Genomic DNA, 44,195 nt, shown 5'->3' on the forward strand with positions numbered 1-44,195 from the left:
AGGAGACGATCACGCATTACTTGACTGCGGTCGATTTGAAGCGCGCCGAGGCGGTTCAACTCTGTGCTTCGCTGGGCGCTCTGGTCGCCGAGCTTGAACGTAAGCGACTCGCCGAACGTAAGAAGTTCAAGGCGGCCTTTGCGACGCTAGATCATCCCAGTGTGCTTGCCGTTTCCGAGCATCTGTTTGCGCCAAGCATTGAGGCTCCGCGGGAAACCGAGTCGGTAACGCCAGTTAGCAAACCGTCAGCGAAGAAGAGAACCAGTAAGCGCGCACAGAAGAAACCAGCATCATGAAGGTATTAGCAGTTTATAATATTAAGGGCGGGGTCGGCAAGACTGCTGCGTCGGTAAACCTCGCGTATCTTTCTGCGCAAGCAGGCAACCGGACGCTTTTATGCGACTTGGATCCGCAGGGCTCTTCCTCGTATTACTTTCGGGTTCGGCCGGATAAAAAACATGGCCCGAAGCGTCTGTTGCAAGGCGGCAAAAAACTCGACCGCGAGATCCGTGAATCGGATTACCCGAATTTGCATTTGTTGCCTTCAGCGATGGCTTATCGTAATCTCGATATCGAGCTCGATCACTCGAAACGCTCGAAGAAGCGGCTGAAAGATTCGCTCAAGAGTTTGGTGGGCGAGTATGATGTGGTGGTCATTGATTCGCCGCCGAATGTTACTTTGCTCAGCGAGAATATTTTCCGCGCGGCTGATGTAATCCTGGTGCCCGTTATTCCCACGACGTTGTCTATGCTCACCTACGGGCAAATCATCGACTTCTTTAAAAAGGAAGGACTGAAGACGCAAAAACTGCGCGCGTTCTTCTCCATGGTGGAGCGCCGCAAAAAAATGCACCAGGATACGATGGTGCAAATGCGTAAAAAGGATAAGCGTTTCTTGAAACCGGAGATCCCGATGGCGGCTGCTGTTGAAAAAATGGGACTGCACCGGGAGCCGCTTTTTGGCTTCGATTCTCGCTCCGTGGCGGCCAAGGCCTACCGTGATCTGTGGGACGACGCCTCGATTTTGCTCAAAGAGGCGTAATTTCGTTGAAATTTTTGCTGAACTGAGAGTTGACAGCGGGCGCAGAAAGTTTTTTCTTTTTCGCTTCCCTTTAATGGTGGATGTAGCTCAGTTGGTTAGAGCACCGGTTTGTGGTACCGGGGGTCGCGGGTTCAAGTCCCGTCTTCCACCCCATTTTTCTGGAGCCTACTCCGGGTATTGAGATTTACGGTATTTGGGACCGTCCGGAATCTTCTGGAATAGTAATTGCTGGTCGTTGCCGTGGACAAAGAATTTTTATCTTGGGCTGAATTTGGCGAGCTCGTTTCCAAGCTGACGGCTGCGGTAACTGAGCTGCATGAGCAGCGTCCGTTCGATCGAATTGTCGGAATCAGCCGTGGAGGGCTACCAATCGGCGTTAGCTTATCGCACCGACTTAATCTGCCGTTTACGCCGGTTGAGGTAAAAAGCTACAAGGCGGACAACAGCCAGGGGGACATTATCTTGGACACGCCCCAAGAAGTACTGTCGCGTTGTCGGGGGCATGTTTTGCTAGTGGATGATCTGGCCGACAGTGGCAAAACGACAGACTTTTTAATGAGTCACCTGCGCGAGTTGACGCAGCCGGAGATCACCATTGCGACGCTGTATTATAAAAGAACGTCGATCGTGAAGCCGCAATTTTACGTCGAAGAGACGGCGAAGTGGATTGTCTTTCCCTGGGAGGCGTAATCGCTTATTGTTGAAGTATGGAGCACTTTTTGGATCGATCGGTAGTGGTGAATCGGTGGAATCGCGATTATCCGCCGCGGTTAACGATTAAGCCCGGCGATACGATTGCTTTCGAAATGCGGGACTCCAGTGACGGGCAAGTGCAGCCTGATATGTCGGCGGAGGATTTTGAAAAGATCGACAAGATGCGAATTCATGCGCTGACGGGGCCGGTCTGCATCGAGGGGGCCGAACCCGGGGATCGGCTGGTTCTCGACATTTTGGAATACCAGCATGAGGGGTGGGGCTGGAGTGGCTTGGTCGACGGGCTCGGCTTACTGGCGGAAGATTTTTCCGGTCCGTTTTTGCAGACTTGGCGTTTCGAGAATGACGTGACGAAGTCGATGCCAGGTTTAACGATTCCGCTTCGTCCGTTTTGCGGGATCATCGGCGTTCAGCCAGCCGAAGTTGGTGAATTTCGGACGCGGCCACCAGGCGTGTTCGGGGGCAACCTCGATGTACGGCATTTGGTGGCGGGTAGTCGCTTGCATTTGCCGGTGCAAATTCCGGGCGCTGGCCTGTGCGCGGGTGACGCCCATGCAGCGCAGGGAGACGGCGAAGTTTGCCTGAACGGTATGGAGGCACCCATGACGGTGCGCATGAAAGTAAATTTGGTTAAAGACAGTCCGCTACCGGGGCCATACCTGGAGTGCCCGGGTGAGCTGGAGCCGCGGGAATTTGCTGAGCATGGATACCATGTTTTTATCGAGTCGGATGCAGACCCGCGTGAAGCCAGTAAGCGTGTGGTTCGCCGCGCGATTGATTACTTGGTCAAGCGGCTGGGGCTCTCACGGGAGCAGGCATACGTGACGTGCAGCGTCGTGATCCGCCTGAAGATCAGCCAGCTGGTCAACGCGCCGACGATGACGATCTCGGGCTATTTCCCGGAGGCGGTTTTTGATGAAAGATCGGAGGTGCTGCCGTGATTCGCATTGAGGAGAAAGATGCTTGGCTGTTGCTCGGTCATTGTGCGCACGCTAACTTGGCGGGTGAGTTTGCGCGGCATTGGAAGAACGATCTTTTTCTGCCACCAGAACCATTTGCGCATATTTTGGATGCCGTGGCGCGGCATGATGACAGCTGGGTGGCTGTCGACGCCATGCCCGTGCTGACGCCCGAGGGTAACCCTTCGGCATTTTCCAGTGAGCTGGTCGGGACGTATGATGCTTTCGAGGAGATCGACTTGGCTGATTATTTGCGGGTGCGCGGCGAGGCGACGGAAAAGGCGGCTGATCGCGATCCCTATGCGGCGATTTTGATCTCCATGCACACCGTAAATTTGCTGACGGAACAGGCGGACTTGAGCACCTTGACGCCGGAGGAGGCGGAAGTTCACGCAGCGTTTATTGAGGGGCAGCTTCAGCGGCAGCAGGCGTTGATTGACCAGTTGAGAAAAACCGATTTTCCACAAAGCGCACTGGAGGAGTCGTCGCTGCGTCGCGGCTTTGAGTTTCTGCAAGCGTGCGATAGCTTGTCGCTGCTGGTGGGCGTGGATTTCGCTGAAACGTCAACACTGCGGCATGCCCAGGCAACGCGAAACGGCGGTAAAGTCGTCATCGATTTTACCCCAATGGGGGATGGTGTGTTTGTGCTGGACCCATATCCATTCGATGAAGTTGGCCTTAGCTTTTTGATCCCGTATGTGCGCGTGCCCAAGGCGGCGACGTCTTGCTTGGCTGATTTTCAAGCGGCCTTTCTTAACGCGGAGAGCGTTAAGAAGAAGATAACCTTTATTGCTAAATCTCAATGAGTAGCCCGGAGAGTAGACTTGAGGCCTTAAATATTGTGCTACCAGCGCCGCCATCTCCCGGCGGAAATTACCTGCCGTATCGGCGCGAGGAACGCCTGGTATTTTTGGCGGGTGTTATTAGCGCATCGGCGACTGCGGGTGAGTATTTAGGGCAGGTAGGTAATGAGCTTTCGCTTGAGGATGGTTACGGCGCAGCGCGTCTTTGTGCGCTTAATGCGCTCGCGGTTATGCGGTCGATCACGGGCTCGCTCAACGATGTGGAGAAGCTGCTCTACGTGGGCGGATACGTGAATGCAATTCCTGCCTACGGCCAAAGCCCATCAGTCATCAACGGCGCATCGGATCTCTTTGTCGAAATTTTTGGCGACGATGGGAGGCATGCGAGGGCCGCAGTCGCGGTCGCTGGTTTGCCGAAAAATGCCGCCGTGGAAATTCAGGTAAATCTCAAACTTAAAGCTTAGAGCAAGGTCTGGATTTGCCGATGTAGCATATCGGCAACCGCGTTGTGCCATGCTTCGCCATCCTTCGCGCTCGCTTGAGTGGCATCGCCGAGAGTTCCAGAGGGCGTGAAGTCGGCGGTCTTCCAAGCGAAGGTTGCGGGTGCGTTCTCAGGGGCGATGAGTCCTGCGGGAAAACGTTCGTCGATCCAGTGGCAGTCTGCCTTTTTCCTATCAACAAGCTCTGGGTGAATGGCCAACATTAGCGAAGTTTCATACTGCCCCGCGTGAATACCGAAGCGCTCCTCGCGCTCGCTCAATTCTGTGGCCGGATGCGATGATAGAATACCGATCTCGACGGTTGTGGTTTGGGCAATCTCCAACGCGGTGGTACGCAATACGGGTGAGTTTCCACCGTGAGTGTTCAGGACGGCGATGCGGCGAAATCCCCACTGTTCCAATTGCTGAACTGTTCCGAGCATTTGGTCGCGCAGCGATTCGGCGGAGATACTGAGCGTGCCGGGGAAGCCGTCGTGCTCGTTGCTCTTACCGACTAAAATCGGTGGCGCGATCCAGACCGGATCGTTATTGTCTAGGCGCGTTAACACGCGCTTTAAAAATGCGTGACCGAGAAGTGAATCGACGCCAATCGGCAGGTGGGGACCATGCTGCTCGATGGCCCCCGTTGGCAAGAGCACCAGCGATTTCGGATCGCGCGCGGCATCCGCGATTTGCACCGGAGTCATGGACAGAAGCTGACGCTCAAGGCTCACGATTGTGCCTCCGGTGTATAGGGTGTGATGGGCGGAAAATTCAATGCTTCGCGGAGAATGTTTGCCAGCGATGGTTGGCTTGATTGCGCGTCGGGATCCAGGAATAGATTGAAGACCTGCATGTCGGTTTGGATGCGTAACTCGCGAGCGATGGTATCTAGCCAGTCTCCGAGTGCGGAGTTGCTGTGGACAAAGGCGATCTTCGCAACGTTTGAGCGATGGACTGATTGGGCGATTTCCATGATGGTCCGTGATGCATTGGGCAGTGAAGTTCCGAACGCTACGCCAGGCACGATGTTCGGAACATGCCGGAAAGCAGGCAGGATGCGAATGCCGCCCGCCGCCACATCGATTTCATGAAGCGCGTGGTTCAGTGATTGCCATAGGCTTTGCTCCGCAAAGTTTAATGGCTGGTCAGGCTTATTGGCGAGCAATGCGCAAACGGGCTGAATCGCCATCTTGGGAAGCTGTAACGAGTCCGCTTGAAACGCCGGCCATGGCAGCGTGTGCCAGGCTAAATGATCATTAATTGGTATCAGTTTCGTCATGCTTTCCGCTGGTGGATGGTGTGCCCGTTGCGCACGGTTTGCCGAATGTCAGCTGGTTGGCATCGGGTGACGATGGTTGCCGCGCAGTGGTGGGAGGTGCGTAGCGTCGGCGACGAAAAATCGAATTCAACAAACGAAGCGGGCAAGCCAACCGACAACTCGCCCGGCAGTTCGCTGCCCCATCGCGTGAGGGCTACATTGCTGGTCACCATTTTTAAAGTAACCGTTGGGTCGATCTGATTCTGATTGCCGAACTGCGAGCGTGCGAGTTTGTAGGTGAAGTCCAGCTCTGCCATCAGGTTGGCCCCATTGAGCATCGCGTTGTCTGTGCCCAACAGCAGTGGCACGCCAGCCTGAAGGAGCTTCGCCACCGGGGGCAACGGGAGCCCAAGTGTGGCGTTTGCGCGCGGGTTGATTGCCACAGGAATGTTAGCGCTTACGATACGTGCAATCTCTTCGTCATTGGCGACGGTTAGATGGACGATTAAATCGGGCTGAAGAATTTCGATCGCGCGTTGCAGGTCGCCGAGTTCGGTTCGCGCAAGGCTGGTGTCGCGATAGGATGCATCTTCCAGGCAATGAATGGTCTTGGCTTTGTTAGCCTCCGTGCAAATGGAGGCGATGGTTTGCCAAGCCGTATCGGTCTGGTCGTTCATCGTGCTTTCGGAGAAGCCATCGGACTCCTGCAAAATCTCATGCAGTTCCGCGATGAATGTATCGGGCAGTGGTTCCTGATTTTTCTCCAACTGCTCAGCGGAAAAAGGGACGCCGTCGAACTGGCTTAGGATTACCGAGTGCACACCGACTGCTTGCGCGGTTTCGCGCAATCGGCGGCAGCCCTCAAGGCCTTGCTCGCGAAAGTCGAAGTGGGCGATTGTTCCCGATGCAGCCATTGCTTGAAGATAGCCCTTCATCGCGTCCAGGTGTTCATTCCTTGGTACCGTAGCGAGTGATTGGTATTTGAATCCGTTAGGCCGGAAGAAAGCCTCGGCGAGGGTGAGGCGCGTTGCGGCATCCGCCAGAAAACAGTCGCCCACATGGGTATGGCCATTAACAAAGGCTGGTGCGATGACCGGGCGTTTGCCAATGGGCTGAGGTGCCTTGCCTCTGATGTCCATCCGCGTGATTCTACCGTCCTCATACTCGAATGAAGAGCACAGGAACGGCTCCAGTTCCGGGCCTGATAAAACCACGCAGTCATTGATTCGTCCGGAGCGTTCAGTCATCTTGAGTCGTCGTGGTGAGCAGTTGAAATAAAGACGGTAAAATTTGCCGCCAACGGCTAGTGGGCATTAAGCACTGAATGCCGATGGTTGTCGAGGCCGACGATGGCAGCGGAATGGTTAGCACGGGAAGTCCGGCGAGGCTGGCCGGCGCTGTTTGCCGGAGCAGTTCCTCGCGCTGGACCTCGGTCATCGTTTGTTTCGGCGTGGGAGATTCGGTAACTGGGAGTAGCGCAATATCGCAGTGTTGAAACATCTCCTCCAGGTCTTGACAGATCGATTGACGGACGGCGTGCGCTTCGGAAATCTCTTCGCTGGTCCATGCTTCAGCGCGGAGAATTCGGCGTAGCACCGCCGGGTCATATTGCTTGCGGTGGTTGCGTATCCACGGCCGGTGTAGTGCATAGGCTTCGATACTTTGCAATACAGAGAAAGCCTTGGATACTTGTGGCGCGAAGAGTTGATGACGCTCGTGCCGCGCATCGATGCAGCCGTTAAATTGATCGCCAATGCCTTTCAACGTAGTATCGCTCATTGGGCCAATGGCGATCACGCTCAGAGGCTTACTTTCGTTGCTCGGGACCAAGTCGAGTAATGCCAGTGATGCCTGGGCGAGGGTGCTCAGTTTCTTGGTCATCCATCCGACCGTGTCGAATGACGGGGCGAGTGTGATGCAGCCTTTGCGCGCCCATTCGTTGGGCGGTAAGCGTAGGCCATAGAGCCCGCAAAATGCTGATGGAACGCGAATCGATCCACCGGTATCCGTGCCAAATCCGATGTCCGCGAACCCTTTGGCAACGGCCCAAGCGCTGCCACTACTGGAGCCTCCTGAGACCAACTGCGAGTCGCCGGGATGCGGGCAATTTCCACAGTGAGGGTTGGCTCCATCCAGCCCGTAGGCGAACTCGTTCATCTGTGTTTTACCAAGTATTGCCAAGCCCTTTGCTTTGATCGTTTGCACGAGTGGGCCATCCGCATGTGGCCCGGGGCGTACGGTTTCCAGGAACACTGACGAGGCGTTCGTGGGGTATCCGGCCAAGTCGAAGTTGTCTTTGAGAACGCACGTTAGCCCGCTCAATGGCTTGTTGGCAATGGCTGCATGTTCGGCGGACTTAATTGCTTCGATGCGTGGCGTTATCGTTGCAAAAACCGCGCGCTTGGTTGCTGCATCGAGGCTATCGACTTGGCGGTAAAAAGTCTGAATGGAATCGTGGTTGCGAGCGTGGGTAGTCGACTGGCTGCTGGCGGCCATTGCGCCCTTACCGTGGTGCTCGCGATCAACGCTCACTCGGTGGCATCCTTTAGGGTGAATGGTTGGTTGAGCGCATAGCCTTCGCCATCCAGCCCCTTGCCCGGCCAGTCGATAAGGTTTGCGCCAGAGCGCCGTGCGGCTTCGGCGACGATCTGGTTTAGCACGCTCTCGTAGTAGAAGATTGCGAATGGCTCGGGTAGTGGCGACGTGATCACGTGTGCCGTATTGATTCGGTTGAACAGGTCAGACGTGTCGTTAACGAGTGCTTGCTCAGCCGCTTCGGCGCTGGTGAATAGCCAACGGTGGGCCGGTGTTACGATTTCGGCTTGAAAAGGACCGTGTGAATAATCGAACAGATCACGCACGCGCGGCGCGGGCCGAAAGATGGTTTCGAGCACTTTGGCGCTCAAATTTTGCGCGTAAAGCTGAGTCGGATTGGCGAAATAAAAATCTACGCCGGCCAAGAGCTCATCCGCCAAAGTGTGGATCGATTGTTGAGCTCGGAAGTCCGCTTGGATCGCCGTAAGAATCTCGGGCTTCGGTAGCTTTTTATTACCAATGTTGGCGGCGATTATCAATGCCGTTGCCATTGCGCAGACCGGGCCGATGACGCGCGGCAAAATTTCAAATTCGTTTTCCAGCGGGTGTCGAACGATTGTCGCGCCTTGCTTGGCCAAGGTTTGCAGTAGCTCGGCTCGGTCACCTTTGCCGGCTTGGGATTGGCCTTGCTCTGTTGATGATGTCACCAGTGTAAGGCCTGAAAACTGCCTGCGCTGGGCAAGCGCAATCTGAGCGTTTGGGGCCAGCCCTTGTGTAAACACAACCAAGTGGCGAGCATCACGACGCTGCGCTGGCATGCTGTAAAACTGATTCAGCGGGAGGAATTCGGCGCGAACGGGTGTCCACAGATTGAGCAAGCGCACGAGGTAGCGGGCCGCAGCTTCAGAGCTTCCCATGCCGGTTGCCACGACGCCTCTGGATGCGGCAAGAGGTTCGAGCGATGGCAATTCCAGCCCGAGCGTTTGATCCAAATACTCCGGAATCTGTGCAAGCCTTTGGCTTAGCGTTTCGTGACCCAAAGTGTCCGCCATATGCTAAACCTCGGACTCCAGGAAGATCCAGTTGACGACGTTTAGCCCGCTGCGGTGAAGAGCCTGCGCGTATTCGTTTTTCTGGACCAAGCTGTTGGGGGAGTTCATCACCATCTGAATATTCAGACTCGGTAGGTGGCTCTTCAACACTTGAAACACGACTTCGTAATCGCGTTGGTCGAAGGGGATGCCGAGCTTACGGTAAGAGTCGCGTGTGCCGCGACTGAGGTTCTGCTCCATCAGCATGCGGTCGATGGCAAACGCGCCAAAGCCGGCCCCGCGACCATCCTGATAAACGAGGACCACTGCGCCGCTTCCGTAGCGGACGATGTGTTGGATCGCACGGTTGTACTTTTCTTTGTTGTCGTCCACCTTGACGGGGAAGCGGTTCAGGATCGACTCACTTTGAATGCGGACAATCGGGCTCTCGTAGGTCTTGGGATTGCCGTGGGTGAGCACGACCAAGTCATCACCCGTGACGACATCATAATAGACATGGACGCGAAACCAGTAGGGCTCAATCAGCAGGCCGCGAAGGGGATTACCGCCCTCGGTTTGGTCCAGTGCCTTCATCGACTTGGGATCGATTTTGAGCATAATGCGATTGCCGCGCAGAGACTCAAATTTCTTCACCAACGGATGGATGCCCTGGGTGTATTCGTCGATCTCGTGGTTGCCTAAAATGCCGCGCAATGTCTCGTAGCTAACGACGATCTCGTCGTCGATCGGGCGCACTGGCAGCAAATAGCTGGCCATGTAAATGAAGCGCTCGGCCTGCTTGAGGCGACTGGGCTTGAAGGGGACGACTGGTTCCGGCAGCTTGATGTCGGCCAGGGGAATTTCGTTGGGTCGGGAAAGGGTGTGGCCGGATTCTTTCTTGGACTTCAGGTAGAATAAATTGAATGGACCCGGCTCAAACTCGATGGTTTCGGCGCGCGCTACCTTTAGGCCATTGCGCTCCATGGCGGCCACTTTATCCGGGTTGTTCGTCAGGATGACCCACTCGGCCTCAATGCCAAGAATATGCACGATGTCGGCAATGTTCTGATACTGGCGGTAGTCTTTCTTTAAACCGAGCAGGCGGTAGGCGTCGAAGGTGGACAGTGTGTCGCCACTGGCTTGAACGAGCATGCGGTCGCGCGCCTTGGCCGAATAGCCCACGCCGCGGCCTTCTTGCAAAAGGTAAAACAAGACGCCTTGGCCACTCTTGGCGATTTTTTCCATCGCGCCTTCGAGCTGTTGCACGCAGTCGCAGTCACAGCCACCAAGTGTCTCACTGGTCACGCAGCTGGAGTGCAGGCGCGTGTAGAGGAGGTCGGCTTTCTCAACATCACCAAAGGTTAGCGCGATGATATAGCCCTTGTGAATGATGTCTTGAAAAATGCACGCCCGGAAGTCGCCAAATCGCGTGGGCACAGCGGTGTGACCAATGAAAACCGTGGCCCCGTGGACCGGGTGATCATAGTAATTCCCGGCTTCCAACTTGGAGGCTTGCTCGGCGTAGCGCTTGAGTGATTCCGCCAAGTTACTTGGATCTATTGGTTGCGGGTCGCCGGATTCAGGTTCGGTGGTGGTAGCATTGGTGGAGCGACACATGCGCAGAACCTAGCAACGATTATGCCACAAGTCAATCTGCCCGCGCACGTGTTACGAAGCGACCGGGCCAGCGCTTTCGCCGGTAAAGAGCTTGGCGGGGACGACGATGTCTTGAAAATAGGATTCTTCGGTGTCGCGGTAGATGAGCTCACCCGCTAAGCGGCCGATTTCTTCCGGGAGCGAACCAGCCGAGGCCAGCGTGGGCCACTCGGAGTCACGCACGCGGGTGACATCGAGCGCGGCGACGCTGATTTCCTTGCCTATGGTGATGCCGTTCTTGTTCAAGCAGCTGATCGCTCCGCGGGCGGAAAGGCCATTGAAGCTGATCCATGCCGTGGCACCCTCGACGCCAATTTTCTTTAAGATCGCCTCTGCGCAATCAAAGCCCTCGCGCCGGTCATTGCCGCCGCTCATGTCGAACTCAGTATGCTGTAGCTTGAGGTTGCGACGCTGGAGTGCGGCGACGATGGATTGGTGGCGTATCTCGCCGCGCATGGTATTCACCGTGCCGCCAAACCACGCAAACTTTTCGTGACCAAGATCGGTCAGGTGCTGGACCATCTTTTCTGCGGCGTCCTCCTCATTGGCGACGACGGAGTGGCACACGCCGGGCAGGCGGGCCGCGGCGTAGATGACACGGGGGAACATCTCTGATAGCCGGCGCACTACGGATCGTTCCACTTCGCCCATGATCACCAGCCCGCGCATTTGCATGCGGGTTTTGCTGAATTGCTCGAAGTCTTTATCGTTCAGTAAATCTTCGGAACCCAGAAAGACCGTTTTGGCACCATGCTCGGTCAGGCAGTCGTGGAGCCCCTGATGGACGTGGCTGAAAAAGTTACTCTTGTTGGCAAGCCGAAGCGGAGCGCGCAAAATGTAGCCCACGGTCGACATGCCGACCTGGTGGGCATTGCTCAAGGCGGCATCCATCTTCATGCCGCGCGGTGAGTATCCGTTGACCAGGGCGTAGTTCCAAATGCGCTCAAAGGAGGTCTTGGCGATGCCTTCGGCGCGGCCATTGAGGACCATTGACACCAGTGTTTGCGAGACGCCCAGGTCTTTTGCGATCTGCTTTTGAGAGAGGCGTTTTGCTTTTTGACTAGTGGTTGGTTTCATAGCTTTGAATAATTATTAAAGCTATGTCGGATAGGTTTGGCAAGTCGCGAGGTTTTTACTTTGAGGTAAATTTTGGCTCATCATCGGAATAGGTGACCGTCAATGTCGCACCGTTGCTCAGACGGACCAGCGCCTCGTCGTCTGTGGCGGAGATTAGCTGGCTCGTGGCGTTGTCTTTACTTGGCTGTAACAAGGAATAGATGATGGTCCGGGTACTTGGCTTTTCGGTAGCGGCGGTAATGTGAAACTGCGGATCATAGCCCTTGTCCAAGTATTTCGGATCGACTGGTGTGGCAAATTCATCATTGGCCGTGATGTCCAGTTGGTTGTCCACTGCCAGTAGCTGGACCTCCAGGTGGGCTTGGCCCGAATTAATACTTATTTTGCCATCGTCAAGCTGGGGCGGATTCACACTATGCAGCAGCCATTGAATGCTTTCCGGGCGCTCCAGGCGGACCTCATCGCGGATAATAATTAGCCCGGTGCGGAGCATCAGCACGTCGCGTTGAACTAGCTCGATATCGCTTAGCTTCGGGTTGGCGCGGTAGGCCTGAGTGGCATCGCCGCGAAACCACACGTAGTCGTCACGACTCTGGTATTGGGTGACGGTGCCCGTGGCGTTGGCATCCTGTGCGGGCTGGCCTTCGCCGCCAATGAGCAGCGCATTCTTGGACAAGGTTTGCCGGGTGTGGCCGTTATGATGCGGGCTGCGATGATATTCACGGTAGCCGGAATTGATTGCCAACTCTTCGCCATAGGCATTGAGGATGAATGCATTCTGGTCGGCATGGCTGTGCGAATAAGAGCCGTAGGGGCTGCTCTTAAACTGTAGGAAAATATCCTCTGACGGGTTGCCCAGGTCGGTGTGGACCGCGACCCAGCCAATGCTTTCCAAGTACTTGCCAGGGGGCAATTCGCTGAGGTTTTTAGGGGCGGGTAAAGGGCGGTCGGAGACAAGGAAGTCGCGCAGAAGATACTCAATCGGCGTTGGGTATTTGCGCCACAGCTTGAACTCCATCTCTTCCTCGGGGAGCGCGCGTGGGTCTTCGTAAAAGTCCGTGTAAGCACGCAGGTAACCATCTTGGTAAATCTTAGCGCCGTGGATTACGAAGTCACGAATACCGGGCTCCATGCCGATGCGCCCAGCTACGGGTGTGTCACCGAAGGCAGTCGATTTCCACGGGGTTAGAAAGTAAACAGGGAAGTAAAATGTGTTGCGCCAAAAGGGTTGCTGGTAGGCTTCGGGTGCTTCGATCAGCAGCAACGCATCTTGAAAAGAGGCATGCTCGATCACGCCGCGCCAGTAGGCCATGCCCTCGGCCCAGCCGCCGTCGTCACCGCCCCAGGGGGAGAACTGATCTTCGTAAAAACGATAGGCGAAGGCAAACCAGTCGCGTGCTTCGGGCAGGTCGTCATAGAGCGCGAGGCCCATCATGCCGAGCATCGGGACGAAGCGGACGGGGTGGCTCGAGGGCTCGACTTCGAGTGAGTTGCGTTTCAGTTGGCCCGTGCGTTTGCGGAGCATGTGGTCGAACGTCGTGTTGCCGCGACGCTGAAACATGGCAAGCACTTGGGCTTTTTCATCATCGCTTAGGTGCGCGCGAATTTGGTCGTAAACTTCGGGCATCAGCCGGAGTAGACGGAAGTTAGTCTCGTCGTTGTATTCGATACCGGTGGTCCCCTCGGGGTCCCATTCGCTTAGCTTGACGAGGAATTCCTTGGCCTTGTCCAAGTAAGCTTGCTCGCCGGTCACGCGCCAAATGATTGTTGCCGTCGAGGCGATGCCCGCGACTTCGTTGCTGGTATCCTGCGCGTCGCGCCAGGCGTCGATCTTGGCAGAGGTGCGTGCCTGCGGGTTACTGTCTCCGAAGGATTCCGGCTCGGCGGGGAAGGGCGCTTTCAGGTATTTCTCATCGAAGCCCTGCTTGATGCGCGCAAAGAATGCCTCGCCTTCGCCTGTGGTGCAATACTCGCGAAACGCCGATTGCTGGCTGGGGAGTATCCAAGTGCGCGGAGCTTGCTTGGGGATGTCGGGCAGCTGATCGGGTCGCGTCCAGCTGTCTTGCGCGAAGGATTGAGCGCTCACGCCAAGGCAAAGCGCGAGCAGGGATGTGAGCCAATTGAGTTTATACATTGCGGGGTGACCAATCGTCATAGAAGGGGTGAGCGAGGCAAAGTTCGTGGCGGTTGCTATCAATGATCCAGGGCAATGATGGCTCGCCAGTTGGGCCAAAATAGATGAGGCAGGATAACTGAATTTTGCCAGTGCTGGCAAGGGTACTTAAGACTGGCACTGCATGGTGGCGCTGCAGTGTATGACGGCGTGGATCCTCCGCAGCGCTCGCGCTGACCATGGACTGCTCGTAACCGCAAATGCTCTGAATGAGCGATACGCGACCGTTGGCGGATAGTCCGATGCAGCCGGATAGGGGCTCGTCTTTTTGCACCTCGTTGGCTTTGTAGAGCCCGAGCGAAAAGCCGCCTTGATGCAGCTTACAAGGGGCGGTCGCGGTGACGGTATGTTCGACAAAAAGCCAGCGGTCTTTCCAGGCGATAAAGGTCTCAACGGCGGCCATGTTGTCATGCGTTTTCTCGCCGAGCGTGTAGGTGCAGCGAACGTAATTTTCGCCAAATTCAGTGGGATACGTGATGTGTCGTCCAAAGCGTTTTCCGTCGAATTCGGCGACGAGCGACATGTCTGCCGGAAAGGGGTTTTCGGCGTCGGGCAGGATGGTCCCCGCTGAGGCACGGTAGGCAAGCTTGGACCATTTTGACGCGAAGTAGCGGAGGTTCATCAGGGAGACGGCGGAACCGGTATTGATGATTTCCGTGTCACCACTGAAGCGCCGAATCGTAAGCCCAACGCTGGTGGCGTGGCTGTGCTCATCGGCGTAGGTCACTTCCGCGGACGCAGGTTCGGCGGCCCAGAATGCGTGCTCGGGCGGAAGCAGCAGGAGCGAGAAGCCTTTGGCTGCCCAGTAAGAGCTGGAGACGCAGGAGTAGCTCTCCGCGATGGCGGGGTTTTCATCGGTCCACCCGATGTTCAACCAGCCTTCGGGGGTAAAGATTTCCTTTTCGAGGAAGAAACTTAAATGATCGCTGGCCAGTCGACGCACGGTTGCTGCGGGTATTGGACAACGCTCGAGCGCGAGGGCAGGGCCGAACGGTGCCAGCAGGGCGAAGCGGTATGTTTGCGAGCGACCGAAGTTGGGCGCGCCGCCGTCGCTGGCAAAGACATGATGGAAGCCCTGGAGAAATTGCTCAGCGCGGCTGGTCCAGAATTCGGCGCGCGTGCTCTGCGGATCATTGCAGAAGAAGCGCACCCAATTCAGGCCATAGTAGTGGAAGGCGTAGGCATTGTAGTAGTCGGCGGAATCGTTGAGGCCATCGCGGAACCAACCCTCATCGCGGGACATGGTTTCTAGCTCGCGCAGCCAGCCGTCGATTAGCGCACGGTCGCATGCGGTGCCCCGTCCTTCGCGGATGAGAAACTCCAGCGTAAACACGCCGAAGAACAGGTGGTTATTCCAGTGCATGGCGACGCTGCGCGCGGTTTCCAACCAGTCGAGTGCGCGTTGCTGGACGGCGGAGGGCAGCTGTTCCCAGAAGTGCTCACGGCAGATTTCGAGGCTGAGCACGAGCAGGCCCATCTCGACCACATGTTGGTGGAAATTGGTGGACGGCCCCCAGTAGGCCGGGTGCTGTGGGTTGGTCCCGTTGTCGAGGCATTGCGCGAGATCGCGGTGCCAGCTGGCGGCCTCCTCGGGCATGTCATTGCCCAGGTGCCCAAGCAGCAGCGCATACAAATGAAAAGGCCGGGCAAAGCTCTCCAGCCGGTCGGCGCGAGCATCGTGGTCGGAAGCTCTGCCATGCAAAGCTAGCTTGGCTTCGGTGGGCTCGATTACGCCCATGAGTGGACGCAGCAGCTTGAGTGCGGCGTCGGTCAACCATTGTGAGCGGGTGGTGGTCTCAGGTTGCGCGATCATAGATATCGAGGGTAACGACTGACTCTAAATTCTCGCCGTGAAGGAAGCGCTCAATGTTCGCCAAGCCATAGGCACCGGCAGTTTGACGTTGATCTACGGTGGGGCCGCCCAAATGCGGGAGCAGGAGCACATTGTCGAGGCGTCGCAAAGGCGAATCGGCGGGCAGCGGCTCAACGGTGTAGACATCGAGCGCGGCATGCAACCGGCCTTCTTGGCAAACGCGGGCCAGTGCATCCTCATCGACCACGGCACCACGACCGATGTTTACAAACAGGCCGCCATCGGGGATCAGGCGCAGCAGTCGCTCATCGATCACGCCTTCGTTTTCGGGGGTTAGCGCGGCGAGCTCGACGACGACATGATTTTCCGCAAAGAGCTCATCCAAGCTGTTGCTGCGCTTTACGCCGAACTCTTCCAGACCTTCGTCGGGAACGTTGGGCGAGTAGGTGGAGATTTCCACGCCAAACGGCTCCAGTAGTTTCACCAGGCAGCGGCTGATCGCTCCAAAGCCGTGGATGCCCACCTTGCGGTCAAAGAGTGACTGCGTGTCGAGGCTGTCGTCTTTCCAGCTGTCACCGTGGTGCATGGTGTTGTTCCAATAGCCCGCGCGACGCAATCCGGAGATGATCAGCATGAGCCCGCACTCAGCAACCACGTGGCTGATCGAGCGGCCCCAATTGCTAACGATCAGCCCTTCTTCGATCCACGCGCGAGGCACGAGTTTGCGCACGGAGCCGGGCAGGTGGCACAAATATTTTAGACCGGATTCACGCGCCAAGCCCACTTCATCGGGAAGGGGTGGAGTGCGCCAACCGGTGATGAGTATGTTGGGTTTATGAGTGCTGAAGACCGTGGCCCAACCGACAGCGTTCACCTCATCAGGTGTCATGTGGATGAGGTTGGGAGCTAACTGCAACAAACGGTTCCAGTGTGGGGTCGGGAGGAAATCTGCCTTCTCCCAGTCGTTTAAAATCACAAGCACATTTTCCATTGACATGCCCTATTTAATTTTTATTAATCGCTGCAATGTCAACGAAAAACCTCATCTCAACCCTTACCCTTTCCGCTTTGACTGCCCTGCCGATCCTGACCGCAAATGCGGAGGAAATTGTCTATGAGGCGGCCTTCGATACCATGGAACCGGGCACTGCCGTGGGCGAGCCCTACAAGACGCGCGCTCGTGGTGAAAATACCGCAATCCTTGCAATGGCACCCAAAGGCGAGGCATCGAAGAATTGGATTTTCGTGAAAGACGTCGACGTGAATGAAAAAGTTTACCTCGTTTCCGACATTTCGCCGACCGAGAGCGGCACGCTTTCTTTCCGCTTGTTTTATCCATCAGCCAGTGCCACGGTCGGCATTTATCTGCGTAACAGCGAGTTGCCCAAAAGCGATAATAACGTGGTAGAATTTAAGTCATTGGAGACGTCAGGTAATATTTATGTAGGCGTCAATGGCGTGCGCCAAAAGCTACCTGTGTCCGTCGGCGGTGCTGAGTTCCTGAGTTTCGATATCGAGTTTAGCGCGACAGATGCCGGTGAGAAAGTGGACGTCTTTATTAAGGACACGTCCGGCCGCCACCTGATTCACAGCGCGACTTCCGAGCAAGGCAACTTTGTCGACACCCTGATGATCACCACGGACACGAACACCGAGAGCTCGGAGTTCTACGTCGGCGATATCGTGATCAAGAAAAGCTAGTTTCAACCCATCAATCTCATCTAACCCATACTAACCCTCATATACCCATGAATAAGTCAATTATTGCCGCTTTTATAACTGGATCCGCACTTGCTGGAACTGCTTCTGGTCAGATTCTTTTTTTTGAAGACTTTGAGAGCCAGGCTGCTGGAAGTGTGCCAACTGGTAGCACGGTAAATCCCACTTCAATTGAATCAGACTACTATGCTGAAGTCGTTCAAGGCGCTGAGAACGGAGCCGGTGGCGGGATTGGCCATGGTGTGAAACTATTCGATAATAATAGTGGATCTGCCTTCCAGTTTGAAAACAACTTCGTTTCTGGATCGGCTAATCAAGTATCTGCGATTAAGTTTTCCTTTGACCTGGCATGGGAGCAAGATCTTGGTTCATCGAATTATGCTCGTGGTGGAGTTACCAGCTTTGACACAACGCTGAGTCAGGGGTCCAATCTGTTTTTAGAGATCCGCTTGTATGGCGATGGAGAATTAAACATCCGTGGTGCAAGTAATGAGAGTACGAATCTAGTCCTCGGGCAAGGCTATGGCTTGGAAATTTTTATCAACGACTTTGACTCTCAGAGTATTAGCTATGATATGCCTGGGGGTGGAACGGGAATCCTTGCTGCAAACTCATTTGCAGCATATCTAGACGGGACGATTTTTCACGAGGACAGCCTGAAAAATGGTGCCTTGACCGGTGAAGATAACCTCGGTCGCATGGGCATCGATTCCTTTAGTAGCGCTGTTGGTATCGACTACACATTCGATAACTTCGAAGTCGTGAATATCGTACCCGAACCCAGCACTTACGCCATCATCGCGGGTGCTGCGGTGCTCGGCTTGGTGATGATTCGCCGCCGCCGTAAGTAAACTTTCTATTGGGGGATAGAAAAACAGCATTGCTGCCCGGTCGACTGTGAGGGGTTACTCATAGGCCGGGCGGCATTGCCGTATCTGGGTATCGCCTTTTTGCTATGAAAAAAATCTTTGCCGTTCTTGTTTTTGGTGCTGCGTTCAGTGGCTTGACTGCCGCGCAGCATCGCGTGACTTCAGCCAGTGAGGTTACCGCGCTGATTCAGTCGGGCGTCGTCGTCGCGGGTGATGAGCTCATTTGGGCAAATGGAGAATATGCGGACGTCGCGATTCGGTTGACCGGTGTCGACGGCGAACCGGGTGCCCCGATTACGCTGCGAGCGGAAACGGCAGGCCAAGTCGTTTTTACCGGCTCGTCTCATCTTCAGGTTGGCTCGGATTACGCGGTGGTGTCGGGCTTCCGATTTTTGGCTGAGTGTGATGAAGGTGCGGCGAAGCATGTGATTGAGTTTCGTAGTGGCAGTGACGACGCGCACCACAGCCGACTCACAAATGTGGTGATTGAGGAGCGCGAAGCGGGGCCACCCGTGTTGAAGAAGTCCAAGTGGGTGGTGCTCTTTGGGCAGTTTAACCGCGTGGATCATTGTCATTTTTCGGGCAAGCGAACCCACGATAATCTGATGACGGTTTACCTCGATGAGACCGATGCCAAGCGGCCGGCTTACCACCAGATTGACCACAATTATTTTGGCGACCGCGCGGACGGCGAGCTGGCGGGCGGCACGAATAACGGGTGGGAAATTATCCGCATCGGCGATAGCCGCACCTCGCAGCAGTTGGCGCTCTGTCGTGTGGAGCACAATTATTTTGAGCGCTGTGACGGCGAGATCGAAATCATTTCCAACAAGTCCGGGGGCAACATTTATCAGGGCAATGGCTTCGTCGAATGTGCGGGGCAGTTGACCCTGCGCCACGGCTTTGGCTGCCTGGTAGTAGATAATCTTTTTGTCGGTTCCCCTTCGGGCAATTCGTTGCAGAGCGGGGTGCGCATCATCGGGCCGGATCACCAAGTCGTCGGTAATACATTTTGGCGTTTAGGGGGCGAGGGTGCTCGCGGTGCCATCGTGCTGACCGAGGGTGTGGCGGACGGGCAGCTTAACGAATATCTTCCGGTGACGAATGCACTCGTCCGCGGCAACGTGATCATCGACTGCCACTCACCGTTTGTCATTGGCGCGATGTATGGGCGCAAAGCTAAAGGCGGTAAGGTGAATGATGTGCCGCCGCGCGATGTCGTGATCGAGCACAATAGTGTGATCGGCAACGCGCCGGTTTTCGAGTTTCTGAGCGGTGGGAAGCCACTCATTTTTCTGAGCAACAACCTCGCTTTCACGGATCATCCAGTCGCTGTGCCTTGGGCGGCTTCGGCGGATGCGTTTACCGTGCAACTGCTCGATGCGGCGATGGTCGATAAAAACGCGATTCAGAATCGTGTCGAATTTATCCGGCAGAATTCTGGTCCGCAGTGGCGGAAGTAGCGGCTGGTGCTGAGGCTCGGACCTCGCGATTAAGTTTCTTCGCGCCACGCTTGAGGAGCTGAGAAATCGCAATGAGCGAGCCGCCGCAGAATACAAAGGCCAAGCGGCCGGAGATCGGATTCGGGATCAGGGTCATTACCAGCATGAAGACGCCGTAGGCTAGGGCAATGCGGCTGATCAAGCGCACTTGGAACGCGGGGTCGTCCTGCCCGGCATCGCGGTCGCCTTCGGTTACCGGGGTCTCGACATCGCTAAAGAACGCCTCAATTTCCTGTTCGCGCTTGGCGGGCAAGCGGCGGTCCAACGCCGATGCGATGAAGAACCAGCCAACGCCGATGATCAAGTTACTGATAACGCCGACGATCAAGACGGTGTCGCTGAACTCGCGCGCACTGAGCTCCAGGCCAATCCACGATTGCAGGTTGTCCGACGTCATGAATAGCTTCAGCGCGAGCGAATTGGCCATGCCCAGAACGATGGCTGACCAAGCGGCCCAGTCCGGCGAGCGTTTTACGAAGACTGCCAGCATCGCCGGAATAATCAGCGGCATCGCCACCAGCGTGCCGAACTGCAGCATGATGTCGAATAGTGACATGTTCTTGAGCTGATTCAGGCCGAGTGCGATGAGGATGATCAGCGAGCCAAGGGTAATGGTCGTCATTTTGCCGGCCAGCATGAGTTCCTTTTCGTCGGCCTTGGGGCGACAGACGGAATAATAAAAATTACGAACGAAGATGCCCGCATTGCGATTCAGGCCGCTGTCCATGGATGACATTGTCGCGGCAAACATCCCTGAGGCGAGCATGCCCATCATGCCGAGTGGCAGCACTTCCAGGCAGATCGCGACGTAGGCGACTTCGTCGGGCTTATCCAAATTGGGGAAGACTGCCGACATGTCCGGAATGATGGACGAGGCGGCCATTGGCGGGATAAACCAGATGACTGGCCCGATGAAGAACAGCACGGTGGCGAGCAGCGCAGCCTTGCGTGCCTCACCTGTGTTGCGCGCTGAAAGGTAGCGCGAGGAGTCGAGCAGGTTGTTGATGTTGACCACCTGCTTGATCACGATCGCAAAGATCCACACGTAGATAATGGTGGAGTTGATTTCGAGTGCGTGGTTCTTGCCCGAGAGTGGGACGGTCGAGAAAAATTCGCCCACGCCACCAATGCGACCGAAAGTGAAAAACGCCGCAACAATCGTGATGAGCATCAGCACGACGACTTGGATAAAGTCACTCGCGGAGACCGCCCAGGCACCGCCAAGCAGGCTGACTAGAAGCACTGCGACACCGGTGGCGATGATCGTGGTATTCACATCGAAGTTGAACACCGCCGCAAAAAACAAGCCCAGTGCGTTCAGCCAAATGCCGGCGTAAATCGTGCCCAGCGGAATTTGCAGCCAGGTAAATACCTGCTCGTTTACCTTGCCGAAACGACGGCGAATCGCCTCCACGGCGGTGATGACGCGCGTCTGCCGAAACTTGGCGGCGGTGATCAGGTAGTTGCCCAGAAAGCCGAGGCCGTTGGCAAAGTAGAGCGCGAGGATGATGGCACCGTCCTGGTAGGCTTTGGCCGCGGCACCGGTAAAGGTCCACGCACTAAACTGCGTCATAAAGGCGGAGCTCCCAGCCATCCACCAGAGCATGCTGCCGCCGCCGCGGAAGTAATCGCTGGTGTTGGAGACGGCGCGGCGAAAGACCCAGCCGATGATGAGCATGAAGGCGAAATAAGCGCCGAGGACGATGAGATCGTATGTAGAAAATGTAGAATTCACGGGGTTTTTATCGCTTGACAGAGGGATTTAATAAATATTAAAAACGAGGGAGCAAGACAAATATTACCCATGTCCACCCCTTCGATGATTGTCCCTGCAAGGCCCCTTGAATTGCGCCCAAACCGCGTATGGCGTTCGTACCGTGGTGGTCGTTTGTTGAGTAAGTTGGAAGGTCGCGCGGATGCCGTGGACGACCATTTTCCCGAAGACTGGATTGGCTCGGCGGTGCGGGCGATTAACCCCGCCGAGGTGTCGCGTCCGGGCGAGGGGTTGGCGAGCGTAGCCCTGGGTGAGGAGCTGGTCGGACTGGATGAGCTCTTTGCCGAGCAGGCGGAATTTTTCTTTGGCGCGGAGCATAGCAAGTGCTACGGCGCGCAGCCGGAGTTTCTGGTCAAGTTCATCGATTCGGCCGAGCGTTTGCATTTTCAATGTCATCCCACGAAGGCGTTTTCCCGGGAAAACCTAGACTCTCGCTACGGTAAGTTCGAGGCTTATTACGTGCTCGATGTGCGCCCCGAGGTAGGAGAGGGGAAAGTCTATGTTGGCTTTCAGCGCCCTCCCGCGCGCGATCAGTTAAAGGAGATTATTAAGCGGCAGGATATCCCGGCGCTGCTCGATTGTTTTGACCCGATTACCGTGAAGCGTGGCGATGTGGTCATCGTGCCCGGTGGCGTGCCGCATGCGCTCGGTGCGGGCGTGCTGCTGGTGGAGATCCTGGAGCCTTCGGATTGGGTGGCACGCTTTGAATACCAGCGTGGTGATTACGTGCTGCCCGAGAAAGATCGCTTCATGGGCCGCGGTGTCGACTTCGCGTTGGACATGATGGATCTGCAGGCCAAGAGCGTGGAGTTTGTGCGCGAGCATTATTTCTGCCCGGCCACGGTGGTTCACCAAGCGGGTAATGCCCGGCGCGAACAGCTGATCGGCCCGGCACACACGGACTGCTTCCAGGTGTGGAAAACCAGTTGGCGCGGGCAGGCGCAGCGCACGGTTAATTCTTATTGTATTGCAATCGTCACGCAGGGTAGCTGCCGCTTGGCGGGGCCCGACGGTTTTACGCGCGAGCTCGGTTTATTTGACCGCGTGATCATCCCGCTCGGCATGGAGTCCCTGCGGCTCGATGCGCCTGAGGGTTGTGAACTGCTGGAGTGCTACCCGCCCAGTGCAAACCCGAGCGCAGAAATTTTAACGGCATGAAATCCCATTACCTCATTCCCATCGCAGCCTGCCTGTTGGCGGGTGTCGCCCACGCTAAACTCGTCCTCAATCCGCTGATTGGGGACAACGCCGTGCTGCAACGCAACGCGCCTATTCCTGTGTGGGGAGAGGCCGACCCGAAGGCCGAGGTGAGCGCGGAAATGGCGGGCAAAACCCTGACCGCCAAGGCCGACGCCGACGGCGATTGGCTGATCGAATTTCCCGCCATGCCCGCTGGCGGACCCTATGAGCTGACTGTGCGTAGCGGCGACGATACGCTGATCGCTTCGCGCTTGCTGGTGGGCGATGTGTGGGTGTGCACCGGCCAGTCGAACATGTATTGGCCGGTCAATCGCACGACGGGCCACGAGCAGGCGGTTAAGTCGGCCAATAACGATCAACTGCGTCTCTTCACCGTTCAGCGCACGGCGGCGGACGAGCCTGTCGAGAGCGTGCAGGGCGCGTGGCTACCGGCCAATCCCTATACCGTGGGCGGCTTCTCGGCGGTCGGTTATTATTTTGGCTCGTCGCTGCAGCCGGAGGCCGGTGTGCCGGTTGGGCTGATCATGTCCACCGTTGGCGGTACGCTGGCGAGTAATTGGACGTCCCGCGAAGTGCTGGAAGCCAACCCGGCGTCGGTGCCACAGTTTGAGCGCTACGAGCGCGAGCTGGCGCAATACCCCGCCGACCTCGCGGCCTACGAGAAGGCCGTGAAGAAAAACCCCAAGGCACAAAAGCCACGCGAGCCGGCCAAGCGTCAACCGAGCGGTTACTACAATGGCATGATTGCGCCGCTATTCCAGTATCCGGTGGCGGGCATTATCTGGTATCAGGGCGAATCCGATTCGTGGAATTTCGAAAACTACGACCGCTTCCTGCACGACATGATTGACAACTGGCGCCGCGGCTGGGAGCAGCCAGAGTTGCCGTTTCTCATCGTTCAACTCGCCGGCTTCGAGGGCAAGAAAGGCGTCGATGAAAACTATCCGGAGATTCGCGAAGTGCAGCGCCGCACGGGTATGGAGCCGAACAACGGCTTGGCGCTGGCGATCGACGTTGGCGAGGCGGACGACATTCACCCCGCCAATAAAAAACCCGTTGGCGAGCGCTTGGCCAAGGTCGCGCTGGCCCAAGTTTACGGGCAGGACGTCGCCTATGCCGGGCCCACACCGCAGCGCGTTTATAAGCAGGGCGCGGATGTCGTCGTGGAGTTCGACTCCGGCGCGGGCAAGGTGATTGACCGCGATGGCGGCGACTTGCCGGGCTTCGAGCTGGCCGGTGCCGATCAGCAATTTTATCCGGCCACGGCCCGGCTCGATGGCAATACCGTCATCTTGAGCAGCGCCAAAGTTTCCCAACCGGTGACGGTGCGCTACGCCTGGACTGGCTTTCCCAAGGTCGACCTCTATAATGAAGCCGACTTGCCCGCGACCCCATTTAAAGAATCCATCACGACCCGAAATCATGAAACAATGTAAGAAAAACTACCCCGGATTTACCCTGATTGAGCTGCTGACTGTGGTGGCCATTATCGGGATCCTCGCGGCCATGCTGATCCCGGCCATCGGTCACGTCCGCGCCAAAGCGCGGGCGGCGCAAGGCGTATCGAACCTGCGCTCGATGGGCGGCTCGTTCATGGCTTTCGCTAATGACCACAAAGGCTTCTTGCCCCAGCCGACGATTAAAAAGGACGACTGGAACGAGCTGTATCCCGACAACCCTGTCGGCGGCGACCAGATGTGGACCAAGCAGTTGCGTGACTACTTGCCGCAGCAGAGCAGATCGCTGACCGGACGCGAGCACGAGATCTTCGTGTGCCCGAATGCGGAGTTTGCCAATGCCGACGGCCAAGTCTATGATCAGGATGATCTTTCCCGCACTTACACCGCGACGGAAACACTCTATGGTTTGAACGCCTCGGGCACGCCGCAGGCGGACACCGCCCGTGCGCTGGCCACGATCGAGAATCACTCCAGTGCGATGTTGGTGATCGACGCCAAGTCTTACAATGGGGCTTCGGGCAGCCTGTCATCCACACTTTGGAAGTATGCGAGCCGCGATCAAGGCAAGTCGGCCAAAAACACCACCTACATCGATTTCCGCCAACCCGGCGACAACGCCAACGTGCTCTTTGTCGATGGCCACGTGGAGCAAATCAGCGTGGATGAGTTTGCCGATCTCAAAGAGCGAACCTGGACCGGACGTATAAATTAAAATGAGCGCCACACCCAACCTTTCGCAATTGAGTAACCTGAGCTGGTGCTTCTCCAGCATGGGGTGCCAGGAGTTGTCACTGGATCAGATTGCGCGGCTGGCCGCCAAGCATGGCCTTAGCCAAGTGGAGCTGCGGGCCGTCAGCGAGCAGATTAATTTACCCGCCGTCGCGCGCGAAGAGCAGTGGCTCAGCCGCTCGACGAAGGAGCTGCTTGGCAATGCGGATGTGGCCATCGCTGGTTTTAATTCCTCCGCCAAGCTGGCCCAGCCATTTGAGGAGGCGCAGGTGGAGATCGAAGCGTTTGCCCCGCTCATGGCTCACTTCGGTGCAACGAGTTTGCGCGTCTTCGACGGCGCGATGGACCTCTCTGAATCCTGGGATCACATCTGGCGTTGGCTGGATCGCTGGGAGCGCCTGCGCGAAGAGCGCGACTGGTGCTTTAGCCTCGCGTTCGAAACGCACGACTGCCTGCTCCAGGGGGAGGACATCGCCAAACTGTTTAGCCAGGGCCACCAACACATCGGTTTGCTCTGGGACTCGCACCACACGTGGAAAAAGGCAGGCATCGACCCGCTGAAGTCCTGGCGCGAAGTGGCCCCCTTTACGACCCACATTCACGTGAAAGACAGCATCTCCAAGCCGAGCGCGCGCCACCCGTTTAGCTACGTGCTGCCGGGGCAGGGCGAGTTCCCGCTCGGACCGTTACTGGAGCAGTTGGCGGACGACGGCTTTGGCGGCCCGGTCAGCCTGGAGTGGGAGCGCTTGTGGCACCCCTACATGCCCAGCCTGGATGAGGCCCTCTTCGTGCTGCGCGAATACGTCGCCCAGCTCCGCGCAGCGGCGTAGGCGCGGTAGCGCAGTCGTTTTCCTGCGTAGCAAACGACCGGCTATGGTCATGTTTGCGCAAAGATAAAACCCGATAGGCTTGCGTGTGGTGCAGGCCTGATTCATCGATGGGGGATGTCGTTGAAAAGCCCTCTCGAAGTCTCCCAGCACCTCAATCTTCCGCAGCCCTACGAAGCCGTTGCCGGGCAATGGACGCCCGAGCGCGCCAAGGCCTGGTATGATCGGTTGCCCTGGCTCGCGGGGACGAATTACTACCCCGCCACCGCGATCAACCAACTCGAGATGTGGCAACGTGATATGTGGGACCCCGCGCGCATCAAGCTGGAGATGCAGTGGTCGCAGGAGCTGGGCTTCAACACGCACCGCGTCTATCTGCATGACCTGGTTTGGGAAGCGGACGCCGATGGGCTCTACGCGCGCATGGACGAATTTCTCGACATCTGCGCGGCGCATGGCGTGCGGCCGTTCTTCGTGTTCTTCGACGACTGCCACTCGCCGTTTCCCAAGCTCGGTGAGCAGCCCTTGCCCGTGCCGGCTTATCACAACTCCGGCTGGGTGACGTCGCCCGCGCGCGCGGACGCCTTAGCCTTCGCTGCGGGGCAGGCGAGCGAGGCCGTCGTTAACCGCTTGAAAGGCTACGTCCAACAAACCTTGCAGCGCTTCGCCCACGATGACCGCGTCCTGATGTGGGAGCTCTATAATGAGCCTGGCCGCGGCGCGGGCACGGTGGAAGACGCCAATGCCGGCAACCTCGAAGCGCACGACTTTGCCGACGCCTCCGCGCCGCTCGTGCACGAGTCCTGGGTATGGGCTCGTGAGGTCAACCCGAGCCAGCCGATCTGCTCGAATTCCGAGGGCTGCGTGGGCGACATCAATTGGTCCATTAGCGTCATCAACTCCGACGTGCACTCGATCCACCACTACGGCAACCGCGACAAAGTCAGCGAGCTGCTGGATCAGTTCGAGCAGTTTGATCGCCCGCTGTTCATGACGGAATACCTCGCGCGCAAAACCAACTCCACCTTCGAAGAGGTGATGCCCTTGCTCAAAGAGCGCCGCGTCGCCGCGATCAACTGGGGCTTCGTTGCGGGCAAGAGTGGCACCATCTGGCCGTGGAACAGCCGCGAACGCGACGGCGCCTACCGCACCGCGACCTCCCTCCGCGCCAAGGGCGATGTTGTCGAAAAAGTGGAAGACCTCCCCGAGCCCGACCTGTGGTTTCACGACATCCTCCGCTACGACGGCACCCCTTACCGCGAAGAAGAAACCGCCTGCATCCGCTCGCTGACCAAAGGGTAGAGCACCTAAGTCGCTTGTCACTTGCGGCATGGTCGGCTGGAGGGCGGTGCTTCGTCACCGCCGTTCCGCCGAAATGGTGCGCTGCCTCATTGGAGGGCGGTGCGTCGTCATCGCCGTTCCGCTGCAAAGGTGCGCTGCCTCTTCACCTCCGTTCATCCTAATACTGCGTTGCCAAACCTCCCCATCATACCTCGAGGCAACGTACGGCGGTGACGAAGCACCGTCCTTGATCCACCGGACCCCTGATCGGGCATCGAAAAAAGTTAACTTTTTTTCGCGATCCTCTCTTAGCGCACCTGAAAACGCCTGATTTCGATGCTGCTTAGCAGCATTGAATGTTATTCAGCAGCATTGGGTAGCACTGAGCAGCATCCGTATGCCTCATTCTGCACGATTTTGGGCGAAAAGCAGGCCAACCGAAGCAATGGAGCAAACTGAAGCAACCGAAGCAATGGAGCCATTTACGGTTTTCACGCGCCTTGATAATATGAGCACGTCACTCGGGCGAAGGCGCCCGCCCAAGCGACACCAACTCAAATCACAACATAAAGTAACCCTCGAACCTTCACACGTTCGAACCTCCCAACCTAATCAAAAACATGAACACCAACACGCTTAAATACACCCTCAGCCCGAATCCGCTCACCGGCGATAGCTTCCGCGCGATCATGACGCCCGCCCGCGCCGTGGACATTGAGGGCATCATCAAACAAATGAAAATCCTCGGCTCCACCGTGACCGAGGCCGACATCCGCGCCGTCGTCACCGAGCTGCTCCGCGTCGTCGAGATCCAGCTCCTCGGCGGGCGCAGCGTCAACCTCGGCGGCATTGTCCGCCTGTGGTTTGGCATTCGCGGCGAGTTCGCCGACGAGCACGACTACTACGATGAGAGCCGCCACGAGCTCTACCTCCACGCCAACGCCGGGCTGGCCTTCCGCAAACGCATCCAAAACAAGATCGTCACGCAAAAGGTGGAAACCGTCGACCGCGTGCCGAAGCTCTACCGCGTGATCGACAAGGGCTCCGGCCAGGAGAGCGCCACCATCACGCCGGCCCGCAACGCCATCATCAAGGGCAAGCGCCTGAAGTTCAATGAGGACCAGCCCGACGAAGGCGTGTTCTTCATCAACCTGGCCGACCGCTCGGAAACCCGCGCCACGGAGATCACCCGCAACGACCCGCAGGAGCTCACGTTCCTCGTGCCGCCCGAGCTCCCCGCCGGGGCCGACTTCCAACTGGTCGTCCGCACCCGCGAACTCGGCACCAACGGACTCCGCTCCGGCGTGCTCGATGCGACCCTCAGCAGCGAAGCCCTCGCCGCCTAAACCGCAAAGCGCACCCACGGCCAGTCACGGACACCCCCCGCGAACCCGGCCATCACCAACGCTCCCGCCTTTCACCGGCGGGGGCGTTTTTTTTACGTTAACTGGAGGGCGATGCTCTGTCATCGCCGCAGTTGCCTCGTCGCGTTCACCATCAATACGTGCGGCGGTGACAAAGTACCGCCCTCCAGCCCAGCCAACCGCAATCGAAGGACAAAACCCCGCTTCTACGTCCCGCCCCCCATCGCCGAATCCCCATCGCTTTCGAAAAAGCATTAGGATCGTTTTCAACAACACACTACCATCTGTTGCCTCAACACATCGGGATGTGTTGTGTCATCACATTAGGTTATGTTGGTCCAACACATGAGGCTGTGTTGTTGAAACACATACGGATGGGTTGCCAAAATACCCATAGATCGTTTTGATGAAATGTATGAGCGCTGAATGGCAATTAATCGCCGCAAAGAATAACCCAATCAAATGGACCGGGGATCTCGACGATGACTGCACCGCCCGTTGGGCTGGCCTCATCCTCAGAGCCGAAGCAATGGATGACGATGTCTGGTGGTGGGCTGTTACTGACGAAGAGCAAAATCTGGAAATCGATTCGTCGAATAGAAAAAGCGTCATTACCCAAAACGGAAAATCCGCGAGACTTCAGGCAGAAGCAGCCGCCAAACAAAATCTGCTGGGTGAGTAGGTTATTTGTAGCTATAAACCAGAGGGCTCAACAGGCAAACATCATGTCGTAGGCAAGCCTAACCTATCGAAAAACGCTCTATTTCTTTCTTTTGCAGATAAAACAAGCTTATCAAATGAGATGACTTCAACGTATGCATTGTAAGTCTTATTGTAATGAAAGTAACCCATGCCGTCATGAGTTCTAGTCATATCCAAGATCTCGCATCTATTAATGACGCTTGGGGTCAAATCACACAACACGTAGCAAAAGCCTGGTAAGTTCTCGGCATTGGATAAGGGTCTCCCATCTTTTGTTGTAACTTTTCCTTCCCGTGCTCGCTTTAGATAGCCAAGGCACTGCTCAATTGGGTCTTTATCTTCACCAGGCTTCGCATCATTACGCATCGGCCGTTTAATCTCAATCACTGTTAAAGAACTAAATGGTGCAGAATCAGTCTCCGAAGTTAAAAAGGGATTATCATTGATATTCAATGCCATTAAATCTGGTTCCTTTTTACTGCTTGATCCAGTTATTGGAATTTTTTGGAGAGTCTTGTCAGAACCTAGATACTCATGAAATGCCAATCTTTCGTCAAAGAGCCAAAGGTTACAGCTCGCTGGAAGAGCTTCGTCCGTGTCCTTACGCATTGGCATAATAAGATTATGGATTAAATCTTCTCTTTCATAGGTCCCATCAACCTTTCTTTTTATTGCTTCACTAAACAGGTCCAAGATGACCTTCCGATGAGACACATAGTCAGCTAAATCAGAGGTTTTTAGATCAGTAGCTTTAGCAAGATACTCTCTTAAGCGATTAGAATAATCAGCCTCAGCCTCACCAAGCATTGGACTCATAATATCGTGTCCCTCCTCCAAAAGCTCGCTTTCCATCTCAGATAAGAATTTATGCAAAGCAATGTCCAAGTCCTTATCCGATATCTCAGGGTCAACGGCCAATTTGGACTCAGGAATTCTCTTAAGAATCGGCCTGTAGCGTGGAGCACGTTTCGAAACGAAATGATTAATTCGCTCTTTCGATTTCATTATGTTGGAATCTAAAAAACCAGAAAGTTGAGACTGAGCTTTTTCAATAACTTTTGAGCGAATATCGCTCATGCTGATTTCGATTCCCTGAAGCAACCCTTCATACTCCTCTTCTATATCAAAGCCGGTTCTTTCAGCTCTGACATTCTGGTCTAGGAATTCCGAAGTCACATAGCATACATACGTAAATTCGCCATCTTCATCATTTAGTTTACCAAATAATCCAGCAATTTTCCCATTGAGCTTCTCTTCCTTCACCAGCCTACTTCCGGCACAATATGCTATTGAGTGATTAAGGTGATTTGTCGACCGTATCCTGACATGATTGAACACAAAATCGACCTCATTAATCTTAGCCTGCTCCGCTATGGCAGAGTTTTTAATATGCTCGTGGTAGACACTATCTAGATTAATACTTTCACCTTCGTCCCATACATGAATTTCCGGACAGCCTCCAGATCGAATAAAATACCAAAGACAGTGTTCAAAAATCTGGGTGGCAATTGAACTGAGAGTCTTACGAGATGCTTGCTGATATTTTTTCTTAAACCCAAGGAGAGCCACTTGGGTTTCTCTTATTTCCGTATCATTTGCCTGTAATTCACCTTCGCCACGAATATCAGTCTTAGCAGAAAATGTAAATTTACGCTTATGCAACGCACCACCGCCATTTTGGTATACACTGTCTATTTTAACTTCTTCAAAAGCTTTCAGCCAAAGCAACCGGCCAACCCCTCGACATCCTTTATCTGCCTTGTGATCGCTATCAAGAGTCATAAACGACTCCATATTTTCTTGATTAAAACCAATTCCATTATCCTTAACTATAAAACCTCTAATGCTTGGAATGGCATCGCGACCAGGCCTTTTGGCATGCTCCTCAAACAGATCGGGCTCTAACTGATTGCGAATAATTTCGACATCAATCCTACCTTGATCCATAGTTACTTCAGTTTCTTCAATAGCATGAATTGAATTAACCACCGCTTCAAAGAGAGGTAGCAATCCCTCATGATAGGGTAATGATGTATTTCGGAGTCGGCCAGGAAGATTGGTTTTTACACTCATCTCCCGATACAATCATTAGATGTTTAAAAAAATTGCAACTAAATTACATAGGAGCAATAACCTATGCCAAATTTAAGCAGATGGCAGACTTACCGACCCAAATAATCCCGAATGCCGCAAGGGCTAATTTTTAGAATTACCTAATGCCAGCCAATACTTGGACCAAGCCCCAACTCTTAGTCGCGATGAATCTCTACACGCGGCTGCCGTTTGGTCTGTTCCATGCGAGGCAGCCGGAGATTGTGCGCGTGGCGGAACTGATGGGGCGGAGTCCGGGGGCGCTGGCCATGAAGCTGTGCAATCTGGCGTCGCTCGATCCGGCGCATCAGGCGCGCGGCGTCAGCGGCTTGAGCAATGCCAGCCGGGGCGACCGCGAGATGTGGGCGCGCTTTGAGCAGGATTGGACAGGCATGGCCTTGCAGTCCGAGGAGGCGTTTGCGGCGTTGGCGACAGAAGAGGCAGCGAACAGTGTTCGCGAACAAGCAAGCGACTTTACCGGCGTCACCGTGGCGAGCGAAGTCCAGCGCCGCGTGGGCCAGCAGTTCTTCCGGCGGGCCGTGTTAACGGCCTACGACACGCAATGCTGCATCACCGGCAATCCGGTTGGCTCATTGCTCACGGCCTCACACATTCAGCCCTGGGCGTCAGCCGCGCAAAACCGCCTGAACCCGCGCAACGGACTCTGCCTCGCCAAGACGCAAGACACCGCCTTCGACCAAGGCCTGATCACGCTCGACGAAGATTACCGCGTCGTGTTGAGCCAAGCGCTGGCCGACCACTTTTCCGTCCAGACGATCCAGGACAACTTTAAGCGTTACGAAGGGCAGGCGATCCGCAAACCCAGTCGCTTTGCCCCCGACCCGCAGTTCCTCGCCTTTCACCGGGAACAGGTCTTTGCGGCGTAAGGAAGGTTATTCGGGTGGTGGTCATTGGAGAATGGCCACAATGGAGGGCCGGTGCTTCGTCACCGCCGCGCTTCGTGGTGGGGCTATGTTAATCCGTGGGGCAATTTATTGTGGTGGGGTAATGTGCGGCGGTGACGAAGCACCGCCCTCCAGCGGGCAGGGCGTAAATGTTGCCGTGACGAAACGCCGCCCTCCTGAACCTTTCCGGGAATATAATGTGGATGAAAGACTCTAAACAGTTGGAATTTGCTTCAAAGCTCCTCGACGTTATGGTGTAAGTTCCGTTTCTTTTCACGACAGCCCACTATGCGAAACCTCCCTCATTCCTTTCTTTGTCTTTGTTTTATCGTTGTTGGCGCGTTGGCGCAGGGCGATTTGATCACCGGCACGGTGCAGTCCGGCGTGGATACGCCGACGCCGATTCCCAATGCCCAAGTGATTCTTTACGAGGCAACCAATGGCGCGCCGGTGGTGCGCGGTTCGGCAATTTCGGATGCCTCGGGGATCTTTGCCATCGACTCGGCGGTGCGCAAAACCAGCGGCACGTTTTACATCCGCGCCAAGCTCACTGAGCGCAACGAGTTTATCGCGCTGCTGGGAACGGAACTGCCGGCCAATGTAATCGTCAACGAGCTGACCACGGTCGCGGGTGCCTATGCCTCGGCGCAGCTGTCGGACGGGAGTCAGATTTACGGTTCGCCGCTGGCGCTAAGCATTGCCGCGGGCATGAGTGAGAATCTGGTCAACCACCAGACGGGCGATTCTGCCGTTGTCATGCTGGACGGGCCGAATTCTGACCAGACCAATTCTTTGCGCACCAAACGTTCGCTCGGCAATGTGTTGCATGCCTGTCTCGACAGTGCGGCGGTGACGACGGAGTTTTTGAACAAGTCCACGCCTTCTGGCTACCCGGCACCGGCCACGACTGCCATTGCACTTTCGCAACTGGCGCAACGCCCGGCCACGAACGCGAGCGATATCTTTACCTTGTCCTTGCTGGATCCGATTTATGACCGACACCTGACGTCGGCTGTCGAGTCGTGGGTGATCGCCGTGAAGGTCAACGTGTCGAACCCGATTGACCCCGCCGTGGATTTGTTTGGCGGGCCGGCGAACGTCGGTTTCGACTCCAAGGGCTACGCCTGGATCGCGAACAACGTGGTCCAGGGCACAGGGAACTCCACTGATATTTGCATGGTGCTCAAGCCGAACGGCAAACCCTCGGATGGCACGAATGACCGGCCGGTGTCGCCGATTCGCGGTCATGGTCTTCGCGGCGTAGGCTGGGGCGTCTCGGTCGATAGCAAGGACCAGGTCTGGTTTGGCAACTTCGGTTGGGGGCCGACGAGTGACGCCGATAACTACCCGACGCAGGCGCGCGAAGGTAACGGCAGCGTCGTCACGCTGACCGCCGAGGGGGATTTTCTTTCGCCGGAAGACGGTATTTACCAAGGCCCCCTGCGCGTGCAGGCGATTGAGCCGGACGCCGATGACAACATCTGGATCGCGAGCCTCGGCAACGACAGTTTGTTCTTCTTCCCCGAGGGCGATTCCAGCCGCTCGGTGGGCATATACCAATACACCAATGCCGGCCCGTTTGGCATCGGCATTACTCCAGATGGCGACGCATGGATGTCGAACTCCGGCGGTATCGCTGGCAAGTATCAGAGCAGTATTGCGCGCTTCGAGCTTAATGCCCAAGGCAAGCCCGAGCAGGTTTTCTTAAAAGAAATCGGCAATACCCTGAAGGTCGTCGCGTCCGACTCCTACGGCAACGCGTGGCTGGCCTCGCAGGGGGACAGCAAGGTGTATGTGTTCGCTGCGGATGCGACGGGGGATGACGATCCGATTGGCGCTTACACGGACATCGGCGGCTTGGATGGTCCTTGGGGTCTGTGCGTGGACGGTGATGACAACATCTGGATTGGCAACTTTGGCGCGCTGGAGCCGGGGCAATTTTCACATGGCCGTGTAACCCAGCTCGCCGGTGCGAATCCCGCTACCCGCCCGCCGGGCCTGAGCATGGGCGACCCCATGAGCCCGGATGTTGGCTTCCGCGTGGAGTCCGCCGGCGAACCCGTGAAGCTGGCCAACGGCGAGAACCTCTACGGACAGGAAGGCAATGGCGATGTTTTGAGCTACGCGCCGCAAATGCGCTCGACCAGCGTGCAGATCGACCGCGCGGGGAACTTGTGGACGTTTAATAATTGGAAGCCGCCATTCCTGAACGACGTCGAGGTCAATCCCGGCGGCGACGGCATCTTGATTTTTGTGGGCCTGGCGCCACCTCCAGCCAAGTATGCCGGCGAAGCCGATGCGGATACCGACGGCGATGGGCTGACCGACTCCTTCGAAGATCAGATCATTAACTTCGACCCGAATGACGACATTACGACTTATTCCGACGTGAATCCCAATGGAGACTTCGACGGCGACGGTTTGATCGAAACCACCGAGCAGGCTTACGGCTCCAGCCCGACCTCCACCGATAGCGATGGCGACTACTACTTGGACAAGGACGAGGTCGACATGGGCACGGACCCGACCAACAGCATGAGCCTGCCGATCAACACGCAAATGGTCGGCACGACGGAGTTCCAGTTCGACACGATTTTAGGTTACCTTTACCAGGTCCAGTTTACCGAAGACCTGCGCGTGTGGTTCAATTACGGCGAGCCCATCGTAGGCGACGGCAATACGACGACGGTCGAGGTGCCGTTCGTTGGCGGCGGCAACAACAGCGAGTTTTACCGCGTGGTGGTTCGCCCGCCAGTGGAATAAATTTCCAGCGGTTCAGCGCGAAGTCGAAGTCTGCAGGGTTGAAAGCTTCACCGTGTTGTAGGCAGAGGTCAGTGGGCCGAGTTTATCGGTCTTGGGCTGTTGGGGGAGGGTGATGCGGAACGTGGTTTTGACCTCGGGCGTACTGGTGACGCTGATCTTGCCGCCGTGGGCTTCCACGATTGCTTTGGAAATGGCCAGGCCGAGGCCCACGTTGTTGTGACGGCTGGTGTGGGAGCTGCTTTCCTGGAAAAAGCGGTCGAAGAGCTTTTCGAGGTTTTCTTCCTGGATGCCTTTGCCGTTGTCGCTGACCTCGATGATCGCGAGGTCGCCCTCGAACCACCCGCTGAGCACAATGGTGATGGGCCGGTTGTTGTGCTGGATCGCGTTATTAACGAGGTTGGTCAGCACCTGTTCCAGGCGGAAGGGGTCGCAGCGAATGACGCCCGAGGATAGGCTGGTGCGCAGCTCGCTGCCGCGCTTGTTGGCATAGGCTTCGAGTTCCTCAGTCAGCTCCAGGAGCATGCCCTCGAGTGGCAGCTCCTCGTAGTCCAGCTTAGCGCGGCCGGAGTCAAAGCGTGATAGTTCGATGAGTTGCTCGGTGATGCGCTGGATGCGCTCGGCGGATCGCGCACAGACGGTGAACAGGCGCTTGTATTCCTCAGTGGTGCGCTCGCGTTTGAGGCCCAGTTCGATCTGCGCCATGAGCGCGGTCAGCGGTGTGCGCAGCTCATGCGAGGCGTCGGCCGTAAAGCGCGCCTGCCGGTTCATCAGGTTTTCCATATGTTGGAAAGACTCGTTTAGGTTGTCGACGAGTTCATCGAACTCCCGCGAGTTGCCTTTGGTGGACTCCGGGATGCGGACCGTCAACACGCCATCAGCAATCTGGGCCGCCACCCCTTCCACATGTTTGAGTGGGCGCAGTGAGCGCGACACCTGCCAATAGCTCACGGAAATGCCGACCAGAAAAATGCCTGCCGTAACTAAACCGATCTGTAGCTTGAGTATGTTTAGCTCGGCAAAAATCGGTGCGAGATCTTTCCCGACGAATATGTATCCACTCGGGTTACTGTGGATGAGTTCGCGGTAGGCACCATCGCGGGTTCGGTGGAAGTAGCCGTGCCCGAGTTCCGGGGGTAAGCTGGCACCGTCGGGAAAGTTGGGTGTCTGGATAATTACCGCTCCGCTTCGCCTGCCGGTCACCTGCGCATAGTATCCTTCATCGGCATAGGCTTCTGCAAAGGCCTCCGCCGGATCACCGTTATGCAGCCGGAGTGTGTCAACGGGGTTCGAGCCTTCTGAGAGCTCCCAGCCGAGCGCCTTAGCGCTTTCGGGTAGCTGTTCCAAGCGGTCACGGGGCTGCCGTTGGCCGCGGGGTGCGCGATTACCGCGCGGGCCTTGACGCTGTTCGATATTTAGCGCCTCACCCATCAGCGGCGGCACTTTGATGTCGAGCATTTGGTCGACCTTCGCCATGCGTTGCGCCTTCTCGTAGAAGTAAAATCCCGTGCCCAAAACAGAGAGCACCACACCGAGAATCAAGGTGTGCCAGAGCTGGATTTTCCACTTGAGAGACAGGGGCATCGGGCAGCCTTATTGCTTGGGGACGATGTAGCCGAGGCCCCGGCGATTTTGCAAAAAGTCTTTGCCCAGCTTACGCCTGATGTGATGTACCTGCACGTCGATCACGTTGGAGAGCGCCTCCTCGCCGTCGCCGCTAATGGCTTCGGTCAGCTCGTTGCGCGAGACGACTTTGCCCGCGTGCCTCGCCATGTAGGCGACGATTTTATACTGCGCGGCGGTCAGCTTGACGGGCTCGTTGTCGAGGAAAACCGTGCGGTCGGCGATGTCGATAAACACGCGGCCGAGGTCGATCTGATTTTCCGCCAGGCCGACGGAGCGGCGGGACAGCGCGCGAATGCGGGCCAGCAGCTCGCGGTCGTTGTAGGGCTTGGCCAGGTAGTCGTCGGCCCCGCTGTTGAGGCCTTTCACGCGGTCGTCCACGTCGTTGAGTGCGGTGAGCATCAGCACCGGCGTGGTCTTTTGGCGGCGCAGCTTTTCAAGGATTTGCCAGCCGCTCATTTCGGGCAACATCACGTCGAGCACGATGACGTCGTAATCCCATTCCTGCGCGCGATAGAGCCCCTCGGAACCGTTGTCCACGGCGTCAACCGCAAAGCCCTCTTCAGAGAGCGTTTGGACCAGACCGTGCTGGACATCGTGGTCGTCTTCTATGACAAGAATTTTCAAAGCAATTAGCGTTTGCATACTAAGAATAGTAGCATGCGAACCATTAACAATGCCTTAATTGTTGGGGTTTCAGGCATTAGCCAATGAACAATTTCCCTCAGTGCTAGCTACAACGGTGCCAAGTTGGATCAGCGGGTATTGATGATCGGCGTTAATGCAGTGTTAATGGTTAATGCAGTAGTATTCTACCGATTGCCATGACTATGAATCGATTTCTTCCAACGTTCCTTAGCCTGCTATGGCTGGCGGCGGCATCGCTGTTGCAGGGCCAAACATTTATCTCGGATGTCACGCCCAGCAGCGCGGCGACAGGCGCAAGCGCGCTCACAGTCGACATCACCATGGGCGGCATGCCGCAACCGCCACCGGCGGACCGGATGCCTACCAGCGTAACGATTGGCGAACTCGCCGGGACCAACTTCAGTCGCGACAACCGTAATCATGTCGCAGCGACTTTTGACATCCCCGCTGACATGGCCTTGGGCGACTACGACGTGACCGTCGTTTTCACCACGCCGATGGGCGAGTTGCAAATCATCGCAGAGGCAGCATTTTCCGTCACCTCGGAGGACGCGCCACCGGTCATCACGGAGCAACCGCAGTCAGCCAAAGTTCCGGTTGGCCGCGCGATTACTTTTCGCTGCCAGGTTAGTTCGACGAGCGCCGTGACCTACCAGTGGTACCATCGCAACGTGGTGTTGGAGGGCGCGATTAGCGCGTCGCTGACCATTGATCCCGTCGAAGGCCTCAACGGTGGGCCCTACTACTGCGTTGCCACGAACGAGTTTGGCACCGCGGAGACGAACACCGCGTTCCTGGAGGTTTTCAGTGATGCCTACCTCCCGGTGTATGCGATTGTCGACACCAACCAAACCCGGACTTATGACGACGTGGACTCGATTGCGCAGCCGGTCATTGGCGAGCCCTTTATCGGTCAGGACGGCCAATACACGGGCAATGTGCCCTTCTACTGGCCCAGCGACGACGGGCTGACCGTTTACGATAACATCACCCGGCTCACCTGGACACAGACCACCGATACCAACGGCGATGGCGAGATCGACATCAACGACAAGATGACACTGCAAGAGGCGCAGGCTTACGTTGACGAATTGAATGCGGAAACCTACGGCGGCTTCGACGACTGGCGGCTGCCGTCGATCAAAGAAATTTATTCGCTAATGGACTTTTCCGGCGTCGACGCCAGCGGTATGAGTCAGCAGAACGTGCGGCCGTTTATCGACACGAATTTCTTTGCCTTCGGCTACGGCGATGTGGACAACGGCGAGCGCGTTATCGACGCACAGTACGTTTCCACCACGCAGTATGTCAGCACGGTCTTCGGCAATCAGCAGGCAGTCTTTGGGCTGAACCTTGCCGACGGCCGCATCAAGGGATACCCGCTCAATCTGGATTTCTACGTGCTCGCCGTGCGCGGCGGCATGGGCTACGGCGTGAACCAATTCGTCGACAACGGCGACGGCACGATCACCGATCGCGCGACCGGCCTCATGTGGCAACAAGCCGACAACGGCGAGGCGATGGGCTGGGGCGAAGCGCTCGACTACGCCTTCGATCTGGAGCACGCAGGCTACCGCGACTGGCGTCTGCCCAACGCCAAGGAGCTGCAGAGTATCCTCGATTACACGCGCTCACCGGACACCACCAGCTCGCCCGCGATCGACCCGCTCTTTACCCTGACGGCCATCACCAATGAAGCCGGGCAGATCGATTACCCGTGGCTGTGGACGAGCACCACGCACCTCAACACTGCGGAGTCTCCCGCCGCGCACGCCGTGTATTTTTGCTTCGGCCGGGGTATGGGCTACTTCAATGACGAGTGGCTAGATGTGCATGGTGCTGGCGCGCAACGCAGCGACCCCAAAAGCGGCGTGCTGGCAGACTATCCTTACGCGCCCGATGGCTACTACAATGGCAATGCCGGGCAGGGCGACGCGATCCGCATCGATAACTTCGTGCTCTGTGTGCGTGGCGGGGCGCGGCCGCCCTTCGCTGATGCCGACGAAGACGAGTTGCCCGATTGGTATGAATACGATTACACCGGCGCTGCGACATCAATGGAGCCCGGCGGTGATGACGACGGAGATTTATTCACCAACCTACAGGAGTTCCGCGCCGGCACGTTTCCTGACGATGCGCAGTCATTCATCAAGACAATCGGCATCACCAACGAGGACGGCAGCGTGACCTTCCGGTGGGCTTCGTCTCTGGATAAATTCTACCGCGTTTATGAGTCGACCGACTTGGAGGAATTCACGCCGGTAACGGATCCGATCCTCGGCGCGCCCCCGGTTAATGAAATAACACTGGTGCCGGATACACTGCCTACGTTCTACCGCGTGCAAGTTTCACCACCTCCCAGTGCAGGTGGGCCGGGAGAGTAGGATGGTGTAGCATAGGCGTCTCGCCTGTGCGCTAAACAATCTCATTTCTACTCGTAAAAAATTCGACGCATCGAGCACAGGCGAGACGCCTATGCTACACGTATTGTCCGGCCAGCATTGCGGCTGTGCTTTCGTCGAGTTGCTCGCGGCGGCGGATTTCCTCGAAGCAGTCGAGTAGGTCTTCCACGCGCAGGCGCTTCTTTTCCGGGCCGGAGAAATCATAGGCCGCCTTGCCTCGGTTCATCATGATGATGCGGTCGCCGAGGTTGACGGCTTCATCCGCAGCCATCACATTCTGCTTGCGCGTAAGGGATCGAGGCAATGAACTGGCAATGCCCGAAAGCGCAGCGGCATATTATTCACGCCAACGCAAACACCACTTCAGGCTCGCTATGATTCTCAACGCCATGCTCCAGCGGCTCTACATGAGCCTGCAACGCGGTCCCTGCTTGAATGCCCGTCCGCACAATTCGCGTCAGCGGGTCGATCTCACGCAGTTGGCACATTTTCAGGGTTTGCCCGTGGATGAAATTCTGCCCGCGCTCCTCGGTGAAAAGCGTAACGTCACACTCCCGGGTAACGTTCCTCTATTCCGCAAGCCGGACTACCCCGAGAGCGAATGGTCGGACGAGCAAAAGCGCCACGCCCGCCAATATGAACAGCAGAGCCGCCTGCTCAAGAAACTCCACGACATCGCCAACGACGCGCAGGAATACATTAACGACCACGGCGAGAGCGCGCTGTTTCTGGGCTTCCCCATCGTCTCCCTACCGCCCCGATCCGGAGATGACACATTCCGCAGTTCGCGGGTGCTGGCGCCGCTGGCCTTTGTCCCGATCAATCTCTCCGTGCGCAAAGGGGCCAACCCCGGGGCGACGCTGACCGTAGTCGGCGAAGGCGCGGATTTGCTCATTCCCAACCCGGCCCTACTGGCGTGGATTGAGAAAGAAACCGGACATGACGTGCCCGAGCTCTTCGAAGACGAAACCGGCGAGGTGCCGGATCAGGAGTTCGCCGAGATACTCGCCTTTGCCCAAAAAGCGCTGGCGCTCGACGGTGCGGTGTTCAACTTTACCACGGCCTTGTCCGCAATCCCCAAGGCAGACGCGCTTCCCGAGAAAGCCGCACTGCTGCCGGGCGCGATCCTCGGCCTGTTCCCGCTGACCAACCCCGGCCTCATGCGCGACACCAAATGGATGATCGCCAACGAGGGACAACTCAGCGGCCCCATCACGCGCTATCTTCACCAGCAGGCGCTGGCGGTAAACGAAGATGAGCCCGACACACGGGAGCCGGAATTGCCCGAGCAGCATCCCGGCGCAGCCGCCAAAGAGTTTGCCCACGAGTATTACATCGCGCCGATTGACCCCAGCCAGGCCGCCACGGCGGACGCCGCCCGCAGCGCGAAGGCGCTCGTCATCCACGGGCCTCCCGGCACCGGCAAGAGCCAGACCATCACCAATATCATCGGTGACCACCTGGCCCGGGGGCAGCGCGTGCTCTTTGTCTGCGATAAACGCACGGCGCTCGATGTCGTCATGCACCGGCTGGACCACTACGGGCTCGGCCACTTGTGTGGCATTATCCACGATCCCGCGCGCGACCGCCGCAGCCTGTACATGGGCCTGCGAGAACGCATGGAGGCGCTGGTGGACAATGCGCCGATCCCGAACCCCGGGCGCAAACTCCAGCGCGTCAACGAACGCCTGACCGAGCTAAACGCCGAGCTGACCCGCTACTTCCAGTTGCTTCACCATCATGACGATCAGCGCGAAAACAGCTTCCACGAGTTGGTGGGCCAGTGGTTTGCCTATGCGCGGCGCTCGACCGGTTTCCTGGCCGAAAACGCAGGCCCGGCCCTGGGAATCGACGAAATTCGCCAGCATGAAACCGACGTGAGCGAGGTCATGCTCCGCGCCGTCGACGCACGGCTCAGCGGCAACCCATTCTTCGAAAACACAGTGCTAACGCTGCAGCAATATTTCCAACTCGGCCAAACGCACATCGAGGAGCAACTGCAACCCTTACACGAGCTCGCGTCCTCGGTGGACCAGCATCTCTGCGACGGGCTCCCCATCCTGCACGCCGAGGAAACACTCTCCACGCAAGCCGACCAGCGGGACGCCCTCCATGCAGCGCTGATCACGATCACGACCGAGGGCGATGCGCCCCTGGCGGCAACGCTGGTCGCGCTCAGCCCCGAAGCAAGCAAGGCGCTCATCGCCGAGCGGCCCAACATCGAATCACTGGCGCCACACGTGCGTGAAGACCTCAATCGCGAATGGGTGCTGATGCTTTCCAACTCCCTGCCGAGCCTTAGCGACGCGATGCAAGCTCTTGTCGCGCTCGAAGAATATGCGGCAACCAAGGGCAGCTTCTTCCGCTTCCTTCAGTTTAAGAAAAAGGCCGCTGCGCAAAAAGTGTTGCAAGCTATCGGCGCGACGATGGGCGATGAGAACATCGACCGTGCCATTGCTTTTTATCAGGGCGTTCGCACTCGTTGGCTCTTGGCGGACACCGTTAGTCGCCTCTGCGCAGCCGCCATCGCTGGCAACGATAACGCCGCTCTTCGCAGCGCATTGACAACGCTGGAGCAGTTTTTCGCCATTGTCGAAATCTGCGAAACCAACGCCGCCCAGCCGCTCTGGCCATTGGTCAGCGACGCCTTGGGAGATCCCGAAAAGACCACTGCCATCGCCGGGCTCCTGCAGGCATCCGCAAACCGTGCACGAGCGCTAGAAGATTTTCTCCAGGCACTGCGAGCGACTGCGCTCTTCAACGACGCGTGCCTGCAATCCGTTGACCAGGCCATTCGCCGCAACGATCGCGCGGACTCCATTACCAGCTCTTGGCTCGAGTATGTTGGCGCGTTGGAATCCTTGATTCGTTTGGAAGATGCGCTCGGCCGAATGCCCGCTGCGCTGCAATCGCCCGTGCGCGAGCTGGCCCTGCACGAACTGGACGCCGAGAAGGCAATGGTCGAGCTGCAGCAACTCGCCCACCGCAATGAGATCAACCGTTACGTTGAACAAGAGCCCGACCTGCTCCGCATCGACTCCGCGCGCATCAACGCGGCCTTCGAGGAATATGGCCGCCGCATGGCTGAGAAGCAGGACCTTGTCCGCGAATACATCACACACTTTTGGGACAAACGCCAGCGGGAGCAACTGCTGGTTTCCACCGGTTCGCGAATGAACCCCAATGGCGCGGCCCTGCGTAACCGCCTTTACGTGCGCGGTAAAAAGGCGTTGAAGCTACGCCAGATGATTGCCACTGGCAAGAGTATCGAAGGCGGTGACCCGTTGTTTGACCTGTGCCCGGTGTGGATGGCCGGTCCCTCGACAGTGGCGCAGATTTTCCCCAGACGTGAGATGTTTGACGTCGTGGTGTTTGATGAGGCCAGCCAATGCCGATTGGAGGAGGCCATGCCGGTGCTGCTGCGTGGCGCACGTGTGGTGGTGGCGGGCGATCCGAAGCAGCTTCCTCCGACCCGCTTTTTCGAGAGCAACGTCGCCGAGTCCGACGACACCGATGCCGAAACCATCGAAGAGCTGGCCGAGCAACAAATGAGCGAAACGGAAGACCTGCTTTCAGCCTCGTTGAACCTCGACGTTGAAGAAGCGTTTCTCGATGTCCACTACCGCTCGCGCAGCGAGGCGCTGATCGGGTTTTCCAACGAGGCGTTTTATGGCCGCCGGCTGCAACCCATTCCGGGACATCCGCGCAACAAAGCTCTGCAGGCGCCGCTAAAGCTGACTCCAGTCAATGGCGTTTATCAGGAGCGCACCAACCCGGCCGAAGCCATTGCCGCGGTGGAACGCATCGCCGAGCTGCTCGACGACGAGCACCCGCCCAGTATCGGCGTGGTGAGCTTTAACATCAACCAGCGCGACCTCATTATCGAGGTGCTGGAGGAGCGAGCTGAGCAGGACCAAGCCTTTGCTGAGCGTCTGGCCGAGGCCCGCGTGCGGCGCGGCAAAGATTCGTTCGAAGGTCTCTTTATCCGCAACCTCGAAAGCGTTCAGGGCGACGAGCGTGACCACATCATCATTTCCACCACCTTCGGGCCGGATGCCGAGGGCAAGTTTCGTCGCAACTTTGGCGCGCTGTCCCGCGTGGGCGGAGACCGTCGTCTGAACGTGCTGGTCACGCGGGCACGGGCGGCGATTCATGTGCTCACCTTCATCCCCGCCATCGAATACCGCTCCGCACAAATGCCCGAGCCGGGCAAGATCACCGGCCGCCATCAGCTCTATGCCTACCTGCGCTATGCGGAGTTTATCGAGAACCAATTCGAGTCCTACCAGGACTACCTCGAAACGCTCAAGCAGGACGCAAAAGCCGTTTGCGACGTGATCGAAACCGACGAGCCTAGCACACTAGCCTTCGAGACCGGTATGACGCTGCGCGACCAACACCAGATCGGCAGCACGGTCCACTGGGGCAACAGCGGCTTTTGTGTCGATGTCGCGCTAACGCATCCGCAGCTTCCCGAGGATGTCACCCTCGGCGTGCTGATCGACTTTAACCGCTTCCGCAAAACGCCGGACCCGATTGCTTGGGAATACTTCCGCACCGAGGTGCTACGCAGCCAAGGCTGGAACCTGCGCCGCGTATGGAGCCCGATCATTGCCCGCGAGCCGGCCAAAGCCATCGAACAACTCGCCAAAGCCCACGGAGAAGTATCGACCGACTAGAGTGCGAACACTTTGAATTGTGCGTTGATCGACATGTCCATGGAGCAACTGTCTTTGTTTTGGCTCATGCTATTTTATAGTTTGGGTTTTTGATGATGGCGTTGAGCATGATGATGA

At 56.9% G+C, this 44,195-nt stretch carries 35 protein-coding genes and 1 tRNA gene (1 of these 36 only partly in view); 21 read left to right on the plus strand and 15 right to left on the minus strand.

What is annotated here, in order from left to right; translation table 11 throughout:
• The 7 genes from O3S85_RS19810 to O3S85_RS19840 all read left to right on the plus strand — a co-directional run.
• A protein-coding gene (locus O3S85_RS19810; protein WP_269542879.1) for a CHAD domain-containing protein crosses the window boundary here: on the plus strand, positions 1-296 show its 3' end. Its footprint begins 1,357 nt before the window's first position; only the last 296 of its 1,653 coding nucleotides appear in the window; the start codon falls outside the window, past its left edge; its stop codon occupies positions 294-296.
• A complete protein-coding gene (locus tag O3S85_RS19815; RefSeq protein WP_269542881.1) occupies positions 293-1,042 on the plus strand; it encodes a ParA family protein in 750 nt (249 codons plus the stop codon). Before O3S85_RS19810 ends, O3S85_RS19815 begins: the two co-directional genes overlap by 4 nt.
• 76 nt (positions 1,043-1,118) lie before the next feature.
• Positions 1,119-1,195: transfer RNA gene (locus tag O3S85_RS19820), tRNA-His, on the plus strand.
• 87 nt (positions 1,196-1,282) lie between these two features.
• On the plus strand, positions 1,283-1,732 hold the full coding sequence (locus O3S85_RS19825; RefSeq protein WP_269542883.1) for a phosphoribosyltransferase: 450 nt from the start codon (positions 1,283-1,285) through the stop codon (positions 1,730-1,732).
• Between the two features lie 29 nt (positions 1,733-1,761).
• Positions 1,762-2,697: an acetamidase/formamidase family protein gene (locus O3S85_RS19830; RefSeq protein WP_269542885.1), complete on the plus strand. Its 936-nt coding sequence runs from the start codon at positions 1,762-1,764 to the stop codon at positions 2,695-2,697.
• A complete protein-coding gene (locus O3S85_RS19835) occupies positions 2,694-3,521 on the plus strand; it encodes a DUF3891 family protein (protein ID WP_269542887.1) in 828 nt (275 codons plus the stop codon). Before O3S85_RS19830 ends, O3S85_RS19835 begins: the two co-directional genes overlap by 4 nt.
• Positions 3,518-3,982: a RidA family protein gene (locus tag O3S85_RS19840; RefSeq protein WP_269542888.1), complete on the plus strand. Its 465-nt coding sequence runs from the start codon at positions 3,518-3,520 to the stop codon at positions 3,980-3,982. Before O3S85_RS19835 ends, O3S85_RS19840 begins: the two co-directional genes overlap by 4 nt.
• Here the strand turns inward: O3S85_RS19840 and O3S85_RS19845 are convergent.
• From O3S85_RS19845 to O3S85_RS19890, 10 genes are read right to left on the minus strand one after another with little or no spacing between them, the layout of a single operon-like run.
• Complete coding sequence (locus O3S85_RS19845; protein ID WP_269542889.1) at positions 3,979-4,731, minus strand: creatininase family protein; 753 nt, start codon at positions 4,729-4,731, stop codon at positions 3,979-3,981. The two genes, O3S85_RS19840 and O3S85_RS19845, sit on opposite strands and share 4 nt — an antisense overlap.
• Positions 4,728-5,279 (minus strand): hypothetical protein, encoded by a 552-nt coding sequence (locus O3S85_RS19850; protein WP_269542891.1) that lies wholly within the window; start codon positions 5,277-5,279, stop codon positions 4,728-4,730. Before O3S85_RS19850 ends, O3S85_RS19845 begins: the two co-directional genes overlap by 4 nt.
• Positions 5,276-6,505: an amidohydrolase family protein gene (locus tag O3S85_RS19855; protein WP_269542893.1), complete on the minus strand. Its 1,230-nt coding sequence runs from the start codon at positions 6,503-6,505 to the stop codon at positions 5,276-5,278. Before O3S85_RS19855 ends, O3S85_RS19850 begins: the two co-directional genes overlap by 4 nt.
• Positions 6,498-7,790: an amidase family protein gene (locus O3S85_RS19860; protein ID WP_269542894.1), complete on the minus strand. Its 1,293-nt coding sequence runs from the start codon at positions 7,788-7,790 to the stop codon at positions 6,498-6,500. Before O3S85_RS19860 ends, O3S85_RS19855 begins: the two co-directional genes overlap by 8 nt.
• Positions 7,787-8,845, minus strand: coding sequence for a hypothetical protein (locus O3S85_RS19865; RefSeq protein WP_269542895.1), 1,059 nt, complete (start codon positions 8,843-8,845; stop codon positions 7,787-7,789). Before O3S85_RS19865 ends, O3S85_RS19860 begins: the two co-directional genes overlap by 4 nt.
• 3 nt (positions 8,846-8,848) lie before the next feature.
• The gene (locus O3S85_RS19870) at positions 8,849-10,441 is read right to left on the minus strand and encodes a GTP cyclohydrolase II (RefSeq protein WP_269542896.1); all 1,593 of its coding nucleotides are present in this window, start codon (positions 10,439-10,441) and stop codon (positions 8,849-8,851) included.
• A gap of 51 nt (positions 10,442-10,492) precedes the next feature.
• Positions 10,493-11,557 carry a LacI family DNA-binding transcriptional regulator gene (locus O3S85_RS19875; RefSeq protein ID WP_269542898.1) on the minus strand — a complete coding sequence of 355 codons (1,065 nt, stop codon included), beginning with the start codon at positions 11,555-11,557 and terminating at the stop codon, positions 10,493-10,495.
• A gap of 55 nt (positions 11,558-11,612) precedes the next feature.
• Positions 11,613-13,691, minus strand: a complete 2,079-nt coding sequence (locus tag O3S85_RS19880) for a heparinase II/III domain-containing protein (protein ID WP_269542899.1) — start codon at positions 13,689-13,691, stop codon at positions 11,613-11,615.
• The gene (locus O3S85_RS19885) at positions 13,684-15,543 is read right to left on the minus strand and encodes a DUF2264 domain-containing protein (RefSeq protein WP_269542900.1); all 1,860 of its coding nucleotides are present in this window, start codon (positions 15,541-15,543) and stop codon (positions 13,684-13,686) included. Before O3S85_RS19885 ends, O3S85_RS19880 begins: the two co-directional genes overlap by 8 nt.
• The gene (locus tag O3S85_RS19890; protein WP_269542901.1) at positions 15,527-16,540 is read right to left on the minus strand and encodes a hydroxyacid dehydrogenase; all 1,014 of its coding nucleotides are present in this window, start codon (positions 16,538-16,540) and stop codon (positions 15,527-15,529) included. Before O3S85_RS19890 ends, O3S85_RS19885 begins: the two co-directional genes overlap by 17 nt.
• Positions 16,541-16,569: 29 nt before the next feature.
• Between O3S85_RS19890 and O3S85_RS19895 the strand changes: the two genes are divergently transcribed.
• From O3S85_RS19895 to O3S85_RS19905, 3 genes are all read left to right on the plus strand, one after another.
• Positions 16,570-17,244, plus strand: coding sequence for a hypothetical protein (locus tag O3S85_RS19895; protein ID WP_269542903.1), 675 nt, complete (start codon positions 16,570-16,572; stop codon positions 17,242-17,244).
• A gap of 47 nt (positions 17,245-17,291) precedes the next feature.
• The gene (locus tag O3S85_RS19900; RefSeq protein WP_269542904.1) at positions 17,292-18,113 is read left to right on the plus strand and encodes a PEP-CTERM sorting domain-containing protein; all 822 of its coding nucleotides are present in this window, start codon (positions 17,292-17,294) and stop codon (positions 18,111-18,113) included.
• 104 nt (positions 18,114-18,217) lie between these two features.
• Positions 18,218-19,594, plus strand: coding sequence for a polysaccharide lyase 6 family protein (locus O3S85_RS19905; RefSeq protein WP_269542905.1), 1,377 nt, complete (start codon positions 18,218-18,220; stop codon positions 19,592-19,594).
• Here O3S85_RS19905 and O3S85_RS19910 read toward each other — a convergent pair.
• Positions 19,557-21,368 (minus strand): sodium:solute symporter family protein, encoded by a 1,812-nt coding sequence (locus tag O3S85_RS19910; protein ID WP_269542906.1) that lies wholly within the window; start codon positions 21,366-21,368, stop codon positions 19,557-19,559. The genes O3S85_RS19905 and O3S85_RS19910 overlap by 38 nt on opposite strands.
• A gap of 69 nt (positions 21,369-21,437) precedes the next feature.
• Here O3S85_RS19910 and O3S85_RS19915 point away from each other — a divergent pair, with 69 nt between their 5' ends.
• The 7 genes from O3S85_RS19915 to O3S85_RS19945 all read left to right on the plus strand — a co-directional run bounded on the left by O3S85_RS19915 (position 21,438) and on the right by O3S85_RS19945 (position 28,950).
• Positions 21,438-22,565 (plus strand): class I mannose-6-phosphate isomerase, encoded by a 1,128-nt coding sequence (locus O3S85_RS19915; protein WP_269542907.1) that lies wholly within the window; start codon positions 21,438-21,440, stop codon positions 22,563-22,565.
• Positions 22,562-24,043 (plus strand): sialate O-acetylesterase, encoded by a 1,482-nt coding sequence (locus O3S85_RS19920; RefSeq protein WP_269542908.1) that lies wholly within the window; start codon positions 22,562-22,564, stop codon positions 24,041-24,043. Before O3S85_RS19915 ends, O3S85_RS19920 begins: the two co-directional genes overlap by 4 nt.
• Positions 24,030-24,779 carry a prepilin-type N-terminal cleavage/methylation domain-containing protein gene (locus O3S85_RS19925; protein WP_269542909.1) on the plus strand — a complete coding sequence of 250 codons (750 nt, stop codon included), beginning with the start codon at positions 24,030-24,032 and terminating at the stop codon, positions 24,777-24,779. The genes O3S85_RS19920 and O3S85_RS19925 overlap by 14 nt, the downstream gene beginning before the upstream one ends.
• 1 nt (position 24,780) lies before the next feature.
• Entirely contained in the window at positions 24,781-25,626 is an 846-nt protein-coding gene (locus tag O3S85_RS19930) for a sugar phosphate isomerase/epimerase family protein (protein WP_269542910.1), read from the plus strand.
• A 114-nt stretch (positions 25,627-25,740) separates the two neighbouring features.
• Positions 25,741-26,925 (plus strand): glycoside hydrolase 5 family protein, encoded by a 1,185-nt coding sequence (locus O3S85_RS19935; RefSeq protein ID WP_269542911.1) that lies wholly within the window; start codon positions 25,741-25,743, stop codon positions 26,923-26,925.
• A gap of 599 nt (positions 26,926-27,524) precedes the next feature.
• Positions 27,525-28,250 (plus strand): DUF4469 domain-containing protein, encoded by a 726-nt coding sequence (locus tag O3S85_RS19940; protein ID WP_269542912.1) that lies wholly within the window; start codon positions 27,525-27,527, stop codon positions 28,248-28,250.
• Positions 28,251-28,683: 433 nt separating this feature from the next.
• Complete coding sequence (locus O3S85_RS19945) at positions 28,684-28,950, plus strand: hypothetical protein (protein WP_269542913.1); 267 nt, start codon at positions 28,684-28,686, stop codon at positions 28,948-28,950.
• A gap of 41 nt (positions 28,951-28,991) precedes the next feature.
• Here the strand turns inward: O3S85_RS19945 and O3S85_RS19950 are convergent, their stop codons facing one another.
• Positions 28,992-31,043: an ATP-binding protein gene (locus O3S85_RS19950; protein WP_269542914.1), complete on the minus strand. Its 2,052-nt coding sequence runs from the start codon at positions 31,041-31,043 to the stop codon at positions 28,992-28,994.
• A gap of 143 nt (positions 31,044-31,186) precedes the next feature.
• Here O3S85_RS19950 and O3S85_RS19955 point away from each other — a divergent pair, with 143 nt between their 5' ends.
• Together O3S85_RS19955 and O3S85_RS19960 are read left to right on the plus strand one after the other, a co-directional pair.
• Positions 31,187-31,948: an HNH endonuclease gene (locus tag O3S85_RS19955; RefSeq protein ID WP_269542915.1), complete on the plus strand. Its 762-nt coding sequence runs from the start codon at positions 31,187-31,189 to the stop codon at positions 31,946-31,948.
• Positions 31,949-32,254: 306 nt separating this feature from the next.
• On the plus strand, positions 32,255-34,729 hold the full coding sequence (locus tag O3S85_RS19960) for an NHL repeat-containing protein (protein WP_269542916.1): 2,475 nt from the start codon (positions 32,255-32,257) through the stop codon (positions 34,727-34,729).
• A 12-nt stretch (positions 34,730-34,741) separates the two neighbouring features.
• Here the strand turns inward: O3S85_RS19960 and O3S85_RS19965 are convergent, their stop codons facing one another.
• Together O3S85_RS19965 and O3S85_RS19970 are read right to left on the minus strand one after the other, a co-directional pair.
• A complete protein-coding gene (locus tag O3S85_RS19965) occupies positions 34,742-36,310 on the minus strand; it encodes a sensor histidine kinase (protein ID WP_269542917.1) in 1,569 nt (522 codons plus the stop codon).
• A gap of 9 nt (positions 36,311-36,319) precedes the next feature.
• Positions 36,320-36,994 (minus strand): response regulator transcription factor, encoded by a 675-nt coding sequence (locus O3S85_RS19970; protein ID WP_269542918.1) that lies wholly within the window; start codon positions 36,992-36,994, stop codon positions 36,320-36,322.
• 185 nt (positions 36,995-37,179) lie between these two features.
• Between O3S85_RS19970 and O3S85_RS19975 the strand changes: the two genes are divergently transcribed.
• The gene (locus O3S85_RS19975) at positions 37,180-39,381 is read left to right on the plus strand and encodes an Lcl domain-containing protein (RefSeq protein ID WP_269542919.1); all 2,202 of its coding nucleotides are present in this window, start codon (positions 37,180-37,182) and stop codon (positions 39,379-39,381) included.
• A 94-nt stretch (positions 39,382-39,475) separates the two neighbouring features.
• Here the strand turns inward: O3S85_RS19975 and O3S85_RS19980 are convergent, their stop codons facing one another.
• Positions 39,476-39,703 carry a hypothetical protein gene (locus tag O3S85_RS19980; protein WP_269542920.1) on the minus strand — a complete coding sequence of 76 codons (228 nt, stop codon included), beginning with the start codon at positions 39,701-39,703 and terminating at the stop codon, positions 39,476-39,478.
• A gap of 70 nt (positions 39,704-39,773) precedes the next feature.
• Between O3S85_RS19980 and O3S85_RS19985 the strand changes: the two genes are divergently transcribed.
• Positions 39,774-44,078, plus strand: a complete 4,305-nt coding sequence (locus O3S85_RS19985) for an AAA domain-containing protein (RefSeq protein ID WP_269542921.1) — start codon at positions 39,774-39,776, stop codon at positions 44,076-44,078.
• Positions 44,079-44,195 lie beyond the last annotated feature (117 nt).

This window comes from Cerasicoccus sp. TK19100 (assembly GCF_027257155.1).
Classification (GTDB): Bacteria; Verrucomicrobiota; Verrucomicrobiia; order Opitutales; family Cerasicoccaceae; genus Cerasicoccus; species Cerasicoccus fimbriatus.

Bases quoted from the DNA above. Each gene is read 5' to 3' on its own strand.
- O3S85_RS19965 (WP_269542917.1), bottom strand. From the start codon at position 36,310: ATGCCCCTGTCTCTCAAGTGGAAAATCCAGCTCTGGCACACCTTGATT.
- O3S85_RS19925 (WP_269542909.1), top strand. From the start codon at position 24,030: ATGAAACAATGTAAGAAAAACTACCCCGGATTTACCCTGATTGAGCTG.
- O3S85_RS19985 (WP_269542921.1), top strand. From the start codon at position 39,774: ATGATTCTCAACGCCATGCTCCAGCGGCTCTACATGAGCCTGCAACGC.
- O3S85_RS19840 (WP_269542888.1), top strand. From the start codon at position 3,518: ATGAGTAGCCCGGAGAGTAGACTTGAGGCCTTAAATATTGTGCTACCA.
- O3S85_RS19855 (WP_269542893.1), bottom strand. From the start codon at position 6,505: ATGACTGAACGCTCCGGACGAATCAATGACTGCGTGGTTTTATCAGGC.
- O3S85_RS19950 (WP_269542914.1), bottom strand. From the start codon at position 31,043: ATGAGTGTAAAAACCAATCTTCCTGGCCGACTCCGAAATACATCATTA.
- O3S85_RS19970 (WP_269542918.1), bottom strand. From the start codon at position 36,994: ATGCAAACGCTAATTGCTTTGAAAATTCTTGTCATAGAAGACGACCAC.
- O3S85_RS19880 (WP_269542899.1), bottom strand. From the start codon at position 13,691: ATGTATAAACTCAATTGGCTCACATCCCTGCTCGCGCTTTGCCTTGGC.
- O3S85_RS19935 (WP_269542911.1), top strand. From the start codon at position 25,741: ATGTCGTTGAAAAGCCCTCTCGAAGTCTCCCAGCACCTCAATCTTCCG.
- O3S85_RS19885 (WP_269542900.1), bottom strand. From the start codon at position 15,543: ATGATCGCGCAACCTGAGACCACCACCCGCTCACAATGGTTGACCGAC.
- O3S85_RS19900 (WP_269542904.1), top strand. From the start codon at position 17,292: ATGAATAAGTCAATTATTGCCGCTTTTATAACTGGATCCGCACTTGCT.
- O3S85_RS19930 (WP_269542910.1), top strand. From the start codon at position 24,781: ATGAGCGCCACACCCAACCTTTCGCAATTGAGTAACCTGAGCTGGTGC.
- O3S85_RS19890 (WP_269542901.1), bottom strand. From the start codon at position 16,540: ATGTCAATGGAAAATGTGCTTGTGATTTTAAACGACTGGGAGAAGGCA.
- O3S85_RS19895 (WP_269542903.1), top strand. From the start codon at position 16,570: ATGTCAACGAAAAACCTCATCTCAACCCTTACCCTTTCCGCTTTGACT.
- O3S85_RS19915 (WP_269542907.1), top strand. From the start codon at position 21,438: ATGTCCACCCCTTCGATGATTGTCCCTGCAAGGCCCCTTGAATTGCGC.
- O3S85_RS19870 (WP_269542896.1), bottom strand. From the start codon at position 10,441: ATGTGTCGCTCCACCAATGCTACCACCACCGAACCTGAATCCGGCGAC.
- O3S85_RS19865 (WP_269542895.1), bottom strand. From the start codon at position 8,845: ATGGCGGACACTTTGGGTCACGAAACGCTAAGCCAAAGGCTTGCACAG.
- O3S85_RS19905 (WP_269542905.1), top strand. From the start codon at position 18,218: ATGAAAAAAATCTTTGCCGTTCTTGTTTTTGGTGCTGCGTTCAGTGGC.
- O3S85_RS19960 (WP_269542916.1), top strand. From the start codon at position 32,255: ATGCGAAACCTCCCTCATTCCTTTCTTTGTCTTTGTTTTATCGTTGTT.
- O3S85_RS19815 (WP_269542881.1), top strand. From the start codon at position 293: ATGAAGGTATTAGCAGTTTATAATATTAAGGGCGGGGTCGGCAAGACT.
- O3S85_RS19875 (WP_269542898.1), bottom strand. From the start codon at position 11,557: ATGAAACCAACCACTAGTCAAAAAGCAAAACGCCTCTCTCAAAAGCAG.
- O3S85_RS19955 (WP_269542915.1), top strand. From the start codon at position 31,187: ATGCCAGCCAATACTTGGACCAAGCCCCAACTCTTAGTCGCGATGAAT.
- O3S85_RS19920 (WP_269542908.1), top strand. From the start codon at position 22,562: ATGAAATCCCATTACCTCATTCCCATCGCAGCCTGCCTGTTGGCGGGT.
- O3S85_RS19945 (WP_269542913.1), top strand. From the start codon at position 28,684: ATGAGCGCTGAATGGCAATTAATCGCCGCAAAGAATAACCCAATCAAA.
- O3S85_RS19975 (WP_269542919.1), top strand. From the start codon at position 37,180: ATGAATCGATTTCTTCCAACGTTCCTTAGCCTGCTATGGCTGGCGGCG.
- O3S85_RS19850 (WP_269542891.1), bottom strand. From the start codon at position 5,279: ATGACGAAACTGATACCAATTAATGATCATTTAGCCTGGCACACGCTG.
- O3S85_RS19940 (WP_269542912.1), top strand. From the start codon at position 27,525: ATGAACACCAACACGCTTAAATACACCCTCAGCCCGAATCCGCTCACC.